The organism is Nocardiopsis listeri (genome assembly GCF_020741345.1).
Lineage (GTDB): Bacteria > Actinomycetota > Actinomycetes > Streptosporangiales > Streptosporangiaceae > Nocardiopsis > Nocardiopsis listeri_A.
The window spans coordinates 1-51,916 of the sequence record NZ_DYZD01000072.1; the positions used below are offsets into that span (position 1 = coordinate 1).

General features: G+C 69.6%; 48 protein-coding genes, 1 tRNA gene and 2 pseudogenes. 37 read left to right on the forward strand and 14 right to left on the reverse strand.

What is annotated here, in order from left to right:
- On the reverse strand, window positions 1–417 hold a 417-nt coding region (locus tag K8V84_RS04660; RefSeq protein WP_304070857.1), incomplete at its 3' end, for a GTP-binding protein.
- Between the two features lie 182 nt (window positions 418–599).
- Between K8V84_RS04660 and K8V84_RS04665 the strand changes: the two genes are divergently transcribed.
- The 3 genes from K8V84_RS04665 to K8V84_RS04675 all read left to right on the forward strand — a co-directional run bounded on the left by K8V84_RS04665 (window position 600) and on the right by K8V84_RS04675 (window position 4,345).
- On the forward strand, window positions 600–2,186 hold the full coding sequence (locus tag K8V84_RS04665; protein ID WP_304070859.1) for a CPBP family intramembrane metalloprotease: 1,587 nt from the start codon (window positions 600–602) through the stop codon (window positions 2,184–2,186).
- Between the two features lie 17 nt (window positions 2,187–2,203).
- Window positions 2,204–3,016, forward strand: a complete 813-nt coding sequence (locus K8V84_RS04670; protein ID WP_304070861.1) for an alpha/beta hydrolase — start codon at window positions 2,204–2,206, stop codon at window positions 3,014–3,016.
- Between the two features lie 81 nt (window positions 3,017–3,097).
- On the forward strand, window positions 3,098–4,345 hold the full coding sequence (locus K8V84_RS04675; RefSeq protein WP_304070862.1) for an MFS transporter: 1,248 nt from the start codon (window positions 3,098–3,100) through the stop codon (window positions 4,343–4,345).
- Window positions 4,346–4,373: 28 nt separating this feature from the next.
- On the opposite strand, the gene K8V84_RS04680 is transcribed toward K8V84_RS04675, so the two are convergent.
- The 3 genes from K8V84_RS04680 to K8V84_RS04690 form a co-directional block, all read right to left on the reverse strand.
- Window positions 4,374–5,330: a hypothetical protein gene (locus K8V84_RS04680; RefSeq protein WP_304070863.1), complete on the reverse strand. Its 957-nt coding sequence runs from the start codon at window positions 5,328–5,330 to the stop codon at window positions 4,374–4,376.
- A gap of 259 nt (window positions 5,331–5,589) precedes the next feature.
- Window positions 5,590–6,147 carry a peptide deformylase gene (gene def, locus K8V84_RS04685; RefSeq protein ID WP_304070865.1) on the reverse strand — a complete coding sequence of 186 codons (558 nt, stop codon included), beginning with the start codon at window positions 6,145–6,147 and terminating at the stop codon, window positions 5,590–5,592.
- An 87-nt stretch (window positions 6,148–6,234) separates the two neighbouring features.
- Window positions 6,235–7,047: an aminoglycoside adenylyltransferase domain-containing protein gene (locus K8V84_RS04690; RefSeq protein WP_304070867.1), complete on the reverse strand. Its 813-nt coding sequence runs from the start codon at window positions 7,045–7,047 to the stop codon at window positions 6,235–6,237.
- Window positions 7,048–7,889: 842 nt separating this feature from the next.
- Between K8V84_RS04690 and K8V84_RS04695 the strand changes: the two genes are divergently transcribed.
- Window positions 7,890–8,567 (forward strand): sirohydrochlorin chelatase, encoded by a 678-nt coding sequence (locus K8V84_RS04695; protein WP_304070869.1) that lies wholly within the window; start codon window positions 7,890–7,892, stop codon window positions 8,565–8,567.
- Window positions 8,568–8,821: 254 nt separating this feature from the next.
- Window positions 8,822–9,742, forward strand: a complete 921-nt coding sequence (locus K8V84_RS04700; protein ID WP_304070870.1) for an aminoglycoside phosphotransferase family protein — start codon at window positions 8,822–8,824, stop codon at window positions 9,740–9,742.
- Window positions 9,743–9,765: 23 nt separating this feature from the next.
- Here the strand turns inward: K8V84_RS04700 and K8V84_RS04705 are convergent, their stop codons facing one another.
- On the reverse strand, window positions 9,766–10,443 hold the full coding sequence (locus K8V84_RS04705) for a response regulator transcription factor (protein WP_304070871.1): 678 nt from the start codon (window positions 10,441–10,443) through the stop codon (window positions 9,766–9,768).
- Window positions 10,424–12,967 (reverse strand): ATP-binding protein, encoded by a 2,544-nt coding sequence (locus tag K8V84_RS04710; RefSeq protein ID WP_304070873.1) that lies wholly within the window; start codon window positions 12,965–12,967, stop codon window positions 10,424–10,426. Before K8V84_RS04710 ends, K8V84_RS04705 begins: the two co-directional genes overlap by 20 nt.
- A gap of 298 nt (window positions 12,968–13,265) precedes the next feature.
- On the opposite strand from K8V84_RS04710, the gene K8V84_RS04715 reads away from it, so the two are divergent.
- The 3 genes from K8V84_RS04715 to K8V84_RS04725 all read left to right on the forward strand — a co-directional run bounded on the left by K8V84_RS04715 (window position 13,266) and on the right by K8V84_RS04725 (window position 15,331).
- Window positions 13,266–13,397 (forward strand): hypothetical protein, encoded by a 132-nt coding sequence (locus tag K8V84_RS04715; protein ID WP_304070875.1) that lies wholly within the window; start codon window positions 13,266–13,268, stop codon window positions 13,395–13,397.
- 229 nt (window positions 13,398–13,626) lie between these two features.
- Window positions 13,627–14,562, forward strand: coding sequence for a hypothetical protein (locus K8V84_RS04720; RefSeq protein WP_304070878.1), 936 nt, complete (start codon window positions 13,627–13,629; stop codon window positions 14,560–14,562).
- Between the two features lie 91 nt (window positions 14,563–14,653).
- Entirely contained in the window at window positions 14,654–15,331 is a 678-nt protein-coding gene (locus K8V84_RS04725) for a hypothetical protein (RefSeq protein ID WP_304070880.1), read from the forward strand.
- A gap of 51 nt (window positions 15,332–15,382) precedes the next feature.
- Here K8V84_RS04725 and K8V84_RS04730 read toward each other — a convergent pair whose 3' ends face one another.
- Window positions 15,383–17,029: an FAD-binding oxidoreductase gene (locus K8V84_RS04730; RefSeq protein ID WP_304070882.1), complete on the reverse strand. Its 1,647-nt coding sequence runs from the start codon at window positions 17,027–17,029 to the stop codon at window positions 15,383–15,385.
- A 17-nt stretch (window positions 17,030–17,046) separates the two neighbouring features.
- On the opposite strand from K8V84_RS04730, the gene K8V84_RS04735 reads away from it, so the two are divergent.
- The 4 genes from K8V84_RS04735 to K8V84_RS04750 all read left to right on the forward strand — a co-directional run bounded on the left by K8V84_RS04735 (window position 17,047) and on the right by K8V84_RS04750 (window position 21,017).
- Window positions 17,047–17,634 (forward strand): TetR/AcrR family transcriptional regulator, encoded by a 588-nt coding sequence (locus tag K8V84_RS04735; protein WP_304070883.1) that lies wholly within the window; start codon window positions 17,047–17,049, stop codon window positions 17,632–17,634.
- A gap of 17 nt (window positions 17,635–17,651) precedes the next feature.
- Entirely contained in the window at window positions 17,652–19,175 is a 1,524-nt protein-coding gene (locus K8V84_RS04740; protein WP_304070885.1) for a glycerol-3-phosphate dehydrogenase/oxidase, read from the forward strand.
- A 208-nt stretch (window positions 19,176–19,383) separates the two neighbouring features.
- Complete coding sequence (locus K8V84_RS04745; RefSeq protein ID WP_304070887.1) at window positions 19,384–19,935, forward strand: ATP-binding protein; 552 nt, start codon at window positions 19,384–19,386, stop codon at window positions 19,933–19,935.
- 182 nt (window positions 19,936–20,117) lie between these two features.
- Complete coding sequence (locus K8V84_RS04750) at window positions 20,118–21,017, forward strand: bile acid:sodium symporter family protein (RefSeq protein WP_304070889.1); 900 nt, start codon at window positions 20,118–20,120, stop codon at window positions 21,015–21,017.
- Window positions 21,018–21,053: 36 nt separating this feature from the next.
- On the opposite strand, the pseudogene K8V84_RS04755 reads toward K8V84_RS04750, so the two are convergent.
- Window positions 21,054–21,659 (reverse strand): annotated as a pseudogene (locus K8V84_RS04755) (LuxR C-terminal-related transcriptional regulator).
- Between the two features lie 915 nt (window positions 21,660–22,574).
- The gene (locus tag K8V84_RS04760) at window positions 22,575–23,072 is read right to left on the reverse strand and encodes an LURP-one-related/scramblase family protein (protein ID WP_304070892.1); all 498 of its coding nucleotides are present in this window, start codon (window positions 23,070–23,072) and stop codon (window positions 22,575–22,577) included.
- A 165-nt stretch (window positions 23,073–23,237) separates the two neighbouring features.
- Between K8V84_RS04760 and K8V84_RS04765 the strand changes: the two genes are divergently transcribed.
- Complete coding sequence (locus K8V84_RS04765; RefSeq protein WP_304070894.1) at window positions 23,238–23,939, forward strand: exonuclease domain-containing protein; 702 nt, start codon at window positions 23,238–23,240, stop codon at window positions 23,937–23,939.
- 13 nt (window positions 23,940–23,952) lie between these two features.
- Here K8V84_RS04765 and K8V84_RS04770 read toward each other — a convergent pair whose 3' ends face one another.
- Both K8V84_RS04770 and K8V84_RS04775 read right to left on the reverse strand, forming a co-directional pair.
- Entirely contained in the window at window positions 23,953–24,798 is an 846-nt protein-coding gene (locus K8V84_RS04770) for a hypothetical protein (protein WP_304070897.1), read from the reverse strand.
- Window positions 24,795–25,736 (reverse strand): ABC transporter ATP-binding protein, encoded by a 942-nt coding sequence (locus K8V84_RS04775; protein ID WP_304070899.1) that lies wholly within the window; start codon window positions 25,734–25,736, stop codon window positions 24,795–24,797. The genes K8V84_RS04770 and K8V84_RS04775 overlap by 4 nt, the downstream gene beginning before the upstream one ends.
- A 167-nt stretch (window positions 25,737–25,903) precedes the next feature.
- On the opposite strand from K8V84_RS04775, the gene K8V84_RS04780 reads away from it, so the two are divergent.
- Together K8V84_RS04780 and K8V84_RS04785 are read left to right on the forward strand one after the other, a co-directional pair.
- Window positions 25,904–27,109: a sensor histidine kinase gene (locus tag K8V84_RS04780; protein ID WP_304070902.1), complete on the forward strand. Its 1,206-nt coding sequence runs from the start codon at window positions 25,904–25,906 to the stop codon at window positions 27,107–27,109.
- On the forward strand, window positions 27,106–27,756 hold the full coding sequence (locus K8V84_RS04785; RefSeq protein WP_304070905.1) for a response regulator transcription factor: 651 nt from the start codon (window positions 27,106–27,108) through the stop codon (window positions 27,754–27,756). Before K8V84_RS04780 ends, K8V84_RS04785 begins: the two co-directional genes overlap by 4 nt.
- A gap of 17 nt (window positions 27,757–27,773) precedes the next feature.
- Here the strand turns inward: K8V84_RS04785 and K8V84_RS04790 are convergent, their stop codons facing one another.
- From K8V84_RS04790 to K8V84_RS04800, 3 genes are all read right to left on the reverse strand, one after another.
- The gene (locus K8V84_RS04790; RefSeq protein WP_304070908.1) at window positions 27,774–28,235 is read right to left on the reverse strand and encodes an SgcJ/EcaC family oxidoreductase; all 462 of its coding nucleotides are present in this window, start codon (window positions 28,233–28,235) and stop codon (window positions 27,774–27,776) included.
- A gap of 46 nt (window positions 28,236–28,281) precedes the next feature.
- Window positions 28,282–28,788 (reverse strand): hypothetical protein, encoded by a 507-nt coding sequence (locus K8V84_RS04795; protein WP_304070912.1) that lies wholly within the window; start codon window positions 28,786–28,788, stop codon window positions 28,282–28,284.
- A 186-nt stretch (window positions 28,789–28,974) separates the two neighbouring features.
- A tRNA-Arg gene (locus K8V84_RS04800) sits at window positions 28,975–29,046 on the reverse strand.
- Between the two features lie 119 nt (window positions 29,047–29,165).
- Here K8V84_RS04800 and K8V84_RS04805 point away from each other — a divergent pair.
- From K8V84_RS04805 to K8V84_RS04910, 22 genes and pseudogenes are all read left to right on the forward strand, one after another.
- The gene (locus tag K8V84_RS04805; protein ID WP_304070915.1) at window positions 29,166–29,564 is read left to right on the forward strand and encodes a response regulator; all 399 of its coding nucleotides are present in this window, start codon (window positions 29,166–29,168) and stop codon (window positions 29,562–29,564) included.
- Window positions 29,561–30,667 (forward strand): DALR anticodon-binding domain-containing protein, encoded by a 1,107-nt coding sequence (locus K8V84_RS04810; RefSeq protein WP_304070918.1) that lies wholly within the window; start codon window positions 29,561–29,563, stop codon window positions 30,665–30,667. Before K8V84_RS04805 ends, K8V84_RS04810 begins: the two co-directional genes overlap by 4 nt.
- A gap of 119 nt (window positions 30,668–30,786) precedes the next feature.
- Entirely contained in the window at window positions 30,787–32,172 is a 1,386-nt protein-coding gene (gene lysA, locus K8V84_RS04815; protein ID WP_304070921.1) for a diaminopimelate decarboxylase, read from the forward strand.
- Between the two features lie 71 nt (window positions 32,173–32,243).
- Window positions 32,244–33,530, forward strand: a complete 1,287-nt coding sequence (locus K8V84_RS04820; RefSeq protein WP_304070923.1) for a homoserine dehydrogenase — start codon at window positions 32,244–32,246, stop codon at window positions 33,528–33,530.
- A 216-nt stretch (window positions 33,531–33,746) separates the two neighbouring features.
- Window positions 33,747–34,805, forward strand: a complete 1,059-nt coding sequence (thrC, locus tag K8V84_RS04825; RefSeq protein ID WP_304070926.1) for a threonine synthase — start codon at window positions 33,747–33,749, stop codon at window positions 34,803–34,805.
- Between the two features lie 26 nt (window positions 34,806–34,831).
- A complete protein-coding gene (gene thrB, locus K8V84_RS04830) occupies window positions 34,832–35,794 on the forward strand; it encodes a homoserine kinase (RefSeq protein ID WP_304070929.1) in 963 nt (320 codons plus the stop codon).
- Window positions 35,795–36,232: 438 nt separating this feature from the next.
- Window positions 36,233–38,230 carry a transcription termination factor Rho gene (rho, locus tag K8V84_RS04835; RefSeq protein ID WP_304070933.1) on the forward strand — a complete coding sequence of 666 codons (1,998 nt, stop codon included), beginning with the start codon at window positions 36,233–36,235 and terminating at the stop codon, window positions 38,228–38,230.
- Window positions 38,231–38,431: 201 nt separating this feature from the next.
- Complete coding sequence (locus K8V84_RS04840) at window positions 38,432–40,252, forward strand: L-lactate permease (protein ID WP_304070935.1); 1,821 nt, start codon at window positions 38,432–38,434, stop codon at window positions 40,250–40,252.
- 199 nt (window positions 40,253–40,451) lie between these two features.
- Window positions 40,452–40,661, forward strand: a complete 210-nt coding sequence (gene rpmE / locus K8V84_RS04845) for a 50S ribosomal protein L31 (RefSeq protein WP_304070937.1) — start codon at window positions 40,452–40,454, stop codon at window positions 40,659–40,661.
- 114 nt (window positions 40,662–40,775) lie between these two features.
- On the forward strand, window positions 40,776–41,846 hold the full coding sequence (prfA, locus tag K8V84_RS04850) for a peptide chain release factor 1 (RefSeq protein ID WP_304070939.1): 1,071 nt from the start codon (window positions 40,776–40,778) through the stop codon (window positions 41,844–41,846).
- On the forward strand, window positions 41,843–42,706 hold the full coding sequence (prmC, locus tag K8V84_RS04855) for a peptide chain release factor N(5)-glutamine methyltransferase (RefSeq protein ID WP_304070942.1): 864 nt from the start codon (window positions 41,843–41,845) through the stop codon (window positions 42,704–42,706). The genes prfA and prmC overlap by 4 nt, the downstream gene beginning before the upstream one ends.
- Window positions 42,707–42,789: 83 nt before the next feature.
- A complete protein-coding gene (locus K8V84_RS04860; RefSeq protein ID WP_304070945.1) occupies window positions 42,790–43,635 on the forward strand; it encodes an L-threonylcarbamoyladenylate synthase in 846 nt (281 codons plus the stop codon).
- 11 nt (window positions 43,636–43,646) lie between these two features.
- Window positions 43,647–44,813 (forward strand): MraY family glycosyltransferase, encoded by a 1,167-nt coding sequence (locus tag K8V84_RS04865; protein WP_304070946.1) that lies wholly within the window; start codon window positions 43,647–43,649, stop codon window positions 44,811–44,813.
- 224 nt (window positions 44,814–45,037) lie between these two features.
- Window positions 45,038–45,460: a hypothetical protein gene (locus K8V84_RS04870; RefSeq protein WP_304070947.1), complete on the forward strand. Its 423-nt coding sequence runs from the start codon at window positions 45,038–45,040 to the stop codon at window positions 45,458–45,460.
- Window positions 45,461–45,565: 105 nt separating this feature from the next.
- Window positions 45,566–45,796: a hypothetical protein gene (locus K8V84_RS04875; RefSeq protein WP_304070949.1), complete on the forward strand. Its 231-nt coding sequence runs from the start codon at window positions 45,566–45,568 to the stop codon at window positions 45,794–45,796.
- A 105-nt stretch (window positions 45,797–45,901) separates the two neighbouring features.
- A complete protein-coding gene (gene atpB / locus K8V84_RS04880) occupies window positions 45,902–46,732 on the forward strand; it encodes a F0F1 ATP synthase subunit A (protein WP_304070960.1) in 831 nt (276 codons plus the stop codon).
- 127 nt (window positions 46,733–46,859) lie between these two features.
- Window positions 46,860–47,087 carry an ATP synthase F0 subunit C gene (gene atpE / locus K8V84_RS04885; RefSeq protein WP_211714590.1) on the forward strand — a complete coding sequence of 76 codons (228 nt, stop codon included), beginning with the start codon at window positions 46,860–46,862 and terminating at the stop codon, window positions 47,085–47,087.
- A 55-nt stretch (window positions 47,088–47,142) separates the two neighbouring features.
- Window positions 47,143–47,688, forward strand: a complete 546-nt coding sequence (gene atpF / locus K8V84_RS04890) for a F0F1 ATP synthase subunit B (protein WP_304070963.1) — start codon at window positions 47,143–47,145, stop codon at window positions 47,686–47,688.
- Window positions 47,688–48,509, forward strand: coding sequence for a F0F1 ATP synthase subunit delta (locus K8V84_RS04895; RefSeq protein ID WP_304070953.1), 822 nt, complete (start codon window positions 47,688–47,690; stop codon window positions 48,507–48,509). Before atpF ends, K8V84_RS04895 begins: the two co-directional genes overlap by 1 nt.
- A 74-nt stretch (window positions 48,510–48,583) precedes the next feature.
- Window positions 48,584–50,224 carry a F0F1 ATP synthase subunit alpha gene (gene atpA, locus K8V84_RS04900; RefSeq protein WP_304070955.1) on the forward strand — a complete coding sequence of 547 codons (1,641 nt, stop codon included), beginning with the start codon at window positions 48,584–48,586 and terminating at the stop codon, window positions 50,222–50,224.
- 3 nt (window positions 50,225–50,227) lie between these two features.
- Window positions 50,228–51,148 (forward strand): F0F1 ATP synthase subunit gamma, encoded by a 921-nt coding sequence (locus K8V84_RS04905; RefSeq protein WP_304070958.1) that lies wholly within the window; start codon window positions 50,228–50,230, stop codon window positions 51,146–51,148.
- Between the two features lie 5 nt (window positions 51,149–51,153).
- A pseudogene (locus tag K8V84_RS04910) lies at window positions 51,154–51,916 on the forward strand (F0F1 ATP synthase subunit beta); the annotation flags it as partial.

Genomic DNA, 51,916 nt, shown 5'->3' on the forward strand with positions numbered 1-51,916 from the left:
CACCGCCCGTGGCATGCCCACGGCGGCGCACTCGCGCCACAGCAGTCGGGTGCGGCCGTCCACCCCGTCCAGGGCGGAGATCACGAACAGGGCGGCGTCGGCGCCGCGCAGGCCGGCGCGCATCGCCCCGATGAAGTCGGCGTAGCCGGGGGTGTCCAGCAGGTTCACCTTGACCCCGTCCACCATCACCGGGCTCACGGTGAGGTGGACGGACCGGTGTCGGCGGATCTCGACGTCGTCGTGGTCGCTGACGGTCGTGCCCTCCTCCACGCTGCCGGGGCGTCGGATCTCCCCGGCTGCGAGGAGGAGCGCTTCGACCAGGCTCGTCTTGCCGGCCCCGGTCGGGCCGACCAGTGCGACGTTGCGGATGTTCTGGGGCCTGTCGGCCCTCGGTACGGCTACGGTTCGATCTGCCATCCCTGCTACCCAGCCCTTCGGGGTCCGGGTGGTGGTCTCCAGGGCCACCACCGAAAGTGTGACCTGTGACACCCTCTACGGTCGCCGTTCACCGGCTTGATCACAAGAGGAGGACCGGTGGTCATCCACAGAAGGCTGCTTCGGGGCGCTATGACCCGAGATGTTCTTCTAGGCTGTGCCCCGTGCCTTGGTCGGAGATTCTTCCCCAGTTCAGTATCACCGGGACCCTGCTGACGGTCCTGCTCCTGTTCTTCGCGGCGATCGGTGAGCCGTTCCTCGGGAGACGCGCGTTCTCGTGGCTGTCCCGCCGCGAGGGCGATGGGCGTGCCCTGGAACTGCTGTACGCCGTCACGATGGGCGTCCACGTCCTGTGGGGCGTACTCGTGCTCACGGTGGTGCTCACCTCGCCGAATCTGCACGCGGTCGACCTCGGGCTGCGGTTCCCCGACGCGTGGGGTCCGATCGTGGGAGGCGCCCTCGGTGGTCTGGTGGCGCTGCTCGCCTTCTGGCTGTTGGTCAACGGCGTGCCCACCAAGGAGCGGTACCCGGTCCTGGAGAAGCTGCCGGAGTTCGGCAAGAAGAAGGGGGGCGGCGGTGCGTCGGAGGAGCCGCGCGGGCGCAAGGGCCACCGCGGGCACCGCGGCCGCCGGGCGCCCGCCAAACCCATGACACTGCCCGAGCCCGGCCGTCGCCAACACCTGCTGCTGCCGCGCACTCCCAGGGAACGCGCCCTGGCCGCGGGCATGGCGGTCACCGGTGGTGTGTTCGCCGAACTGCTCTACCGAGGGCTGTTCATCGTCCTGATGGCGAGCATGGACGTGCCGCTGTGGATCGCGGCGGTCCTGTCGGTGGTGCTGTTCTCCCTGGCCCACCTCTACCAGGGCTGGTGGGGGCTGGTCAGCGCCGGTTTCTCCGGCACGCTCTTCACCATCCTGTATCTGGGCACGGGCAGCCTCGTCGTGCCGATCCTCGTGCACGTCGCCCTCAACCTGCGCTCGATCGTCTTCCCGCCGGCCTCGGAGCTGGCCAAGGCCGACGAGTACGGCGACCACGAGGACGACTACTACGACGACGAGTACGAGGAGGGGTACACCGGCGAGTTCGAGGCGGTCGAATCCGCGCCGGAGCCGCAGGAGGCCACCGGGGTGACGCCGGAACAGAGTCCGCCCGCGGGCACCCCGCCGTTCGGAAGTCCCGGACTCCTCGGAGCGCCCGCTCCGCAGGGTCCACCCCCCGGCGCTCCCGGGCCCTCCTACGGCGCTCCGGGCACGCCGGACGGTCTCGGAGACGGACGACCAGGCCTCGACGGCCGGGAGCCTCGGCCCCGGCACCCCGGACCCCCGCAGCCGCCCATGCCGCCCCAGCGGTCTCACCGGCAGGGACCTTCGCCGGGTGCTCCGAACCCGCTGCCCGGCGGCTACGGAACGGGCCCGCAGCCCGGCTCGTGGGGTTCGGCCCCCGACGCCTGGGAGCCCCGACCGCCGCAGGGCCCGCCCCCCGGTGCGCCACAGGGCCCGATCCCGGGTTCTCCCTACGGTGCTCCGCCCTTCGGCTCGCCGGGCCCAGGGGAGGGGTCCGGCGACATGTTCGGCGGCCCGCCGCCCACGCCCGGGCACGCCCCGGGCGACTTCCTCTCCGACGACCCGAACCCCTACCCGGGGACCGGCCGCGACCAGGACGGAGGACGATTCCACCCGGAGGAGTGGATCGACCGACGGTACGGGCCCGGTAACGACACACCGGGGTCGGGACCCACCGACCGGAGTTGATCGGGCACGATGGAACGGTGTCCGACACCACCGACCATCACACCGCGCGTCCGCGGGAGCACCGTTACCGGCTCACCACCTCCGACGGTGTGGGGATCGACGCCGTTCTGCTGCGAGGCAGCGAACCCCGCACCACCGCCGTGGTCCTGGCCAACGGCTTCACCGGTAGTCACCAGAGCCCGCACACCCGGGGCATCGCCGAAGGACTGATGTCCGTCGGCGACGTCATGACCTTCGACTTCCGAGGGCATCACGGCTCCGGCGGTCACAGCACCGTCGGCAACGCCGAGATCCACGACCTGGAGGCCGTCGTCGGTCGGTTGCGCGAACTCGGTTACCACCGGATCGCCACCGTCGGGTTCTCCATGGGTGCGGCCGTGGCCATCCGCCACGCGGCCATCTACGGCGGAAGCACCGCGGTGGTCTCCGTCAGCGGCCCCGGCCGCTGGTACTACCGGGGCACCCGGGCCATGCGCCTGCTGCACCTGAGCATCGAGAAGACGCTGGGCAGGGCCGTCCTTCGGCGTTTCCGCAAGGTCCGGGTCACCGACCGGCACTGGAACCCCGTCCCGGCCGAACCGCGGGAGATCGCCGGCCAGGTCGCGCCCGCGCCCCTTCTGGTGGTGCACGGCGACTCCGACGCCTACTTCCCCGTCACCCACGCCACGGCCATCTACGACGCGGCGCGCCATCCCAAGGACCTGTGGATCATCCCCGGTATGGGGCACGCCGAACGGGCGGTCGATTCCGAACTGGTGGCCCGTCTGCGCGTGTGGCTCGACGAACGACTCCACGAACCGCGTGAGGGAACCGCCGGGCGGGACGGGTAGCGGCGTCACCCGGGGTAACGGAACGAACCAGGGCGAAGAGGGTGTTTAGACAGTACGTGTCGACCCCGGTACAAAGGGGGGATGATCCGATCCGGTTCTTCCTCTGGGAGCGTCACCTCCCCCGATGACATCCCGGGGCTGAAGGGGCGCGGATTCACCCTTCTCATCCTGGCCACGGCGGTCGGCCTGTGCGGCTTCGCGGCGGTCCTGCCGCTGGTGCCCCTGTGGGCCACCCGCGGCGGTGCCGGCGAGTTCGGCGCCGGGGCCACCACGGCCGTCTTCATGCTCACCACGGTCCTGACCCAGCTGGGCATGCCCTGGCTGCTGGATCGGGCCGCCGGTTACCAATGGGCGTTCCCGGTCGGTGCTCTCATCATGGGCCTGCCGACCCCGTTGTTCTCCCTCACCACCGACCTCGGAGCGCTCGTCGCGGTGTCGGCGGTGCGTGGTATCGGGTTCGGCATGGTGACCGTGGCCGGCACCGCGTTGGCCGCCCGTCTGGTGCCTCCGGCCCAGGTCGGCAGGGCCACCGGATACTACGGGCTGGCCGTGGGGCTGCCACAGATCGTGATCCTGCCCGGCGGGGTGGCGCTCGCCCTTCGGTTCGGCTTCGACACCGCGTTCTGGCTCACCGGGATCTGCGGTGTGGTGGCCGCCGTCCTGTCCTCGGGGATCCTGTTCGCCGACGGTGGCCGCAACCGAGCCGTGCTCCGCTACGCGGGGCAGGTCTCCGAGGACACACGACCGGCACCTCGTGGCCTGCCACTGTTCGCCGCCCTGGCCGCGCCGTTGGTGCTGATGCTGGTGCTGTCCTCGGCCGCCAGTGGGATCGTCACCTTCCTCGCCATCCCCCTGGAGGAGTCGGCCTGGCTGGTCAGCGCCCTGCTGGCCGGGTACGCGCTGTTGTTGGTGACCGGGCGTTGGACCGCCGGGGTGCTGTTCGACCGGCACGGCCGGACGATCCTGCTGCTGCCCGGGGCGCTCGTCGCGGTGCTGGGCATGGCACTGCTCGCGGCGGGGTTGTGGAGCAACGGCGACGCCGTCCCCGGCGCGACGACGGCCGCACTGGTGCTCTCGGGCGCCGCCTTGTTCGGCCTGGGCTTCGGCGCGGTGCAGAACGAGACCGTCACCGTGATGCTGGAGCGCGCCGGTCCCACCGGGCACGGCCGGGCCAGCGCGGTGTGGAACATCGGCTACGACGCCGGTACCGGCGCGGGCTCGGTCGGGCTGGGCCTGGTGATCCAGCTGCTCGGCTACGGGCCGGCGCTCGCGGTGGTCGCCGTCGCCCTCGCCGCGGTCGTCCCCCTCGCCCTGCGCCGGTCCCGGTGACCGGTGTGGGGCGGAAGGAACGATCCGATCAGTACGAGCTGATGTGCACGTGGTCGTAGTGGTTCTGGGTCAGGTCGCCTCGGTCGTTCATGAACGTCCACTGGCGTGAGGTCGACTGCCAGATCTGCTGTTCCCAGATGATGTACTTGATGCCCAGTCGGTCGGCGTTGGCGATGCCGTAGTCGGCGATCTGGGTGCCCAACTGACGGTTGGCCTCGGTGGGGGCGGCACCGTTGGCGCTCATCATGAAGTCGCAGGCCCGGCCGTCACCGTGGTCGTCGGCGCTGGGGCGGTAACAGCCCACGGGGAAGGGCGCGCCGAACTCCATGATGACCTCGTCGCGAATGGCCGCCATCCGGGGCTGGGTCTGCTCCCAACCACCGCCGCGGGCGCTGTCGGGGATGCTGCCGTCGCCGGGGGTCTCGGGGACCTGCTCCGCCTCGTACTCGGCGATGCGCTCGGTGACCTCCTCGCGCTCCTCCTCGAGGGTGTCGATGAGGTCGGAGGCCTCCGACAGCTCGTTCTGGAGTTCCTCGGTGACCGAGGCCTGATCGTCGCGCAGGTCGATGAGTTCGGTGATCTCCTCGGCCTGGCTCTCTCCCAGGTAGTTGACGGTCGCGGCGTCGGCGAACATGTCCTCCGGCTCACTGGAGAACACGATCTGCAGCGTCGGGTCGAAGCCGTCGCTCTTGTACTGGGCGGCGGCGATGGCGGACACGCCGGTCCGGGAGCTCTCCAGACGCCCCTCGAGTTCTTCGAGGGTCTCCTCCGCCTCGTCCACCCGGTCCTTGATCTCGGTGAACTGGAGCAGTTCGCCGTCGTAGGTCTCCTCGAGCTCATCGGCGCGCGCGGTGAGTTCGTCGATGTCCACGTCGTCCGGGTCCGCGTGGGCCACACCGGACAGGTTCAGGAGGGTCGCGGCGCCGACGGTGGCGGCGGCCAGGGGCAGGGCGCGTCGTGAGGCGTTACGAGGAGTGGAAGTCATGTGAGCTCCGGCGATGGTCTGAGTGAGTCGGCCATGCCCGGGGGACGGTCCGTCTTCCGTCACGGGAGGGGCGGAGGTACCTCAGCCGACCATACGAGATCGTGGTGATATGTGCACTGTGAGTTGACTCGTGATGATGAGGAGGAGAGAGCGGGGTCTGTCCGAAGATACCCGGGGGGTACGACCAGAACGGCACGTACCGGCCGGTAGGCGAGGGGCCCCGGGGCCGGGGCGGCCCCGGGCACGGGTCAAGGGAGGGTCAAGCGTTGCCGCCGAAGGCGCTGGGCAGGCGCACCGAAGTGGTCGGCGCGGGCTTTTCCGCGGGCAGGAACCAATCCGAATGGCGGATGTCGCGCAGCGCCCGCTTGCGGTCCTCGGGGGAGAGCCGGTCGATGTAGAGCATGCCGTCCAGGTGGTCGGTCTCGTGTTGCAGGCACTGCGCCATGAGCCCGGTGCCCTCCACGGTGATCGGCTCGTTGCGCAGGTCGACGCCCTTGACCACGGCCCTTTGGGCGCGCTTGGTCCGGTACCAGAGTCGGGGGATGGACAGGCAGCCCTCGTCGCAGTCCTGGAGCTCCTCGGACAACTCCACGATCTCGGGGTTGATCACGTACCCGACGCGATCCTCGACGGCGTAGCTGAACACCCGTGAGCCCACACCGATCTGGGTGGCGGCCACCCCGGCCCGACCGGGAGCGTCGACGGTGTCGAGCAGGTCCCGCACCAGCTTCTCCGTACGCTGGTCGAACGTGGTGACGGGGGTGGTCTTGGTGACGAGGACTGGATCGCCGAATCGGACGATGGGGCGCATGGTCATACGACCCAGAATAGTCGTGGGCCATGGCGGAGGGGGACGCGAGAGCGAAGGCCGGAGCGCGGGAGGGGCCGGAGCGGGCGCTCGGGCTCAGGTGGCCAGGCCGGGGCGCAATGACTCGTCCAGGACCATCTCGATGTAGTCCAGGGCGGCGCGGCGACGGGCCAGCGCGCTCTCGTACAGGGAGGGCGACCGGGCCCCGCGACGCACTCGCAGGCACTCGTTGACGATGCGCTGCCAGCGCTCGGGGAAGGCGTGCAGCGCGTAGGCGCCCGCGCCGGACTTGGAGGTGATCTCGCCGGTCTTGAGGGTGAAGTGCAGGCGGCTCACGCTCAGCACGCTCCAGGAGGGGGCGAGGGAACCGAGCACGGCCAGGCCGCGGGGGGTGACCAGGCGCCCGGCCTTCTCCCGCCATCGGCGCCACTGCTCGTCCAACGACCCCAGGGACCAGGTGCGCAGGCTCTCGGGTTCGTCCCACACGTCCAGTTCGACCGGGTGGGGGCCCCGGGCGGTGACGCCCCGTTCGGCCAGGACGTGCCAGGTCACCGGGTTGACGTCGGCGGTGGCGCGGGCGCGGAAGCGGCCGTTGATGACGGAGGGGACGGGGCCGCACTCGGAGGGGTCGCGTCCCAGCTCGTCCCAGGTGACGTGGATTCCGTTGAACTGCGGCGCGGGCACCTGGTGTCCGGTCCGGTGGTGGATGCGGCGCAGCGCGTCGAGTTCTTCCCCCACCGGGTGGCGTTCGGTGACGATGACGAAGTCGACGTCGCTGGTGTGCGGGCGGAAGTCGCCGAGAGCGACCGAGCCGGTCAGGTACAGGCCCTGGACGAGGCCGGGGGCCTCCTGGTCGGCATTGGCGAGGAAGGCCTGGGTCAGCGTCTGCACCCGAGGGTGGACGACCATGCTCACTCCAGTCTGGACGGCTCTGCGGTCGCGAGTCGTTACGGATGTGGGGGATGCGAAGGTGCGCCTGTCGGCGGCGCCGGCTCGCGGTGACGGGGACGGACCGGGACGATCCAGGCTCACGGAGTCTCCCCCGTCGGATTCAAGTGTGGTCGCGGTCGGGGCGGGTTGGCAAGTTATGACACCGGACTCGCACCCTGTCTCCCCACGTCAAGTGGTGTGCGGTTACAGGGGCATGGGGGAGCGCGCACCCTTGACGTGGCACTTTCGCACATGGTATTCGTCGCCGGTTTCTTCGGTCGGGTGGGCGGCGGTTCCCGGGGGTGCGCGGCGGTGTCGATGATGCGTGCACCGAGCGTGATCGCAGGTCCCCGGGCCGAAGGAAATCCCGTGCTCATTCCGCGGCACGTGCAAATGACCCGTGCATTTGCATTTGCGTGGACATGGGGTGATTTCTCTGGAGAAGTCGCGGTGGAGTTGTGTTCGCCCTCGTCGGCGGGTGCGGGAGTGTGGCGTTCGACAACTTCCGTCGATTGGCGGCTCGACGGGTTTTCCCCGAAAGAAAGGGGTTCTCACAGATCAACCCCACCAGTAGGGGTTCTGGTCGATGCTCCGGGGGGCGCCCGGGCGGGGAGAGGGCGATCGACGCCACTTTTTCAGAAGTGGACATGGCGTCGGTTTTAGAGGATTGTTATGGTTCACCGATCAATCCCCTGGTGATAACCATAGCAGCCATTGCTCACTGTTTTCCTCCGCGTAACACCGGAGAATCTCCCCGAAACCACACCTCATTACGTTCGGTGGGCGATGGCGGTTCATGAAGCGATTCCAAGGAGCCATGGATGGTCCCCACGATGGTCCTCGTAGCCGATGATTCGCGTGACGCGCAGCGCCGGGAGGCCCTGCGCGGGCTGGCCGAAGCGGTCGCCGAAAGAGGTGAGGTACCCGTCACGGCGGCCTTCGGAAGCCCCGCCGAGGTCGACGAGAGGATCCGCTCCGTGAGCGGACCCAAGGTGGTGGTCCCCGCCTTCGTCGCCGGTGGGGACGTCGCCAGTTCCCACATGTTCTCCCGGCTCGACCTCACCCGTCTGGAGGATTCCTGCCGGACCACACCGCTCGGCGCGGTCCCTTCGATCGTCGCCGACCTGGCCGGCCGTCTCGCCGAGTCCGGTCGGCGCAGTGAGGACGGTGTGGTCCTGGCCGCGGACGGCACCACCGGCTCCGAGGAGCGCCAGGTGGTCATGGACGTGGCCCGGATGCTGAGCCGGCGCCTCGACTCCCCGGTCCAGGTCGGCTACCTGCGCACCTGGGCGCCGTCGGTCCACGACGCCGTCGACCGGCTGCGCCGTGACGGGCGCGATCGCGTCGCCGTCGCCGCCTGGCACCTGGTGGACGGCCCCGACTTCGACCTGCTCCGTGAGCTCGACGTCACCGCCCTCACCGCGCCGCTGTGGCCGTCCGACCTGGTCGTGGACACCCTGTTGGCCCAGCACCGGGCCGCGAAGGGTCGTCTCACCTGATGTACACGGTCGACCACTCTCGATGACGAAAAGAATACGAAGCGTCGAGATTTCCGTTACCCGGACCGTCGAGATGGGTATGTGCCTCAGGGGCGGGAACTCCCCGTACCCGCAGCATGCTCTCCGCCGCCGTGTCGACACCCACGCGGTGCGGCGACGGTCCGGGTGACCTCCCTTTCGACGCGGGTCGGACGAAGCGGCTCGACGCTCGGACCTCGAAGGGGCGCCGAGGGGGCCGAACCTAAGGTGGATCCATGAACGACGTCACAGCGCGGTTCGTCGACGAACCGCAACGTCGCCGGCTGGTACGGCGCTTCGGCGGTCACGTCGTCGACTGGCTGGCCGGGCTGCCCGCGGTCGTCGAGGAGCTGGCCGCGAAGTGGCGGCTCACGGTGGAGGGACCGGCCCCGCACGGCCGTACCTCCGTCGTCCTCTACGTCCGCCGCGCCGACGACACCGAGGGAGTCCTCAAGATCTCCCCGGACAGCGGCCTGGCCGTATCCGAGGCGGGTCTGTTGCGCATGTGGGGTGGTTCCCGAAGGGTGCCCGACGTCTGGGCGGTCGACGCCGGACACGGCGCCATCCTGATGGAACGCGTCGAGGGCGACACGGTCGCCGCCGGCGGCGTCGTCCCGCCCATGGAGACCATCGGCGGCCTCATCGCCCGGCTGCACGGCGTGGAGGTGAGCCCGGCGCAGCGCATGGAGCTGCGCCCGCTCACCGCGCGCGTGCAGTTCCTCTTCGACCGGTGGAGCCGAGAGCGCCTGGAGGGGCCCGCGGCCGAGATCGTCCCCGCCGCCCTGATGCACCGCGGCAGCGCCCAGGCCCGTGACCTGGCCAACGGGGACGTCGACGTCGTCCCCCTCCACGGCGACCTGCACCCGGGCAACGTCATCGACGGCGGCCCACGGGGGCTGGTGGTCCTGGACCCGCACGCCTGCTTGGGCGACGGCGCGGTGGACGCGGTCGACTGGGCCCTGTGGAAGGCCACCGACATCGCCGAGGTGGAGCGCCGCGTGAGCGTGCTCTCCCGGACCATGGCGGTGGACGGTGACCGGATGCTGGAGTGGGCACGCGCGTTCGCCCCATGCATGGCGGTCGCCAAGGCCAACCGAGGTCAGGTCGGCTCGCCCGAGTTCGATCTGCTCCTGAACCTGTGCGAGGTCCCCGTCTGAGCCCCGACGCACCGGGATCCCGGTCAGGTGTCGCGCTCGAAGCGGTAGCCGCGGCCGGCCTCGGTGATCAGGTGTCGGGGGCGGGAGGGGTCCGGTTCGAGCTTGCGGCGCAGCTGGGCCAGGTACACCCGCAGGTAGTTGGTCTCGTTCTGGTAGGCGGGGCCCCACACGTCGTGCAGTAGGCGTCGTTGGCTCACCAGACGGCCGACGTTGCGGGCCAGGATCTCCAGGATGTGCCACTCCGTGGGGGTCAGGCGCACCTCTTCGCCGTTGCGCAGCACCCGCTTGGCGCCCAGATCCACCTCGAAGGCCTCGGTCCGTACGACCGGGGCCTCCTCCACCTGAACCGCTCGGCGTTCGGCGGCGCGCATCCGGGCCAGCAGCTCGTCCATTCCGAACGGCTTGGTCACGTAGTCGTCCGCGCCCAGGTCCAGACAGCGCACCTTCTCACCGGCCGAGTGCCGGGCCGACAGCACGATGATCGGCACCTGCGTCCACCCGCGCAGCCGTTGGATGACCTCCACGCCCTCCATGTCCGGCAGCCCCAGGTCCAGCAACACCACCGTGGGCGGCTGCTCCTCCACCAGACGGAGCGCGCTCGCCCCGTCCCCGGCGGTGTCCACGGCATAACCCCGGGCTCGCAGGTTGATCCGCATCGCGCGGATGATCTGCACGTCGTCGTCAACGACCAGGACCCGCATCGGCCCGCCTCTCGTCTTCCTCGTCATCCGGCGTCACCGCACGCAACGTGATCACCATCGTCAAACCGCCGCCCGGCGTGTCCTCGGGGGCCAGGGTGCCGTGCATCGCCTCAACGAAACCACGGGCGACCGCCAATCCCAGACCCACCCCTGTGCCCTGGGGCGCGTCGCCCAACCGCTGGAACGCCTCGAACATCCGCTGCTTGGCCTCGTCCGACACCCCCGGGCCCCGGTCCACCACCCTCAATTGCACGTATCCCTCGTGCGTGCTGGCCGACACCAGCACCGGGCTTCCGGGCGCGGGGTTGTAGCGCACCGCGTTGGTCACCACGTTGGCCATCGCCCGCTCCAACAACCCCGCGTCCACCCGCACCCGAGGCAGGTCGTGCGGCACGTCGACCACCACCGAGTCGCCGGGAATCCCCAGCAGGGTCGCCGACAACACGTCGTCCAGGTCCTCGGCCCGCAGCCGCGGCACCACGCTGTCGGTCTGCACCCGGCTCATGTCCAGCAGGTTCCCGATGAGCCGGTTCAGCCGGTCCGCCGACTCCTCGACGGTCTCGAGCAGTTCCGATCGGTCCTCGTCGGAGAGCTCGATGTCGGTGGCGCGCAGGCTGGACACGCTCGCCTTGATCGAGGTCAACGGGGTGCGCAGGTCGTGCGAGACCGCGGCGAGCAGCGCCGTGCGCATCCGGTTGCCGGCCGCCTGGGCGCGGGCCTCCGCCGCGTCCCAGGCCAGACGCTGGTGTTCCAGGGCGATGCCCACGTGGGTTGCGAACGCGCTGAGCACCCCGCGGTCGGCGGCGGGCAGGACCCGGCCCCGCAACGCCAGGACGATGCTTTCGGACACCGTCACCAGCGCGTCCGAGTCCTCCGGTGAGTCGCACGCCGGGGCGCCCACGCTGTGCACCGGATACCAGCGGTCGTCGTCCAACCGTTCCAGAAGGGTCGCCGATCGTTGTCCGAAGGTCTCCCGGATCCGCCGCAGCAGGGCCTGTAGGGGCTCGTTCCCGGCCAGCACGCTCGCGGCCAGCACCGCGACGGCGTCCGCCTCGGCGCGGGCGCGCACCGCCTGCGCCGAGCGGCGGGCCGCCATCTCGACCATCACCGCCACCAGCGAGCCGACCAGGAGCAACGCCGTCATCGCCAGGAAGTTGTCGACCGACACCGAGGGTCTGTCGTGCAGCGGCGACAACAGCACGGTGAGCAGCACCGCGCTCCACAACGCGGAGGCGATCGCCGGTCGCAACCCGCCCACCGCGGCGGTCACCACCGTGATGAGCAGTAGGAACAGGGGGTCGGAGGCCGGGCCGACCTCCGAGAAGAACGGCAGCGCCAGGATGAGCGTGACCAGCGGAGGGGCCATCAACGACAGAGTCCACCCCCACACGCGGCGATGTTCGTTCAGCCCCCGGCCCGGAGCGGGCAGCAGCCACCGGCCGCCGCCGACCTCCTCGTGCGTGACGATGTGCACGTCGATGTCGCCGGACTCACGCGCCACTATCGCGCCCACACCCGGACCGAACACGTACTGCCAGGCGCGCCTGCGCGAGGAACCCAGGACGATCTGGGTGGCGTGCGCGCCCCGGGCGAACTCCAGCAGGGCCGACGGCACGTCCGTTCCCACCACCTGGTGGTAGGTGCCGCCCAGCTCCGCGAGCAGCCGACGCTGTCGCAGGAGTTCGCCGGTGGGCCGTTCGCCCAGGCCGCTGGGCGGAATCACGTGCACCGCGATCAGGTCGCTGGGTTGGGGACGGCCCCCGCGGGAGCGGTCGGCGACCCGTGCGGCCCGTCGGATCAGTGTCTCGTCCTCGGGTCCGCCGGTCAGCGCCACGACGACCCGTTCCCTGGCCTCCCAGGTGTCCCGGATCTTGTGCTCGCCCCGGTATCGGGAGAGTCCTTCCTCCACCCGGTCGGCGGTCCACAACAGCGCCAGTTCCCGTAGCGCCGCCAGGTTGCCCTCGCGGTAGAAGTCGGCCAGGGCGGCGTCCACCCGTTCGGCGGGGTGCAGGTCGCCGTGGGCCATACGTCGGCGCAGCTCCTGCGGGGTGACGTCGACCAGTTCGATCTCCTCCGCCGAACGCACCACCCGGTCGGGAACGGTGTGCTCGGGACGTATCCCGGTGATCTGGTGGACGACGTCGTACAGCGACTCCAGGTGGTGGATGCCCACGGTGGAAAGGACGTCGAGCCCGGCGGCGAGCAGTTCCTCCACGTCCTGCCAACGGGTCGGGTTGGGTGCTCCCGGCGGGTTGGGTCTGGCCAGGTCGTCGACGACGACGAGTTCGGGGGCGCGGGTGATGACGGCACCGGTGTCCATCGCCCCCGAGGCGTGCTCGGGGACGGTTTCGAGCTCACGCAGCAGGGCCGACGTGTGGATTCTGCGGTGGGTGTGCACCGCGCCGATCACGACGTCGGTGCCGCGTTCGGCCCGTCGGCGGGCTTCGGTCAGGGCGTGGTGGGTGGTGCCCACCCCGGGTGCCGAACCCAGGTGGATGCGGAGTCGTCCTTTCACGTCCTCCATTGTCGACGGCTTCGGGGGTACGGGGCGCGCGAACGGCCATGTTCCGCGCCCAGGGCGCCCGGAAATCGGAGCGGGCCGGCCGGATCGGGCCGTGAACCGCCGGTGAGAGGGGGCCGGGACGCATACCGGGGTGCCTCACGAAGACCCCCTTGGAGGCCGAACCCACGATGGGATGGTTCCGACCGCCCGGAGACCGGGGCCATGACCGAGACCGTGGGCGTGCCGGGGCCGACTCCGGGCCGCCGGACGCAACGCCCACCAGGAACAGGACCTCGTCCTGGACTGGGCCCCGGTCAGGGTGGCCGACGGCGGTATCGCCCTGCTCACCGAACCGACCGGCCCCGGTTCCGAGAGGCTGGAGGCAGTGGCACGTTTCACCCTTCGCAGCGGCAACGCCGACGTGCTCGTCCCGTACTCCATCCCCATGTGAGTCGACGAGGACGAGGAACTGGACCGGTTGCGCACTCTGGCCGCCGGTTTGAACCGGCAGCTCGCCCTGGATGGCGAGCGCGTCCGATCGGTCGGGCATCGGCCTCTTCCGGCCAATGACACCGATCACCGTGAGTATGGGTCCGGGTGTCTCTCGTGTCGGATAAAACTGGAGTTCACCGGGACATCCCGGCACACAGCAGCCGACACGAGGACGACGAGGTACCCCCATGGGTCAGCCCCCGCCCCAGCCCGGTCCGCAGGGACCGTTCCCCGGACAGCCCGGGCAGCCCGGACAACCCCCGCAGGGTCCGCCTCCCGGGTACGGGCAGCAACCGCCGCAGGGCCCGCCTCCCGGCTTCGCCCCCCAGGGGCCGCCGCCCGGGTACGGGCAACAGCCCCCGCAGGGTCCGCCCGCCGGGCACGGGCAGTATCCGCCGCAGGGCCCGCCTCCCGGGTACGGGCCGCAGGGCCCCGGCGGCCCGGAACAGCCCAAGAAGAAGACCGGGCTGATCGTCGGCGGCGCCATCGGCGCGGTCGTACTGATCGCGGCGGTCGGTGGGATCGCGGTGTGGGCGTCCTCCGGTGGTGAGTACGTGTCCCTGCCCGACGACTGCGCACTCTTGTTCGAGGGCAACTCGCTGGAGGACTCCGACTTCGGTCCGACGCCCTCCTTCGACGGTGGCTTCGACCCGGAGGGCGGCTCCTCCGACGGCTCCTACGGGGAGATGTCGTGCGAGGGCGAGTCCGGTGACCTGATGGTCTCCTTCTACGTCGAGCTCTTCGACATGGAGCACCCCGACACCGAGGAACAGCTCCAGGAGATCCTGGAGGAGGAGTTCGACCCGGCGGAGGAGTTCGGGGCGCAGGCCACCGAACCGGGTGTGGTCAGCGATCTCGATCTGGAGTACGGCCCCGAGGGGCGGGTCCTGTGGGACGAGAGCAGCATCGGTGAACGCGGCATGACCGTGGTCTCGACCATGGACAGCAGCGATTTCGGCGAGAGCGGCAGCTTCGGAGCGAGCGTGTTCCTGTCGGGCAACGCGGCCGGTGCGGTCGTGATCGGCACGAACGGTGGCGATGCCGACATCGAGACCGTGTACGCCACGATCGAGAGCAGCGCCTCCGACCTGCAGAGTCGTATTTCCAGGGTCGCCGAGAAGTGATTCCTTCCGTTCGGTGGGCACCGAGGTCCTTTCGGGCTCCGGGGCCCGCCGAACGCCCCCGGACCACCACCACGACAGACGGAAACCGCGAGTGAACACGACCCTTCCCGAACCCGATCGCGCACCCGGGCGGAGCCGGCGACGCCTTCCCTTCGCCTTGGCCGGCGTCGGCGTGGCGGCGGCACTGGTCCTGGGTGGTCTGTACGTGTGGTCGGACCACACTCGGGACGAGGGTGTTTCCCTGCCGCGGGATTGCGCCGACCTGCTCCCCGCGGACCTGGCCGAACGCCTTCCCGGGGCCGACGAGATCGAGTTGCGCGGCGAGATGCTGGACACGGTGGAACAAGAGGACGTGCTCCGGGTCGCCCACTGTGAGGCGGGCGACGACGTCGACGGAGACACCGCCCACTTCAGTCTCCAGGTGGTGCTGTACGACCCCGCCGAGAACGAGAGCGTGCGCCGTATGCGGGAGTCGGTCGCCCAAGGACGGCTCGCCCGTGAGGAGGACGACTTCGAGTCGGAGTACGGCGACCCACCGATGCGCGCGGTGGAGTGGCGCTCGCTGTCGGTGGGCGACGGGGGTTACGCCACGGCGTCCGGCCCGGTGGACGAGGAGCGGACCGACCGGCTGTGGTCCTCCCTGGAGTACTCGTTCGACAACGCGCGGGTGAGTCTGTTCCACCGCACCGACGGCCGGGTGGAACCCGAGGAGGACCTGGACGCCCTGGAGGACCTGGCCATCGAGGTCACCGAACGACTGGGCGGGTAGGGCCCCGCGAGGCCCCACCCGCGCCGAGAGCATCGGTCCCGTCGGAGCGGGTCAGGCGTCGGGGATGAGCTTGCCGGGGTTGAGCACGCCCTCCGGGTCCAGCGCGGACTTCACCGCGCGGAGCACCTCGGCGCCGAGCGGACCCAGCTCGTCCGTCATCCACGGCCGGTGGTCGGTGCCCACCGCGTGGTGGTGGGTGATGGTGCCGCCGTTGGCGATGATCGCGTCCGAGGCCGCGCGCTTGGCCCCGGCCCAGCGCGCCGACGGGTCCTCGCCCGCGCCCGTGGCCACCGTGAAGTACAGGGAGGCTCCGGTCGGGTAGGTGTGCGAGACGTGGCACAGCACCACCACGCCGCTCACGTCGTCGTCCAGCGCACCCGTCAGGGCGTCCACCACGGCCCGGTAGAGCGTCTCCAGGTCGCTCCAGGTCGCCGCGGTCTCCAGGGTTTCGGCGAGGATGCCCGCGGCCAGCAGGGTGTCGCGCAGGTACGGGGCGGTGAAGCGGTTCTCGCGCCAGTGCGCCACCGGGTCCGGTCCCAGCGGGGTTCCGCCCGCCGCCACCATGACCTCGCGCACGGCGGCCGCGCGCGCCTCCACGTCGGAGGCGTTGCCCTCGAAGCCCAACACCGCCTGGCATCCGGGTGTGGCCTCACGGCCGGCCAAGGCGGCGTTCACGAACGTCTCGGTCTCGTCGGACAGGCGCGCCATCGTGGGACGCACGTCCGACTGGGCGAGCGTGCGAAGCGCAGCCACACCGGTCGTGTGGTCGGGGAAGGACCAGGCCTCGTCCAGGACGCGTTCGGGACGGGGGCGCACGCGCACGGCGACCTCCGTGATCACCCCCAGGGTGCCCTCCGAGCCCACCATGAGCCGACGCAGGTCGGGGCCGGCGGCGGAGGCGGGCGGACCGCCCGCCTCCAGGGTTCCGCGCGGGGTGGCCACCCGCAGGCCCACGACCATGTCCTCGAACCGGCCGTAACCGGAGGAGGTCTGACCGCTGGAACGGGTCGCGGCGTACCCGCCGATGGTGGCGAACTCGTAGCTCTGCGGCATGTGTCCCAGGGTCAGACCGTGCTCGGCCAGCATCGCCTCGGCGTGCGGGGTGCGCACGCCCGCGCCCAGCACGGCGGTCAGGGAGGTGGTGTCCAGGGACACCAACCGGTCGAGTCGCCGCAGGTCCAGGGAGACGACCACCCGGAAGTCGCCTCGGATCGGGGAGAGTCCGCCGACCACGCTGGTGCCGCCGCCGAAGGGGACCACCGCCACGCGCTCGGCCGAGCACAGCGCCAGGAGCCGTTCCACCTGGTCGTGGTCGGCGGGGAACAGCACCGCGTCGGGCGCGAGGTCGGCGTGCCCGGAGCGGCGGGCGAGCAGATCGGGCGTGCTCTTGCCGCCACTGCGACGTAGACGGGTGGGCGCGTCGGCACGCACGTGTTCGGCGCCGACGACCTCGGCGAACGCCTCACGGAGACGTTCGTCCAGGCGGGTTTCGGGCAGGACGACGTCCTCCTCCGCGACAGGGGGCATGTCCTCGGTACGGGTGCGCAGGACCTGCGTGATGAGGTCGCGCGTGCCGGGGTCCAGTTCGGTGGCCCGCTCCGGGTCGCCCCAGGCGAACCAGCTCATCTCCGGTGCGGTGTCGGTGCCCCCGGTGGGGCCGGTGGTTTCGACGGGGGAGTCTTGCGCATCGTGGGTCATGCTCTACAGTTTTACATATGGCGTCAAAACGTAACGTAGAGGACGAGATCCTGGACGCGGCGCGTACCTGCGTCGAGGCGTTCGGTGTACGACGCACCACCCTGACCGACGTGGCCCGCCGAGCCGGGGTCAGCCGACCCACCGTCTACCGCCGCTGGCCCGACGTCACCGCGCTCGTCGCGGACCTGCTCACCCGTGAGCTCCGTCGCATCCTCATCGCCGAGGAGGTCGAGACCGGGGGCGACGACGCCGAAGAGAGCGTCCGCTCGGGCCTGGTGCGACACGCCACCGGGGTCGCTCGGGCGATGCTCGACCACCCCCTCGTCGGTCGGATCGTCGACACCGAACCCGAGCTCCTGGCCACCTACACCTTCCACCGGCTCGGCAGCAGCCACAAGGCCGCCCTCGAACTGGTCGAACCCGCCATCGCGGACGGTCAGTCCGATGGTTCCATTCGGGACGGCGACCCCGCGGTCCTCGCCCACCTGTTCATGGTGACCGTGCAGAACACGGTCACCTCCCACCGCCTGTTCGCCGAGGTCCTCGACACCGACGGACTGGTCGCCGAGCTGTCCGTCCTGCTGGACGGCTACCTGCGGCCTTGAGTACGGAAGGAAGACCCATGAGCCGGTCCACATCCCTGAACGCGGCCCGCCGGGCCACCGACCTCGCCGACCTGGAGGCCCGCCCCGACGTGGACCTACTGGTGGTCGGCGGTGGCGTCACCGGAACCGGAGTGGCCCTGGACGCCGCCTCCCGGGGACTTTCCACGGTCCTCGTCGAACGCGAGGACCTCGCCTTCGGAACCAGCAGGTGGAGCTCCAAACTCGTCCACGGCGGACTGCGCTACCTCGCCAAGGGGCAGGTCGGCATCGCCTACGAGAGCGCCCGCGAACGCGACGTCCTCATGCGCGTCACCGCGCCCCACCTGGTCCGCCCCCTGCCGATGGTGATCCCCGTCCACCGGGAGACCGGCCTGGCCCGGGCCCTGGCCATGCGCGCCGGGATGGGCGGCGGAGACCTGCTGCGCATGCTGTCCGGCACCCCCTCCTCGGTCCTGCGCGGTCCACGGCTGCTCAACGCCCGCCAGACCCGCCGTCTGCTCCCGGCCGTCGACCCCGAAGGCCTGCTCTGCGGGATCGTCTCCTTCGATGGTCAACTCGTCGACGACGCCCGGTTGGTCGTCGCGATCGCGCGCACCGCCGCCGGCGAGGGCGCCCGTGTCATCACCCGATGCTCAGCCGAGAGCATCACCACCGACGGCGTCGTCCTGCGCGACGAGACCGACGGGCGGCTCATCCCGGTACGACCGCGCGCGGTCGTCAACGCCACCGGTGTGCACGCCGACGACCTCGATCCTCGGATCCGGCTGAGTCCCAGCCGCGGCACCCACCTGGTCCTGGACGGGGCGGTGATGGGCGGTCCCCGTGCCGCGCTGACCGTGCCGTTGCCGGGCAGCGTCAGTCGGTTCGTGTTCGCGCTGCCCCAGTCCGACGGCCGGATCTTCGCGGGGCTCACCGACGAACCCCTCGACGGCCCCGTCCCTCGGGTGCCCGAGGTGCCCGAGTCGGACGTCGACTTCCTCCTCGCCCAGTTCAACCGGGCCCTGTCCACCGAGCTGACCCGGGACGACGTCATCGGCTCGTTCGCAGGGCTGCGCCCGCTGCTGAACGGGGACGGCTCCACCGCCGAGCTGTCCCGCGAGCACCTGGTGTCGGTGGCGCCCAACGGTTCCGTCACCGTGGTCGGTGGCAAACTCACCACCTACCGGGCGATGGCGGAGGAGGCCGTGGACGCGGCCGTCGCCGAACACCGGCTCCGGGCGGGCCCCTGCCGGACCCGGGAACTACCGCTGGTGGGCGCGGCCTCCCACGAGGAGCTCGACGGCCTCGACGCCCCGCGCCACCTGGTCTGCCGGTACGGGACCGAGGCGCCGGCCGTGGTGGCCGAGGCGGAGGACGACCCCGGGCTGCTGGTGCCGGTGGCCTGTGGGGTCACCCCGGCCGAACTGCGGTTCGCGGTGCGTCACGAGGGCGCGATGGACGAGGCCGACCTGTTGGAGCGGCGCACCCGTATCGCATTGGTGGACGCCGACCGCGACCGTGCCGAGGCCGCGGCCAAGGAGGCCCTGGCGTCGGTGGGGTAGGGGAGCGGGGGAGAACCGGCCGAAGCCGGCGCGATGACCCTATGGGGTCGAGGAATTCGGGGACTCCCCACACCGGGGGCCTCTGGTCCGCGACGATGTGATCGCGTAAGGTCATACCGGTTCGAGCCCCTCCCCCCTCGAAGCCTCCCGTGGCCACCCCCGCTATGGTGCGCACGCCCGTTGAGCCGTTCCGCCCTAGGAGTCAGTCATGCCCACGCTCGTCGCCGTGCCGACCCTCACCACTGCCGAGGAAGACGTCCTCACGGGGGTCCCGGACGAGTACCGGCACTTCTTCAACGGTCGGGTGCCCGTGCCGTTCACCAAACGCCACTGGGAGTTCGCCGGCCAACCGGTGAGCGTGCCCCTGGTCAGGGCCTTCCTTCAGACCTGCGCCGCCGGCCGGGACTCCGACTACCGGTACGTGCTCACCCTGTTGGGCACGGAGCTGGCCACCAACGCGATCCGGCACAGTCGGTCCGGTGAGCCGGACCAGACCTTCGTGATCCGGGTGGATCGTGGCCCGAACGGGATGACCGTGACCTGCCGCGACAACGGAATGCCCACCAGCGCGGTGGAGGGCCGGGGAGGGCTCCTGTTCGCCGCGTCTCCGGAGGACCGGCTCGCAGCGGAGGACGGTCGCGGCCTGGCCCTGATCGACAGCTTCGCCACCGCCTGGGGCGACAACGGCCACCCGAGCATTCGCAAGGTGTGGTTCCACCTGGCCTATGACCTCACGGGAAGCTCCTGGCCCGCGGCCTGACCCCCTGGAGGCATCCCCTCCCGCCCCTGGCCCACCGCGGAGCCCGCACGGCCCTTGCCAGGCGACGTGACCCATGCCACTATCTCTACCTGCAGGTAACTTGTGGCGTGCGTCACGAAACGACGCTTCCCTGCGCCCCGACAGCTCGGCCGCGTCGTCGGCCCATCCCCCAAGGGGCCCTCATGGACTCAGCCCTCACCACGGTCGGCCTGCCGGTCGCACTCGGCGTCATCATGCTCGGCCTCGGCCTCAGCCTGACCGTCCGGGACTTCACCCGACTCCTCTCCATGCCCTGGACGATCCTTCTCGTCCTGGGTTGCCAGATCCTCCTGCTGCCGCTCTTCTGCTTCGGCCTGGTGCTGGTCTTCGTCGAGTACTTCGACCAGTCACCGCTTCTGGCGGTGGGCATGATGATGATGGCGGCCTCCCCGGGCGGCACCACAGCGAGCCTGTACAGCCACCTGTTCAAGGGCAACGTCGCGCTCAACATCTCGCTGACCGCGGTCAACTCGGTCACCGCCATCGTGACCCTCCCTCTCATCACCGGGTTCTCGCTCGGCTACTTCACCGATGGCGGTTCCATCGGTCTTCAGGCCGGGAAGATGATCCAGGTGTTCGCCGTCATCCTCGTCCCGGTCGCGATCGGCATGTTCGTCCGGGCGAAGATGACCGCCTTCGCCGAACGCATGGAGCGGCCGGTCAAGCTGGGTTCCAGCATCGTGCTGGTCGCGGTGATCATCGGCGCGATCGCCGCCGAATGGGAGAACCTGCCGCAGTACATCGTCTCGGTCGGCCTCATGGTGCTCATCTTCAACGTGGTGAGCCTGACCATCGGCTACTGGGCGCCGCGCGTCGTCGGCACCGAACGGCCCGAGGCCATCGCCTCCTGCATGGAGATCGGTCTGCACAACACCACGCTGTCGATGACCATCGCCATCACCGTCCTGAACAGCACCGAGATCGCCATCCCGTCCTCCGTCTACGGTGTGCTGATGTTCTTCACCGCCGCCGTCGCCGGCGCCCTGCTCACCCGTCGCGGCGCCCGGGAGGAGAAGGCCGAGGCCGCCGCGGGCGGAACCTGACCGACCGGGGCGCCGCCCCGCCCCACCGCGCGCCGTTCAGCGGCGTTCGAGGTAGGCCGGGACGGCGCACACCCGTCGGTGACCGCTGTCCGTGGGGGCCAACCCGAACTTGGCGAAGATGTTGCCGATGTGCTTGTGCACGGCGTTGGGGGTCACGAACAACAGTTCGGCGATCTCACCGTTGCCGCGTCCCTCCGCCATCAGCGCCAACACCTCCAGCTCCCGCGAGGTGAGCGACTCCAGGGGGTCCTCGGCGCGCCTGGTGAGCAGCTGACGGACCACCTCCGGGTCCATCACGGTCCCGCCCTCGGCCACCCGGTCCTTGAGCAGGTAGCCCACTCCGCCGCGACCGTCCGAGAGCGGTTCGCCGGCGTAGTCCTGCTCCACGTATTACGACAGCACCAGGACCGGCGGCCCCGGATGTTCGGACCGCGCGGCGATGGCGGCGTGGATGCCCTCGTCGCGAAAGCCCGGCGGCAGTCGTACGTCCACGATCGCGAGGTCGGGAGAGTGCTCCCGCACCGCGGCGGCGAAGCCCTCCGCGTCCACGACCACCGCGGCCACCTCATGGCCACGTGTGCCCAACAGCAGCTTCAGTCCTTCGGACAGCAGCACGTTGTCCTCGGCGATCACGATCCGCACGGCAGCTCCGCCCCGATCACCGTGGGGTCGCCCACCGGGCCGTCCACGGTCACCCGTCCGTCCAGCGCGGCGACCCTGCGCCGCAGCCCGCTCACTCCGCTGCCCGCGGCCGTCGTCGCGCACCTCCACCCGGAGCAGGTCGCCCTCCCCGGCCGGCCGGATCGAGATCGACGACGCGGTACCGTGCCGGATCACCTCCCGCAACTCCGCCATCGCCTCCGTCTCGGAGGGGGCCGGCATCCGCAGGCACAGTCGGGTGTGCGCCCGGGCCGGTGGCGGGACCGCCCACCGGGCGAGAACCACGAACAGTGCCCCCTGCCCGGCCACCGTGGCCGACGCGACCGCCCACCCGTCGACGCGGTACCAGTACATGACCGGTTCCGCGCCGGCGGGGAACCCCCCACCACGTCAGGGCCTGCAGCGTGTTCAGCACCAGGCCGGGCAGGAGCAGGGCCACCACTCCCAGGACCAGGCTCACCAGGGTGTACACCGGGAGCCACGACAGCACCCGTCGTACGCGGGGGTCGCGCAGTATCTCCCGTAGCCCGGACGGCGCCGGAACCGACAGGGCGGGCGCCTCCTCGCCGAGCAGCGCGCAGCCGATGCAGGTCGGCCCGGCCCACCAGGAACCCCAGCCAGTGGGGGAGCAGGAGCAGCCCCACCCCGGCCACCGCGATCAGCGTCACCACCACCAGGCTCAGCGGCAGCAGGACCAGACCCGCAAGACCGGCCGCCCCGCTCACCAGCAGGTACCCGCAGGCCCGAAGCGGCCCCCGCCACACGTCCCTCATCCTCGGCTCCTCACCGGTCGACACCGCCGCTGACACCGACAGTCTGGCGGGCGACCGAGGAGCCGGTCACTACAGCCCGCCACCCGATCCGGAGGTCGGTGGCGGCCACCGGGCCGGGTGGCGATCAGTCGTCGTCGTTGGTCAGGGCGTCCACGGCCACCGCGACGCTGATCACCAGCGCCGGGTCCCCCGCGACGTCCCTGCGGTGGGTGTTGACGTCGATCGCGTACGTGTCCCGCACGCGGAACCACTTGCGGGAGACCACCGCGACGGTGCCCTCCTTGTCGCTGATGGAGTACTCCTTGTCCAGGAAGCTCCCCACGACCTCCCAGTCCGGGGCGCCCTCGACCTCGACGTTGAGCTTGTCGCGGATGGGGTTGAACAGGCGCTTGCGGACGGTCGCCACGGTCTTGCCGTCGTGTTCGACCCGCATCTGGTCCCGGACCTTGAAGAGCTTCTTGCGGATCACCATGAGCTCGTTGCCCTGGGGGTCCTTGAGCTCGAAGGTGGTGCGGATCTTCAGGGCCTTGCCGTCGACCCAGAAGACCTTGTTCCCCTGTTCGTCGGTCACCCAGAAATCATCGCCGATGTCGAAAACGCGTTCGCGTACCAGAAACTTCATGCGATGACGTTATTGCACCGTGCCCACACCCACCAGACACGCAGGTCGATGGCCCGACGGGTGACCGGAGCGGGCACATCGGCGGGATCGGCGTCACTTGTCACCGATGATCTGTAATGTCACTAGCGTGTTCGGAATCGGACGACCGGAACCGTGAGGAACCACGTGCACACCTCCTGGCATACACAGCCCATGGCCGCCTTCGACATCGAGAGCACCGGCCTGGACGTCGAGAACGAGCGGATCGTCACCGCCGCCCTGTGGCGGATCGACCCCGCGCGCGGCACCAAGGAGGTCACCGCCTGGCTGGCCGACCCGGGGATCGAGATCCCCGCGGAGGCCGCCGAGATCCACGGCATCACCACCGAACGGGCCCGAGCCGAGGGCCGCCCGACCGCCGAGGTCGTCACCGAGATCGCCGCCGCCATGGAGGCCGCCGTCGCCGACGGGCTGCCCCTGGTGGTCTACAACGCCCCCTACGACCTCACCCTGCTCGACCGCGAGGTCGCCCGTCACCGCCGGCCCCTGGCCCGACCGCCGATGGTGGTGGACCCACTGGTGCTGGACAAGCGGGTCGACACCTTCCGACGGGGCTCGCGCAAGCTCGTCGACGTGTGCGCCCACTACCAGGTGCCCCTCGCTCAGGAGGAGGCCCACGGGGCCGCCGCGGACGCCCTGGCCGCGGCCCGACTGGCCTGGCAGATCGCCGCCAGGTACCCGGAGATCGCGGAGCTTTCCATCGACGACCTGCACTCCAGCCAGATCAAGTGGAAGGCCGAGCAGGCCGCGAGTTTCCAGGAGTATCTGCGCCGCCGTAACCCCGACGCCGTCGTCGACGGGACCTGGCCCTTCACCCCCGCCCCCTGACCGTGCGGGCCGTCTACACGTCGCGCCGCTCGAACACCATCAAGGCCATCGTGACGAAGGCGGCGACCCACACGACGATCACCGCCAGGGCGGGGAGAGCGGGCAGGTAGCCCTCCGACCCCGGAACGGCCATCCCGGCCACGCTCTCCACCGCGGCCCCCGTCATGTAGCGGGGGACGTTCTCCCCCCACCACGTTCCGAGGAAGGGCGCCAGACCGACCGGAAGCCACCCCAGCAGCAGGATCGCGCCGAACGCACCCGGAGCGCTGCGCAGCACGACCGCCGCGCACGCGGTCATCAGGGACTGGACCACCGTGCCCAGCGGAACGAACAGCAGGACCGCCCGCAGCATGTCCGGGGCGTCCGGCCCCAGGTACTCCTCGCCCGCCGCGGCCAGGAAACCCTGGGTGATCAGGAAACCGGCCACCGACACGACCAGGCCCACGGTCCCGCCCACCAGGGAGATGACCACCAGCTTGGCGGTCAGGGGACGCCACCGGCGCGGGGTGGCGGTGAGCGTGTACGCCGCCATGCCCCGGTATTCGGAGGCCACGACGTGGGCGGCCAGAGCGGCGAAGGTCATCGTCGCGAAGTAGCTGCCGAAGAAGACCACCGAGTACTCGCCCTCGGCCTGTTCCCTGGCGAGCGTCTCGCTGTCACCGAGCACCACCATCAGGATGGTGACGCCCACGGTGAGCACGAGCGCCAGCAGGATCATCACCCGGTTGGCGGGCAGCGCGAGGAACTTGCGCCACTCCGACCCCAGGACCGCGCCGAACCCGGGAGGGCGACCGGAGCCGGCAGGGCGACCGTCACCGGCTCGTCCCCCTCGCCCCCCGTGTTCTGTGACCCGTGTCATCGTTCCCCCTCCGAAACCGTTCCCGCCGAGGCGAAGGTGTGCCCGGCGCTGTCCTCCGTGAGCCGCATGAACACGTCCTCCAGGCTGCCGCGCGCACGTTCCAGCCCGTGGAGGGCGATCCCGTGCCGGGCGGCGACCTCGCCCACCCCGGCCGGGTCCGCTCCGGTCACCGAGAGCTCCCCCTCGGTCCCCGTCGGGCTCCGTTCCACGGACCACCCCTGGGCACGCAGCGCGGTCGTCAGGGCCTCGGCGCGCGGGCTCGTGACCCGGACCCCGCCATGAGCGCCGCCCTCGATGAGTTCGGCCACGGTGGTGTCGGCGACCAGGCGTCCCGCGCCGATCACCACGACACGGTCGGCCGTCTCCGCGGTCTCACCCATCAGGTGACTGGAGAGCAGGATCGTCCGCCCTTCGGCGGCCAGCCCTCGTAGGAAGGTACGGATCCACCGGACCCCCTCGGGGTCCAGCCCGTTCACGGGCTCGTCCAGAAGGAGGACCCCCGGGTCGCCGAGCAGCGCGACGGCCAGACCCAGACGTTGGCGCATGCCGAGCGAGAACCCGCCCACGCGGCGGCCGGCCACGTCGGCCAGCCCGACCAGGCCGAGCACCTCGTCCACGCGACCGCGCGGCAGGTCGCCGGCGCGGGCCAACCAGCGCAGGTGGGCCGCCGCGGTGATGCCGGGCGGCGCCCCTCCCGAATCGAGCAGGGCCCCGACGGTGCGCATGGGCGCGGCGAGGTCCCGGTAACGGGAGCCGGCCACCAACGATCCTCCGGCCGTTGGCCGCTCCAGGCCCAGGACCATCCGCATCGTCGTGCTCTTGCCCGCCCCGTTGGGCCCCAGGAAACCGGTGACCCGACCGGACGGCGCGGTGAACGTCAGGCCGTCCACCGCCCGTTTTCTTCCGTAGTCCTTGGTAAGGCCCTCGACCTCGATCACGGCGTCCCCCTCGCTCGTCCCGGTCCACCGGCTTTTCGCCGACGAGTCCAGACAATCGGGGAGGGAGGGGGCGGCACGAGCGTCGGACGTGGACGATCGGATCCACGAACGTTGTCGATCCGCCCCGTCGTCTCGTCACCCGAGGCCCGGCGCTCTAGCGTGGTGCCATGCTCGAAGACGCACGCGGCCGGCCCACCCGCGGAACGGTGTGGTCCACCATCGCCTTGGCGGTGTTCGCCCTGGCCAACGGTGCGTTCTGTCAACTGGTGCTGCCCGGGTCCGATCCGGGGGCGGTCGTCGTGGGCAGCGGCCTGATGGCCCTCGCCTCCCTGGCGGCCCTGGCCGGGGAACGCCGCCCCACCACCGTCACCGTGGTCTTCGCCGCCGTGAGCGTCCTGCTGTACACGACCGACACCGTGTGGGCGACGCTGGCCACGGAGGGCGGTCTCTTCTGGCCGCTGTTCGCCGCCGCCTGGTCCACCGGCAACCTGGTCGCGCGTGCCCGGTCCGAACACCAGTACTTCGTGGGAGGGGCGGCGCTGCTCGCCTACGTCGTGGCGGCAACGGCCGTGCACCTACCGGGTGGGTCGCCGGTCCTGGAGGCGTTGAACGCGTCCGCGCCGGTGTTGGGCGGGTCGAGCCTCAGCCTCTACCTGAGGCTGACCGAGGCACGACGCCAACGGATCGCCCATGAGGCCCGCGAACGTGAGCTCCTGGCCGAACGCGCCCGGGCCGACGAACGGGCCAGGCTGGCCCGGGAGATGCACGACGTGGTCTCCCACCAGGTCAGCCTGATCGTCCTCCAGGCCGGAGCGCTCGCGGTCTCCTCCGAGGACCCGCGGGTCCGCGCTGCCGCGGACGGGATCAGGGCGGCCGGAAGCCGGGCGGTGGAGGAGCTGCGCGGTGTCATCGGAGTCCTCCAGGACCCCGCGTCGAACCGACCCGAGCCACCCGCCCCGCGAGCAGACTCGGGCACCACCGACCCCCTCGACCCCGTAGGCCCGGCCCGCGCAGCCGGACAGGAAGTCGAGGTGCGCACCGAGGGCGAGCCGCGGGACCTGCCACCGCACGTGGCCCGGGCCCTGCGCCGCGTGGTGCAGGAGAGCCTCACCAACGCCCGTAAGCACGCCTTCGGCACCACTGTTCGTCTGGCCCTGCGCAGGACACCGGACGGGGTCGTGTTCGAGGCGACCAACCCGATCACCTCCGGCGAGCCCCTGTTGCCGGGGTCCGGTGTCGGACTGGAGGGGCTCCGCACCCGGGTGGAGATGCTGGGCGGTGGCTTCGACGCCACGTCCACCGAGGACGGGACCTTCCGGGTGTCCGCCGTCATCCCCGTCGAGAACCCCGTCGCACATGAGGAGAACCCGTGATCACCGTGCTGGTCGTCGACGACGAACCCATGGTCCGCGACCACCTGCGCACCATCCTGGGCTCGGCGCAGGACATCACGGTGGTCGCCGAGGCCGCCGACGGGGCCGAGGCGGTGGAGGAGACACTGCGGCACCGCCCGCGCGTGGTCCTCATGGACCTGCGGATGCCCGGGGTCGACGGGATCGTCGCGACCGAGCGCATCGGGGCTCTGCCCGAGGCACCGGTGGTGGTCGCCCTGACCACCTTCGACGACGACACCCATGTGGTCCGGGCGCTGAACGCCGGGGCCGCCGGGTTCCTGGTCAAGTCGACCCCCGCGGAGGACCTGGTCAACCTGGTGCGGGTCGCGGCCGACGGCCATTCCGTCCTGTCCAGGGGCGCGGCCCGCGGACTCCTCGGGGCGTCCCTGCCCTCGGCGCAGGCGCGGGAACGGGTCGAGGGACTCGGCCCGCGCGATCGCGACATCCTCGGCTGCCTGGGGGAGGGCATGTCCAACGCCGACATCGCCGCCCGTCTCTTCTTCGCCGAGACCACGGTGCGCAGTTACGTGTCGCGCCTGCTCACCCGATTGGACCTGGAGAACCGGACACAGGCGGGGCTGCTGGCACGGGAGGCCGGCCTGAACGCGCCGGAGCCGCCCAGCTGAACCCGAAGCGCGGGACCCTACGGCCGCTCACGGTAGTCGGTCGGGGTGATTCCCCCATCACCGGCGACGTGGGTCTCGGCGCCGTCGACCCGGTCGGTGTTGTGCGCGGCCACCGCGCGCCAGCCATCGGCCTCGCGCCGAACGACGAAGGTGAAGACCCCGGACCGCCGTCCGGCGGTCGCGCCCTCCAGGTCCGTCTGACCGGTGATCGACCACCGGCAGTGCACCACGGCCGCGTCCTCGCCCAACCCGCGCACCCGTACACCGGACACGCGCAGGGTCGAACCGGGGAAGATCACCCGCAGGCCGTAGTCGTGGGCACGGTGGATGCTCTCGCGATCACGCCACCACAGACCGACCACGTTGACGAAGTCCGCGTCCGGTACGAACAGGTCCGCGATGCCCTCCGCGTCCCCTCGGTTCCACGCTCGGGCGAAACCCGCCGCAACGTCCTCGGGACGCTCAAGACCGACCGCCATCTCACTCCCTTCGCGCGGGACCCGACTCCCACGTCGCCGTCGGACTCTACCGGCGAGGCGACAGCGATCCCCGAGGCCTGTAGACGGACAACGCCGTCGCGGCGAGGAGCATCGTGGCCTGTGCCGCGGACACGGCGACCTGCGGCCACTGAAGCGCGTCCGGGTAGGGCGGCCCGTGCGCGGCCAGTACGTCAGGGGTGGCGAGGAACGTGCCGACCAGGACGACCCCGATCAACAGGAGCAGCTTGGCGAACACCCAGGTGTGCCGGAACAACCCCCACGGTCCGGCCAGCGCCAGGACCAGGCCCGTGACGAGCGAGAGCAGGCTCAGCGGGATGCCGCCGGTTAACACCAGCACCTCCATGAGCCGGTAGGCGGATCGGGCGAGGGCGCCGTCGTCGGTGGTCAGGGCGATGAGGTTGAGGACGATCAGGACCCAGCCCTGGCCCAGCAGGCCGACCGAGAAGACGACGTGCGCCGGGAGCAGGGGCCTGCGGACGACGGGACGCGGACGACGGGGCCGTTCCGGGGCCCGCCGGAGTGTGGTGGACATGCCTCCACGTTCCCGCCGAAACCCGGGAAACGTCGTCGCCCGACGGGCGGTACCTCGTGTACGTCGAGGCGCGTACTCGGCCGCTCGCCCCCACGCGGTGCCGGTGGGCGGGGCCCTGGAGCCGCGGTGTCCCCGGCGCGCGGCAACGAAAAAGGGAACACCGTCGCGGTGTTCCCTTCCGAACCGTGCCCCCTGCAGGATTCGAACCTGCGCAACCGGCTCCGGAGGCCGGTGCTCTATCCCCTGAGCTAAGGGGGCGCTGTTGCGAGGACAACTCTAGCAGGGGTTGAGGGAGGTTCGTCCATTCGTTTCGAGGCGTGGTCCGAATGCTCCGATCCGGTGGTGTGGCCGCGTTCGGCGGAGGTAGTGTCACGATCGTGAACGCCCTTCCCGTACGGGTTCTCGTCGTCGAGGACGACGAAGTGATCCGTGAACTCATCCGCCTCAACCTCGAACTGGAGGGGTTCGAGGTGTTCACCGCCATGGACGGACAGGACTGCCTGGACCAGGTCGGTCACGTCCGACCCGCCGTCATCACCATGGACGTGATGATGCCCCGTCTCGACGGCTGGAGCACCGTCGAACGCCTGCGATCCGACGGCTACGACCGGCGCATCGTCATGGTGACCGCCCGTGCCCAGGCCGACGACCGCAGGCGGGGCGAGCGGATCGGCGTCGACGACTACATCACCAAGCCCTTCGACCCCGACGAGCTCGTCGACCTCATCCGTGCCCTGCACGGTGACGGTGACGACGACATGGGGGGAGCCGCGTGACCCCACGCGCCCTGGAGGCCGTGGTGCGCCGTGCCGCGCGTCGCGCCTTCGATCTGGACGACGCCGACATCCCGTTCGTGTGGCCGCGCGCGGACCAGGCCGCGGGCGCGGCCGACGCCGCCGTGGCCCTGGCCCCGCGTCTGGTGGGCAGGGTTCGCGACCGGCTTCCCGAGGGAGGCGACGACACCCACCGCCTCACGGTGTCCGGACGCATCGTCGCCCAGGTCGACTCCCTGTCCCGGAGCGGTGACGCGGGGGCCGGATTCGCCGAGGTGCTCGGCGACAAACGCGGCTTCGTCAACATCACCTTCACCTGCCGTCAGCGCGAGAGCCTGTTGAGGGCGGCGGCCGACGGCCCGCGCTTTCTCACCGGACGACCCTGGACCGGGGCGGGGGAGTGGCCCCGTACCGAGCTGCACGAGGCCGGGCCTGTGGCGCAGGCGCGGCGCTTCGCCCGTGCCGACGCCCGTGCCCGCATCGCCATGGCCGTGGGCGCGGAGGACCCTCCCCCCGAACCGGCCGGAACGGTGTCCTGGCGCGACCACTACCTGGACACCGACCGCACCGACCTGTACACACCCGCCGGCCGCACCTTGGGGCGCATCGGCGAGGACAGCGCCCGAGTGGCGTTCTGCCGCTCGGTGCCCGACAGGCCGAGAGAGAACGAGTCCACCGGTCGAGACCTGCCGGTGCTGCCCTCGGCCGAGCACCCCGGGGCCTGGGCCCGCCTCACCGACGCCAATCCGGCCTTCCGGTTGCGCTACGCCCACGCGCACGCGCTGACCAGTCTGCGCTGGGCCCGTGACACCGGGCCGGAGGCGGCCGAATGCCTCCATGGCACCAACACCAGGGTGCGCGCGCTGCTCTTCGACGGCCCCGGTGTCCTGGACACCGCCGCGCGCCGAGAGGAACCCCATATCCTGGTCAGATACCTGGAAGCGTTGACCAGTGCCTACGATGAGTGGCGGACGGGTTCCACCGTCGGCGCCGGCGGGGACGAACCCACGCGGGCCGCCCTCGACCCGGCCCTACCCGCGGCCGTCGCCGGTGTGCTCCACACCGGACTCTTCCTGCTCGGGGTGTCGGCGCCCACAAGGCTGTAGACACTTCGTCCGCCGCGGATCCCCTGGGGAGATCCCAACCCCCGTGTTCCGATCTTCTTAGTGGACAATGGGCAGGGCCCCCTGAACAGCAATACGAAGGTCCAGCCGAAAGACCCGCCATGAGCCGCTACGCCCACCCCGCCGGATCCCGTCACGCGGAGATCCTGCCGGAGGACAACCCGCCGCTGCCGCCCGAGGACCTCAACTCCCTCGACGAACGCGTGTGGCCCGCCACATCGCGTCGTTCGGACGGCGAACTGACCATCGGCGGCATCGGCGTGCGCGCCCTCGCCGCCGAGTACGGGACGCCGCTCTTCGTCATGGACGAAGAGGACTTCCGTTCCCGTGCCCGCGACTACTCCACCGCCTTCATCGACGCCGACGTGTACTACGCCGGCAAGGCCCTGCTGACCAAGGCCGTCGCCCGTTGGGTGATCGAGGAGGGACTCAAGCTCGACGTGTGCTCCGGTGGTGAGCTTGCGGTGGCCCTGGCCGCCGGCGTTCCCACCGACCGCGTCGCCATGCACGGCAACAACAAGTCGGTGGCCGAGCTGCGCCGCGCCGTCGAGGTCGGAGTCGGCCGCGTCATCGTCGACTCCCTCGACGAGATCGACCGTCTGGCGGCCGTCGCCGCCGAGCTCGGCGCTCGCCCCAAGGTCCTGATCCGCGTCACCACCGGGGTGGAGGCGCACACCCACGAGTTCGTCGCCACCGCCCACGACGACCAGAAGTTCGGGTTCGCGCTCAGCACCGGCGCCGCCGCGGAGGCGGTCCGTCGGGTCCTGGCCACCGGCCACCTGGAACTGGTCGGGCTGCACTCGCACATCGGTTCGCAGATCTTCGACACCTCCGGGTTCGAGGTCGCGGCCCGCCGCGTCACCCGGTTCCTCACCCGGATCCACGAGGAACTCGACGTCACCCTCGCCGAACTCGACCTCGGCGGCGGGCTGGGCATCGCCTACACCTCCGACGACGACCCCCTCGATCCCAAGACCATCGCCGAGAGCCTCACCGCGATCGTGCGCCGCGAGTGCGCCGAGGCGGGGCTGCCCATGCCGCGCATCGCGGTCGAGCCCGGCCGCGCCATCGCCGGCCCCGCCGGGGTCACCCTCTACGAGGTCGGCACCATCAAGGACGTGGAGGGCATCCGCACCTACGTGAGCGTCGACGGCGGGATGAGCGACAACATCCGCACCGCCCTGTACGGATCGGAGTACACCGGCCGACTGGTCTCTCGCGAGAGCGACGCCGAGGCCATGCTCTCCCGTTTGGTCGGCAAGCACTGCGAGAGCGGTGACATCATCGTGCACGACCTGTACCTGCCCGCCGACCTGCGGCCGGGCGACCTGGTGGCGGTGGCCGCCACCGGTGCCTACTGCTACTCCATGGCGAGTAACTACAACCACCTGCCCCGCCCCGCCATGGTGGCGGTCCGGGACGCGAACGCACGGGTCATCGTGCGCAGGGAGAGCGAGGAGGACCTCCTCCGCCTCGACGTAGGCTGAAACGTTCGTCACACGGGCGTCGACCGACGTCCGGAAGGGTCGGACACGAGAGAAGTGGGAGTCACGCCCAAATGTCGATGAAGGTGGCGCTGCTCGGATGCGGCGTTGTGGGTTCGGAAGTCGTCCGCCTGGTCAACGAACAGTCCGAGGAACTGGCCGCGCGGATCGGCACGCCGATCGAGATCGGCGGGATCGCGGTACGCAGGCTCGACCGCGACCGCGGGGTCGACCCGGCGCTGCTGACCACCGACGCCACGGCGCTGGTCACCCGCCCGGACATCGACGTCGTGGTGGAGGTCATCGGCGGGATCGAGCCGGCCCGTTCGCTGATCCTCTCGGCGATCAAGTCCGGCAAGTCCGTGGTGACCGCCAACAAGGCGCTGCTGGCCGAGGACGGGCAGACCCTGCACGCCGCGGCCCGCGAGGCCGGGGTGGATCTGTACTACGAGGCGTCCGTGGCCGGGGCCATCCCGTTGCTGCGTCCGCTGCGCGACTCCCTGGCGGGTGACAAGGTCAACCGGGTCCTGGGGATCGTCAACGGCACCACGAACTACGTGCTGGATCGCATGGACTCCGCAGGGTCGTCCTTCACCGAGGCCCTGGAGGAGGCACAGACCCTGGGTTACGCCGAGGCGGACCCGACCGCCGACGTGGAGGGCTTCGACGCCGCCGCCAAGGCCGCGATCCTGGCCCGGCTGGCCTTCCACACCCAGCGGGTCACCGCCGCCGACGTGCACCGCGAGGGCATCACCGCGGTCTCCGCCGGCGACATCGCCAGTGCCCGGGACATGGGGTGCGTGGTCAAGCTCCTGGCGATCTGTCAGCGCTCCGAGGACGGTGAGTCCGTGGGCGTGCGCGTCCATCCGGTCATGCTGCCGTTGGAGCACCCGCTGGCGAGCGTCAAGGAGGCCTACAACGCGGTCTTCGTGGAGGCCGAGTCGGCCGGTCGGCTGATGTTCTACGGCGCCGGTGCGGGGGGCACCCCCACCGCCGGCGCGGTCCTGGGCGACATCGTGGGCGTGACCCGCAACCGGATGGCCCGCACGTCCGTGTCCGAGGGCGGGCACGACACCGGCCTGCCGGTGCACGACATGGGACGCACCATCACCAGCTACCACGTGGCGCTGGACGTGGCCGACCGCCCGGGTGTGCTCTCCCAGGTCGCCGAGGTCTTCGCCGACCACGGTGTCTCCATCAAGAACGTGCGTCAGGAGGGCAGCGGGGACGACGCCCAGCTCGTACTGGTCAGTCACCCCGCGCCCGACTCCGCGCTCAGCAGCACGGTCGAACGGCTCGACTCGCATCCGATGGTCCGAGAGGTGGCCAGCGTGATGCGCGTGGAGACCTTCCAGGACTGACCGAGGGCCGGGGGTCGCTCGGCGGAACGCGACCCCCGGTGTCCGAATATTGAGATCACAGTGCCGGGATGCAAGACATTGCAGGCCGGGTCGTACACTCGTGACCAGTGGGGACGCTCCGCTACGGCGAACCCCCGCATCCGATTTTCTCCGCGCGTCCGCCGAGGGCGCGCGTCAAGCGAACAGCAACCACCCGAAAGGGACACCGTCGTGAGCATGGCACGGGCGTGGCGAGGCCTCGTCGAGGAATACCGCGACCGCCTTCCCGTCAACGAGAACACCCCCGTCGTGACCCTCCAGGAGGGCAACACCCCGCTGCTGCCCGCCACGCGCGTGTCCGAGCTCACGGGCTGCGAGGTCTTCCTCAAGGTCGAGGGCCTCAACCCCACCGGCTCCTTCAAGGACCGTGGCATGACCATGGCGATCTCCAAGGCGGCCGAGGACGGCGCGAAGGCCGTCATCTGCGCCTCCACCGGCAACACCAGCGCCAGCGCCGCCGCCTACGCCATCCGCGCCGGCATGACCTGCGCCGTCCTGGTGCCCCAGGGCAAGATCGCCATGGGCAAGCTCGCCCAGGCCCTCGTGCACGGAGCCCGTCTGCTCCAGGTCGACGGCAACTTCGACGACTGCCTGGAACTCGCCCGCAAACTCAGCGTCGACTATCCGGTCGCCCTGGTGAACTCGGTCAACCCCTACCGCCTCCAGGGGCAGAAGACCGCCGCCTTCGAGATCGTCGACGCCCTCGGTGACGCCCCCGACATCCACTGCATCCCCGTCGGCAACGCCGGCAACATCACCGCCTACTGGATGGGCTACACCGAGTACGCCAAGGACGGGGTGTCCACCAGGTCCCCCCGCATGCTCGGTTTCCAGGCCAGCGGCGCCTCGCCCATCGTCGACGGCGCACCCGTGACCAGCCCCAGCACCATCGCCACCGCCATCCGCATCGGCAACCCGGCCTCCTGGAAGCTCGCCGAACAGGCGCGCGACGAGTCCGGCGGCGCCATCGACAAGGTCACCGACCGCCAGATCATGGCCGCCTACAAGCTCCTCGCCTCCCAGGAGGGCGTCTTCGTCGAACTCGCCTCGGCCGCGAGCGTCGCCGGCCTCCTTCAGGCCGTCGAGGCCGGTGAGGTCCCCAAGGGCAGCCGTGTGGTGTGCACCGTCACCGGCAACGGCCTCAAGGACCCCGACTGGGCACTGGCCGGAGCCTCCTCCGCCACCACCGTCCCCGTCGACGCCCAGGCCGCCGCCAAGGCCCTGGACCTGATCTGAGCCCGGCCCCGACCTAAGTAGCCACAGTGACCTCACCACCTCCGCGCCGGGTGTCCGTCGACGCTCCGGCCACCAGCGCCAACCTCGGGCCCGGATTCGACGCCCTCGGGTTGGCCGTACAGCTGTACAACCGCTTCGACGTCTCCCTGCGCGAGGACGACGAACTCCACGTCTTCGCCGGAGGAGAGGGCTGTCGAGAGGTACCGCTCGACCGGCGTCACCTCGTCGTGAAGGCCATGGCCGAGGCCTTCGACCGGGTCGGGGAGAAACTCCCCGGCCTGGACCTGCGCTGCGAGAACGACATCCCGCACGCGCGCGGACTCGGTTCCTCGTCCTCGGCGATCGTCGGCGGGGTCGCGGCGGCGGCGGCGCTGCTCGGCCGGACCGGCCCCGACGGCGGCCCGGACCGCGACTGGATCTACCAGGTCGCCGCGGACATGGAGGGTCACCCCGACAACGTGGCCCCGTGCGTCTTCGGTGGTTACACAGTGGCCTACCGTGACGACGACACCTGGGGCGTGGCCCGGCTCACCCCGGACGAACGGATCCTGCCGGTGCTGTGCGTACCGGGATGGAAACTGTCCACCGAACGCGCCCGCGGGCTGTTGCCGGAAACGGTCTCCCACACCGACGCCGCCTTCAACGCCGGACGCGCCGCGTTGATGACCGCGGCCGTATGTGGCCAACCCGAATCCCTGTACTCGGCCACCCGGGATCGACTACACGAGTCCTACCGCTCGCCCGCCATGCCGCGTACTCTCTCCCTCATCGAGGACCTGCGAGAACACGAGAAACTCGCAGCGGTGGTCTCCGGTGCGGGTCCCACGGCGTTGGTGCTGTGCACGGTAACCGAGGGGCGAGCCGAGGTGGATTCGCCGGAAATCGTCCGACAGGTTGATTCGATCGCTCGGTGGGCGGGTAATGATTGGGACATACGCCCCCTGCACGTTGAGCCGGCGGGGGTGCGGACCCCATCTCCCCATCCGTAGCATCTGTGTCGAGGAATAGCCGTGGCCTCAGGTGATGTTAGGCTTGGTGAAGCACCAGATGCCCCGTCACGGGGCGTGTGCTCATCCGCCACAGCGGCTTCCGCATCCCATACTCCGGCGGTCCGATCTCACGATCAGTCGGAAGCGGCGGCCAACGTGTCGAGTCAGCGGTCTCCCCGCGACTGTGCCCACGTCTTCGAAGTCCGCTCCTCCTCGGATGAGCGTGTCACGACGGCTGACGGGCATCACCTCCGAGCCAACCGCCCTGACGTCTGGCTGTACCCAGAGCCCGCCGCGATTGGGTAGGGGACCGACAACGCCGGTTTCCGACATCCACGTGGGGCACGCCCTACCCGGCCCCTGCCGGTTCGCACCATCGGGCCGGCCGATCAAGCACAACGCTGACGGCCGAAGCCCGCTCCTTGGGAAGGACCCTTAGTGAGCGACACCACCGAACTCCGAACGGACGCGGCGGTCGACAGCAAGAACGGCGCCGACGCCTCCTCGGAGGCCGGCGAAGCCGCACCATCGGGCGCGTCGAGGTCGCGTGCGGCCTCGCGCGGCACCGGTCTCGCCGCCCAGAAGCTCCCCGAGCTCCAAAAGCTCGCGTCGAGCATGGGCATCACCGGTACGGGGCGCATGCGCAAAAGCGACGTGATCGCTGCGATCGAAGCCAAGCAGGGCGGTCCCGTGGCCCCGGCCAAATCGAAGTCGGTAAAGAAGTCCGACGCCGCCCCTGAGGCCGGTAAGGTCGAAGGAACCGACGGCCGGACCGAACCCGCCTCGTCCACCTCGTCGGGTTCCGACGAGGTGGGGAACAAGGGTTCGGGCGATCGGTCATCGGACCAGGCCGTGACCGAGTCCCAGGGTGGGAAGGGTGACAAGCCCTCCCGCAACCGCCGCTCGTCCCGCAATCGCGGTGACGAATCCGGTGACCAGCCCCGTTCGGTGGACGGCACCGACTCCTCAACCTCCGCGAGCAGCGTGACCAAGACATCCAGCACCCCCCAGAAGAACGGCCCCGACTCCGAGGACCGTGACAACAGGTCCGGGCAGGGTCGCGAACGCCAGCGCAACCGTCGCAACCGCAACCGTGGCGGTGACGACCAGAACACCAACAACACCGACCGTCAGCAGGGCGGCGGCGACGGCCAGAACCAGGGTCGCAGCGGCAGCAACAGCAACAGCGGCAACGATGACGACTTCGGCGGCGGCCGCAGGCGTGGTCGACGTCGGGACCGGCGGGACCGTCGTGGTCGCGGCAGTGGTCCGGAGAGCGAACCGATCATCGGTGAGGACGACGTCCTGCTGCCGGTCGCGGGCATCCTGGACATCCTGGACAACTACGCCTTCGTTCGCACCACCGGTTACCTGCCCGGGCAGAGCGACGTGTACGTGTCCCTGGCCCAGGTCCGCAAGTACGGCCTGCGCAAGGGCGACCACATCATCGGTGCGGTCCGTCAGCCCCGCGATGGTGAGCGACGCGAGAAGTTCAACGCCCTGGTGCGTCTGGACTCGGTCAACAACATGTCCTCGGACCAGGCCAAGGGGCGTCAGGAGTTCTCCAAGCTCGTCCCGCTCTACCCGCAGGAGCGCCTGCGGCTGGAGACCGAGCCGAACATCCTGACCACGCGGATCATCGACCTGGTCGCCCCGATCGGCAAGGGCCAGCGTGGTCTGATCGTCTCCCCGCCCAAGGCCGGTAAGACGATGGTGATGCAGGCGATCGCCAACGCCATCACCGAGAACAACCCGGAGTGCTACCTGATGGTGATCCTCGTGGACGAACGTCCCGAGGAGGTCACCGACATGCAGCGCACGGTCAAGGGCGAGGTCATCCACTCGACCTTCGACCGTCCGGCCGAGGACCACACGGTCGTCGCGGACCTGGCGATCGAGCGCGCCAAGCGCCTCGTGGAGATGGGCATGGACGTGGTCGTCCTACTCGACTCCATCACCCGCCTGGGCCGTGCCTACAACCTGGCCGCCCCCGCCAGCGGACGCATCATGTCCGGTGGCGTGGACTCCACCGCCCTGTACCCGCCGAAGAAGTTCTTCGGTGCGGCCCGCAACATCGAGGGCGGCGGTTCGCTGACCATCCTGGCCACCGCGCTGGTCGAGACGGGTTCGCGCGCCGACGAGGTGATCTTCGAGGAGTTCAAGGGCACCGGCAACATGGAGCTCAAGCTCAACCGGTCCCTGGCGGACAAGCGGATCTTCCCGGCCGTGGACGTGGACGCCTCCAGCACCCGTAAGGAGGAGATCCTGATGTCGCCCGAGGAGCTGAACGTCGTGTGGAAGCTCCGCCGGGTGCTGCACGCCCTGGACACGCAACAGGCGATCGAGTTGCTCCTGGACAAGATGAAGGAGTCCAAGAGCAACGCCGAGTTCCTCATGCAGATCCAGAAGACCACGGTGGGGCCGGAGCGCTCGTAACCGAACGGCAGGCCCCCTTCCCGGGATCGGGGAGGGGGCCTTTCGTGTGCCGGAAGGCGGCCGATCGGTCTCGCTTTCAGGATGTGGAACCCTAATATCACTACTGTGTTGCAGATCACAAAGGGGGGATGGTAGGAGCGTTCCGACGGACTTAGTGTCGCGCCAGCCGAGTGCACACCCCGTATCAGGGAGCCGTCTGGAATGGACAACCTCGCCCTGCTCAGCCTCCTCGCGCTCACCCCGATCCTCGTGGTCGGCGTCCTGCTCGTCGGGTTCCGCCTCCCCGCCATGTACGCGATGCCCGCCGGGTACGTGGTCGTGGTCGGTATCGCGGTCCTGTTCTGGCAGACCGACTGGATGGCCGTCGCGGCCTCCACCCTCCAAGGCCTGATCCTCGCCGCGGGCCTGCTCTACATCATCTTCGGCGCGCTGCTCCTGCTCTCCACCCTCACCAAGAGCGGCGCCGTGGCCACCATCAGGGCCACCTTCACCGACATCAGCCCCGACCGACGAGTCCAAGCGTTGATCATCGGATGGCTCTTCGGCAGTTTCATCGAGGGAGCCTCCGGGTTCGGCACCCCCGCCGCCGTGGTCGCGCCCCTCATGCTCGCCCTCGGCTTCCCTGCCATGGCCGCCGTCATGGTGGGACTGGTCATCCAGAGCACACCGGTCAGCTTCGGCGCGGTCGGCACCCCGATCCTCGTCGGGGTCGCCGGCGGCCTGGACGGCTCGGAACAGGTCGCCGAACGCGCCACCGTCCTCGGGCTCACCCTGCCCGAGTTCATCAGCGGAATCGGCTTTCAGACCGTGCTCCTGCACGCCGTGGCCGGGACCCTCGTCCCCCTCTTCATCTGTTGCATGCTCTGCGGCTTCTACGGGGAGAACCGGCGCTTCTCCGACGGCTTCGGCGTCTGGAAGTTCGCCCTGTTCAGCGCCTTGGCCATGACGATCCCGTCGATCCTGTACAACCACTTCCTCGGGGTCGAGTTCACCAGCCTCCTGGGCGGCCTCACCGGCCTGGTCATCGTCGTCCTCGCCGCACGCAAGGGCTTCCTGATGCCGAAGAAGATCTGGGACTTCCCGCCACGGCAGGACTGGCTCGCCCGCTGGAGCGGCAAGATCGAGGCCGGAAACGGCGAGGAGGTCGTCGGTCGCCGCATGGGTCCGTTCCGGGCCTGGGTGCCCTACCTGTTGGTCGCCGCCATTCTGGTGGGCAGCCGCACGATCACCCCCCTCCAGGAGTGGGCGACCGGCATCACCCTCGGTTCCGACGACATCCTCGGCACCTCCATCGCCGAGGCGGTCGAACCCCTCTACTCGCCCGGGGCGACCTTCATCCTGGTCTGCCTGATCACCTACGGACTGCACCGCATGAAGCGCGCGGAGATCCTCGCCTCCTGGAAGATGGCGGGTTCCCAGCTGGCGGGAGCGGCCGTCGCCCTGCTGTTCGCCGTGCCTCTCGTCCGGGTCTTCATCAACACCGGAGCGGAGTTCGGGGGCACCGGCCTGGACAGCATGCCGCTGACGCTGGCGTCCGGCGCCGCGGAGCTCGGCGGAACCGCGTGGCCGCTCTACGCCCCGTGGATCGGTGCCCTCGGCGCCTTCGTCGCCGGCTCCAACACCGTCTCCAACCTGATGTTCTCCCTCTTCCAGTTCTCCACCGCCGAACACATCGGGGTCCCGCCGGAGACGGTCGTGGCCACCCAGGCCGTCGGTGGCGCGGCCGGGAACATGGTCACGGTGCACAACATCGTGGCCGCCTCCGCGGTGGTCGGTCTGGTCGGCCGTGAGGGCGACCTCATCCGCCAGACGATCATCCCGATGACCTACTACGTGATCCTGGCCGGATCGGTGAGCTACGTGTTCATCTACGGCCTCGGGGCGAACGCGGGCACGATCGTGCTGGCCCTGCTCCTGGCCGTTCTGGTCGGCCTGGTCGTGCTGTTGCGACGAGCCGACGCGGGCAAACCACCGCCCAGCACGATGCGCGACGCCGAGCCCTCGAAGGGGGGTCGGGAATAGGTACTGGTCCCGGCATGGTTGTCGGTCTGGCAAACTGGTGGTGAGGGTAGGTTCGTCCTCCTGTCGCCGGGAGAGCACGCCACCCGATCACCTGGATCGCCGCGGCACCGGTTCGCGCATGGTTTCGACACGGCCCCGCCCATGATGGCGGGCGCCGTGGTCATGCGTCCGGCGGTCGCGCACAAGCAAGGAGACACACATGCAGGCCGACATCCACCCGGAGTACATCACCACCGAGGTGACCTGTACCTGCGGCGCCCACTTCGTCACCCGTAGCACCCTCCCCGAGGGCAAGCTGCGCGCCGACGTGTGCTCCGAGTGCCACCCCTTCTACACCGGCAAGCAGAAGATCCTGGACACCGGTGGTCGGGTCGCCCGCTTCGAGAAGCGCTTCGGCAAGCGCAAGTAGCGCTGCCCTTCGGCCCGGTGGTACCGCCCTGTTCGCGGGGCGCGCCACCGGACCGGTCGCACCCCCTCACGCGAGGGGAACAGCCAGGGCGGACGAGAAGACGGGAATGGGATAGTGAAGCTGGACGACCTACTCGGGGAGTACTACGAGCTGGAACAACGGCTCGCCGACCCCGAGGTGCACGCGGACCCGGCCGAGGCGCGCAGGCTGGGCAAGCGCTACTCCCAGCTCACCCCGATCATCGAGACCTACCGTCAGCTCAAGGCGGTCGAGAACGACATCGAGGCCGCCCGCGAGCTGGCCGCGGAGGACGCCTCCTTCGCGGAGGAGGCCGACCGGCTGACCGAGGAGGCCGAGCAGCTCACCGAGCGCCTGAGCTTCCTCCTCATCCCGCGCGACCCCGCCGACGACAAGAACCTCATCATGGAGGTCAAGGCCGGTGAGGGCGGCGAGGAGTCCGCCTTGTTCGCCGGCGACCTGGTCCGCATGTACCTGCGCTACGCCGAGCGGCAGGGCTTCAAGACCGAGGTCATCGACGCCACCCACTCCGACCTGGGCGGCTACAAGGACATCACCATCGCCTTCAAGAACAAGGGCAACCCCGAGCCCGGCGCGGGCGTGTGGCCCATGCTCAAGTTCGAGGGCGGTGTCCACCGGGTGCAGCGCGTGCCCGTCACCGAGTCCCAGGGGCGGATCCACACCTCCGCAGCCGGTGTCCTGGTCGTCCCCGAGGCCGAGGAGATCGAGATCGAGATCCACGAGAAGGATCTTCGCGTCGACGTCTACCGTTCCTCCGGACCCGGCGGGCAGAGCGTCAACACCACCGACTCCGCGGTGCGCATCACCCACCTGCCGACCGGCATCGTCGCCTCCTGCCAGAACGAGAAGAGCCAGCTCCAGAACAAGGAGCAGGCCCTGCGCATCCTGCGCGCCCGCATCTACGCCGAGGCCCAGGCCAGCGCGGACGCCGAGGCCAGTGCCGAACGCAAGAGCCAGGTCCGTACCGTCGACCGCTCCGAGCGTGTGCGCACCTACAATTTCCCGGAGAACCGCATCTCCGACCACCGGGTCGGTTACAAGGCCTACAACCTCGACCAGGTCCTCGACGGGGAACTGGGCGGGGTCATCAAGGCCCTGGTGGACGCGGACACCAAGGAGAGGCTCGAAGCCGCGCAGTCATCATGAACTTCCTACTCGACGAGGTCGCCCGCGCCACGCTCCGACTGGCGGAGGCGGGCGTGGCCTCACCCCGCACCGACGCCGAGGAACTCGCGGCGTTCGTGCACGGTGTCCGTCGAGGGGAACTGCACTCGGTCGCCGACGCCGACTTCGACGCCCGTTACTGGGAGTGCGTCTCCCGCCGTGAGGCCCGCGAACCCCTCCAGCACATCACCGGACGCGCCTACTTCCGCTACCTCGAACTCCAGGTCGGGCCGGGGGTCTTCGTGCCCCGACCCGAGACCGAGATCATGGTGGACTGGGCGATCGAGACGCTGCGGTCCATGGACGTGGCCGACCCGTTGGTCGTGGATCTGGGTTCCGGTTCCGGGGCCATCGCCATCTCCATCGCCCAGGAGGTGCCGCGCTCGCGGGTGCACACGGTCGAGATCGACCCCGAGGCGCTGCGCTGGACCCGCCGCAACGTCGAGTCCAGCGGTCACGCCGATCGGGTGACCGCACACGAGGGCGACATGCGTACCTCCCTGCCCGAGCTCGACGGCAGGGTGGACCTGCTCATCAGCAACCCGCCCTATGTTCCGACCCGGGAGGCGCACGTCATCCCGCCGGAGGTACGCGACTACGATCCGGCCCCGGCGTTGTGGTCGGGCGAGGACGGTCTGGACATGATCCGCGACCTGGAGGCGGTCGGCCGTAGGCTGGTGCGTCCAGGAGGGGCCATGGCCATCGAACACCATGACGGCCAGGGCATCGACATCCCCCGGCTGTTCCCCGAGGACAAGGGCTGGCGTGACGTCCTCAACCGCAAGGACATGGCAAGACGCGATCGCTTCGTGGTCATGCGTCGAGCCGACGAGGACGATTAGCCGCCGTTGGCCCTCACCCCCCAACCCCACCGTCGAACCGACATCTGTCCGGTCGACCCGTTCGAGATCGAGGTGAACCCAGGGTGAGCCGCATCTACGACTGCGCGGACGAGACCGCCCGCAAGGACGGCATCGCCGACGCCGCGTCCGCGGTACGCCGAGGCGACCTGGTGGTACTGCCCACCGACACCGTGTACGGCATCGGCACCGACGCCTTCAGCCCGAAGGCGGTCGCTCGACTGCTGGAGACCAAGGGGCGTGGACGGGACATGCCGCCGCCCGTGCTGGTCGGCTCCATCCGTGCCGCCACCGCCCTGATCGACGACCTGGGCAACCACGGCCGGGATCTCATGGAGGAGTTCTGGCCCGGACCGCTCACCCTCGTGTGCACCGCCACCCCCAGCCTGTCCTGGGACCTGGGCGATACCAAGGGGACCGTGGCCGTGCGCATGCCGATGGACCCGGTGGCCCTGGAGCTGCTCAAGGAGACCGGACCCATGGCGGTCAGCAGCGCCAACAAGTCCGGGCGGCCGGCCGCCGTCAACGCGGGGGAGGCCATCGAGCAACTCGGTGACGAGGACGTGTCCGTCTACCTCGACGGTGGGGAGAGCGACAGCCCGGTGGCCTCCACCATCGTCGACCTGACCTACGCGGTGCCGCGGGTGCTGCGGTCGGGCGCCATCTCCATCGAGGAGCTGCGGGCCGTGTGCGGGACCGTCATCGGTGAGCTGCGCAAGGGCCGCACCAAGCCGAAGAAGGACGAAACCGCCGAGACCGACGGGGAGACCGCCGCGGAGACCGCCGCGGCAGAGGCTCCCGACGACGCCGACAACGATGGTGGGACCGACGGTTCCGGCGAGGCCGAGGACACCGCCCGGACATCGTCCAGCGGGACCGAGTCCGACACGTCCGGTAGCGACAAGAACTAGAGGGGCCGGCCGTGCGGGAGTACGCGCTCACCTTCGTCATCGCCGTCGCGGTGACCTACCTGCTCGTGCCGTTGGTACGCCGGGCGGCGATCGCCTTCGGCGCGGCGCCCCCCGTGCGCGACCGCGACGTGCACACCGAACCCATTCCACGGCTGGGCGGACTCGCCATCTACGGCGGGTTCGCCGCGGCGCTGCTCATCTCGGCGCAGCTACCGCACCTGCAGAACGTGTTCGTGGCCAAGACCTGGATCGGTCTGCTGTTGGCCGGCGGGCTCATCACCGTCATCGGAGTCATCGACGACCGGTGGGGGATGGACGCGCTGAGCAAGCTGGCGGGCCAGACCGCCGCGGCGGGCATCCTGGTCTGGCAGGGCGTGCAGTTGCTGTGGCTGCCGCTGCCCGGCACCCAGCTCTCCCTGGGCCCGTGGCTCGGGGCGATGGTGTCGATCCTGCTCATCGTGGCGACCATCAACGCGATCAACTTCGCCGACGGCCTGGACGGCCTGGCCGCCGGTATCGTCGCGATCTCCTCGCTGGCGTTCTTCGCGTACTACTACGTGGTCGCGGTGGACCAGGGGTTCGAGCGCCAGTCCTACCCGGCGATGATCGCGATCATCCTGGCGGGCACGTGCCTGGGGTTCCTGTGCCACAACTTCCATCCGGCGAGGGTGTTCATGGGTGACACCGGGTCGATGCTGTTGGGTCTGCTGCTCACCTCGATCACCATCACCGTGACGGGGCAGTTCGACGCCAACACCGCCAGGGAGGAGTTCAACTCCTCCGGCCTGGTCGTCTTCCTGCCCATCCTGCTGCCGCTGTTGGTGATCGCGCTGCCCCTCGCCGACATGGTGTTGGCGATCGTGCGTCGCACACTGGCCGGTAAGTCGCCGTTCGCCCCGGACCGGGGCCACCTGCACCACCGTCTGCTGGACATGGGGCACACCCACACCCGCGCGGTGCTGTTGATGTACCTGTGGGCGGGCATCGTCGCGTTCGCCGCGGTGTCGCTGTCGATCTTCGACTCCGCGTTCATCGTCCTCTCGGTCACGGTGTTGGTGGCCATCTGTGCGGTCGGTCTCATCGCCCTTCCGCGTCTACACCGTCGCGGACTGTTGCACTGGGGTGGCCGGAAGGGTTCTCGAGCGCGAACAGATCACCATTCGTCAACCGATGGATAAAAGGCCGATCACGTTCGGGACGGAGGTCCCGTCGGGTGGTCCGAATGTGCGTGCTTGTGAAGGTCGAGACGAGTGTGTTCAAGGTGACACAAGACCCGAAGAGGGCCCAGAACGGGCCTTTCGTGAGGCGTTAAGGGTGCGTTAAGGCGCCCCTGGATTTCGTACCGAAAACCTTGTGATAGCTTTCACGAGCAGGTAACCACTGAACCCCACGGAGCTTCGTCATGCAGGGACACGACGCCCGGATCCTCCGCGGCGCCGCGCTTCCGAGCGCCGCGTGCGGAGCCCTGGCCATTGCGATCTCGGCCCTGCTCGCAGGTACCGCGGGAGCTCTCGGTTCGGCCCTGGCGGTGGCCATCGTCATCGCCTGTTTCGGGCTGGGGCAGTGGGCGGTCATCCTGGTCACCCGGCGTAACAAGGACCTGTTCCTTGCCGCGAACCTCATCGGATTCGTGGTCAAGATGGCGCTGCTGGGCATCCTGTTGGTGACCCTCGGAGGAAGCCCCCTCATCGCCGACCTCAGCACCAACGCCTTCGTCTATAGCGCGCTGGTCGTGGTGCTGGCATGGCTTGGCGGGCAGACCTGGGCCACCTCCCGGGCGAAGATCCTCCACGTGGACCCCAGTGAGAGTTCGGAGAGCTCGTGATGGGGTGCCCCGCCGCGTTCCGTGGGAGCGGGCGTTATAACCTGTTCCACGGCAGGCGGAAGGCCACCTTCCAGCCGCGCCCCACATGCTATATTCCGGAGCGAGATGAGCAGCGAGCCAGCCGAGAAGAAGGGTCCCGAAGCGCTACCCGCGCCACGCGAGGCCGATGGTTGGGCGCTCTTCTCGACTCTGCTTTCGGGTGTTCTCGTGTGGAGCGCGATCGGCTGGGGTGCGGACAGGCTTCTGGGTTTCCAGGCTCTCTTCCTGCCCATCGGGGCGGTTCTCGGTATGGCCGGTGCGATCTATCTGATCGTCGCCAAGACGCGTCACATCTGAGCACCCCGCAGTCCCGCGTCGCCCGTTCCGCGACGACGCTAGCAGTAACAACCATCAACGAGGCTTTCTTGCGTCACGACGAAAGGATTCGCCGTGAGTGCTGACGTGCGCATTCTCGCGGCCGAACCGGGTTGCCACCTCTTCGGTGACAACGGGTGCGGGTTCGAGGCCCCCACCATCGGGATGTTCTTCCCCGAACCGTGGTTCGCCAATATCCCCGGCAGCACGGGCATCGACCTGTACCTGGTTCTGTTGCTCGTCGCGGTCGGTGCCGTCCTGCTTCTGTGGTCGTGGTTCAGCAGGAAGCTGAGCCTCGTCCCCGGCCGCAGGCAGAGCGTCGGGGAGATGCTGGTCCTGTTCATCAGGGACAACATCACCCGTCCCACCATGGGTGCCAAGGGCGACAGCTTCATCCCGTTCATGACGGGCATCTTCACCCTCATCCTGGCCATGAACTTCACCGGGCTGATCCCCGGCATGCTGCCGGTCAACAGCAACCTCGCCTTCACCGCGATGTTCGCACTGGTCATCTACGTGATGACCATCGTGATCGGTATCAAACACCAGGGCGGCTGGGGTTACTTCCGTAACCAGATCTTCCCGCCCGGGATGCCGAAGTGGATCTACGTCCTGGTCACCCCGATCGAGATCCTCTCGGTCTTCCTCATCCGCCCGGTCACGCACGCCCTGCGTCTGTTCGCGACCATGTTCGCGGGCAGTCTGCTGCTGGGTGTGTTCGCCTACGGCGGCTGGTACATGCTGAACCTTTCGGCCGAGCCGGTCCTCGCCGCGGTCTCCGTGGTCTACTCCGGCGCCGCGCTGCTCGGTTACATCGCCTTCTTCGTCTTCGAGATCGCGATCATGCTGATCCAGGCCTTCGTGTTCACTCTGCTCGCGAGCCTGTACCTCAACCAGTCGCTCGAAGCGGCTCACTAAGACCCCCTCCGAGTTCCCCCGGTCCCGTGATCGGAAAGCAGGGACGAGGAGTGCTTAAGACCCGTCCAAACCGGCGAACTGACCTATTGCGTACCGCAACGCCGGACGTCGAGTAAAGGGAAACACAATGGACATCGCTGCGATCACCGGCAACATCAACACCATCGGCTACGGCATCAGCGTCATCGGCGCCGGTATCGGTGTCGGTATCGTGTTCGGTCTCGGTATGCAGGCCATCGCCCGCCAGCCCGAGGCCCGCGGCCCGCTGCAGACCAACATCTACCTCGGCTTCGCGCTGGTCGAGGCCCTCGCCATCCTGGGCTTCGTTCTCGCCTTCGCCGCCCCCGGCGCCTAAGGCGTTTTGCCAACCGTTTTCTGATGGCAACTGACGCGAAGGAGGGCTGACCATGTTGGTGGAGTTGGCAGCCGATTACAACATTCTGCGGATCGACTGGGTGAAGTTCACCTTCGGTGCGATCGCGCTCGCCGTGGTCTACTTCTTTGTGGCCCGCAAGGCGGTCCCCAAGGTCATGAAGGTCCTCGACGAGCGTCACGACGCCATCGAGGGGGGCATCGAGCGGGCCAAGCGCGCCGAGGCCGAGGCCGAGGAGATCCGCCAGCAGTACCGCGAGAAGCTCGAAGAGTCGCACCGCGAGTACGCGCAGGAACTCGAGAAGGCCAAGGAGCAGCGCACGGCGATCATCGCCGAGGCTCGCGAGGAGGCCCAGGTCGAGGCCCAGCGCATCATCGAGACCGCCAAGGCCCAGATCGAGGCCGACCGGCAGCAGGCCATGGCCCAGCTCCGCGGCGAGATCGGTGCCCTGTCCACTGAGCTCGCGACCCGCATCGTCGGGGAGTCGCTCAGTGACGGCGCGGCCCAGACCCGTGTGGTGGACCGGTTCCTGGAGGAACTGGAGCAGCAGGACGAGAGCGCGAAGCAAGCCGAGGTGCGCTGATGCGTGGTATCAGCCGTAACTCCCTGGCTGAGGCGACCCGACGCCTGGACGAGAACGTCCTGGCGTCGGCGGACGCCGCCCAGCACGCGGTCTCGCTCGGTGGCGAGCTCTTCGAGGTCGTCGCCCTGCTCGGCAACGAGCACTCCCTGCGCCGCTGGCTCGCGGACCAGGCCAACCCGGTGGAGAAGAAGACCGGTCTGATCGGTCAGATCCTCGAGGGCAAGGTGTCGCCGTCCACGGTCATCGTGGTCAACGACGTCGTGTCCCAGCCGTGGGCCGGCCCCCGCGACATGGTGGACGCGCTGGAGCGCCTGGCGGTCTACGCGACCGTCGCCTCCGTGGAGGGCACCCGTCTGGACGAGCTCGAGGACGAGCTGTTCCGGTTCGAGCGGATCGTCGTCGCCGAGCCGGAGCTGCGCGCGGCCCTCACCCGTGAGGGCGTGGCCGTCTCGCACCTGCACACCCTGGTCGAGAACCTGCTCTCGGGCAAGGTGAACTCCGCGACGCTGGCTCTGGTCAGCGAAGCGGTCACCCGCCCGCGGACACGTACTCTGGAACAGGCGCTCGACAACTTCGGGCAGCTGGTCGCCGAGCGCGCCCAGCGCTACATCGCGGTGGTGCGCAGCGCGGTCCCGCTGAGCGAAGCTCACCAGGACCGTCTCCGGACGATTCTGCAGCGCAAGTACGGCCGTGAGATCCACCTGAACACCGAGGTCGCCCCCGAGATCGTGGGTGGGCTTTCCATCCAGGTCGGCGACGAGGTCATCGACGGCACCATCGCCGGGCGCATCGCTGAGGTTCAGCGCCGTCTGGCCGGCTGACACACGCGAATAAACGCAAGGCAAGCACGCACGGCGCCGGCCCGGCGCCATTTGAGAGCAAGGACAACGTAGAGATGGCGGAGCTGACGATCCGGCCGGATGAGATCCGGGACGCGCTACAGCGCTTCGTCCAGTCGTACGAGCCTGACACCACCCGCGCGGAAGAGGTCGGAACCGTCACCTACTCCGGTGACGGCATCGCCCGCGTCGGTGGCCTTCCCTCGGCGATGGCGAACGAGCTGCTGGAGTTCGAGGACGGCACCCTGGGCATGGCCCAGAACCTTGAGATCGGTGAGATCGGTGTCGTCGTGCTGGGCGACTTCACCGGTATCGAAGAGGGGCAGAAGGTGCGTCGCACCGGCAAGCTCCTCTCGGTGCCGGTGGGTGACAACTTCCTCGGCCGCGTGGTGGACCCCCTGGGCAACCCCATCGACGGCAAGGGCGAGATCGAGACGACTCAGAGCCGTGAGCTCGAGCTCCAGGCCGCGACGGTCATGGAGCGCCAGCCGGTGGGCGAGCCCCTCCAGACCGGTATCAAGTCGATCGACACCATGACCCCGGTCGGCCGTGGCCAGCGCCAGCTGGTCATCGGTGACCGACAGACCGGTAAGACCGCGATCGGTATCGACGCGATCATCAACCAGAAGGCGAACTGGGAGACCGGCGACCCCTCCAAGCAGGTGCGCTGCATCTACGTCGCGGTCGGCCAGAAGGGTTCGACCATCGCCAGCGTGCGAGGCGCCCTCGAAGAGGCCGGCGCGATGGAGTACACCACCATCGTCGCCTCCCCGGCCTCCGACCCGGCCGGCTTCAAGTACCTCTCCCCGTACACCGGTTCGGCCCTGGGCCAGCACTGGATGTACGAGGGCAAGCACGTCCTCATCGTCTTCGACGACCTGACCAAGCAGGCCGAGGCCTACCGTGCGGTCTCCCTCCTGCTGCGCCGCCCGCCGGGCCGTGAGGCCTACCCGGGTGACGTCTTCTACCTCCACTCCCGGCTGCTGGAGCGCTGCGCGAAGCTCTCCGACGAGCTGGGCGCCGGTTCGATGACGGCCCTGCCGATCATCGAGACCAAGGCGGGCGACGTCTCGGCGTACATTCCCACCAACGTCATCTCCATCACCGACGGTCAGGTCTTCCTGAACTCGGACCTGTTCAACCAGGGCCAGCGTCCGGCGATCGACGTCGGTGTCTCCGTCTCCCGTGTCGGTGGCGCCGCGCAGACCAAGGCGACCAAGAAGGTCTCCGGTACCCTGCGTCTGAGCCTGGCCCAGTACCGCGAGCTGGAGGCGTTCTCCGCCTTCGGTTCGGACCTGGACGCCGTCTCCAAGCAGCAGCTGGAGCGCGGTGCCCGGATGATGGAGCTCCTCAAGCAGGGCCAGTACTCGCCCTTCTCCATGGAGAAGACGGTCGTCTCGATCTGGATGGGCAACACCGGCCTGATCGACGAGGTTCCGGTCGAGGACGTCCGCCGCTTCGAGGACGACTTCCTCTCCTACCTGGACCGCGAGCACAAGGCCGTTCTCGACACCATTCGGGAGACCGGCAAGTTCGAGGACGACAGCCAAAAGACCCTCCAGGCCGCCATCGAGAAGTTCAAGCAGGGCTTCCAGACCTCTGCGGGCAGCCTCCTGGGCACCGAGGCCGAGGCCGAGGCGCTCTCCGAGGAGAAGGTCGGCCAGGAGACCATCAAGGTCGCCAAGGGCGGGAAGTAACCCATGGGTGCACAGCTTCGCGTCTATCGCCGGAGGATCCGTGCGACGAAGGCGACGGCGAAGATCACCCGTGCGATGGAGCTGATCGCCGCCACGCGCATCACCAAGGCGCAGCGCGCGGCCGAGGCTGCAGGCCCCTACGCACGGGAGATCACGCGGGCGGTGTCCTCCCTCGCCAGCCGGGTGACCGATCACCCGCTGCTGACCGAGGCCGAGAACCCCACCCGTGCGGCCGTCCTGGTCATCACCAGCGACAAGGGTCTGGCCGGCGCCTTCTCGACCAACGTCATCAAGGAGGCCGAGTCCCTCACCCAGCTTCTTCGGGAGCAGGGCAAGGAGGTCCTCACCTACATGGTGGGTCGCAAGGGTGCGGCCTTCTACAAGTTCCGCGACCGTGAGGTCGAGCAGGCTTGGGAAGGCATCACCGAGCGTCCGACCTACGCGCACGCCCAGGAGATCGGCTCCGCTCTCATGGAGAGGTTCTCCCTGGACACCGCCGAGGGTGGTGTCGACGAGATCCACGTGGTCTCCACGGAGTTCGTGTCGATGCTGACCCAGCGGGCCGGGGCGGTTCGCGCTCTTCCGCTGGAGGTGGAAGAGGTCGAGGCCGAGGAACTCGAGGAGAGCCACGGTGGCGAGGCGCTGCCGCTCTACGAGTTCGAGCCCTCGGCGGAGGAGGTCCTGGACCAGCTGCTGCCGCAGTACGTGGTCAACCGGATCTACGCTTCCCTCCTCGAGTCGGCCGCCTCCCAGCAGGCGTCCCGTCGCGCGGCCATGAAGGCCGCGACCGACAACGCGGAAGAACTCGTCAAGAACCTGACCAGCCTGGCCAACCAGGCCCGTCAGGCCGAGATCACCAATGAGATCAGTGAGATTGTCGGCGGTGCCGATGCACTCTCTGGGTCCAGCGCGGGAAGTGAGTAAGAGAAGTGTCAACGACAGTTGAAGAGACGACCGGCGCCGGCACCGCCACCGGTCGGATCGCCCGGGTCACCGGCCCGGTCGTCGACGTGGAGTTCCCCGTCGGCTCCCTGCCCGGCATCTACAACGCCCTGCACACCGATGTGAGCATCGGCGGCAAGGACAAGGTCGTCACCCTGGAGGTCGCCCAGCACCTGGGTGACAACCTGGTGCGCGCCATCTCCCTCGCCCCGCAGGACGGCATGGTCCGTGGCGCCGAGGTCCGCGACACCGGCGCGCCCATCAGCGTGCCCGTCGGCGACATCGTCAAGGGCCACGTGTTCAACACCCTGGGCGAGTCCATGGACGTGCCCACGGCCGAGCTCGGCGTGACCGAGCGCTGGCCGATCCACCGCAAGGCCCCCTCCTTCGACCAGCTCGAGTCCAAGACCGAGATGATGGTCACGGGCATCAAGGTGATCGACCTCCTCACCCCGTACGTGCGCGGTGGGAAGATCGGCCTCTTCGGTGGCGCGGGTGTGGGCAAGACGGTGCTCATCCAGGAGATGATCACCCGTATCGCCCGTAACTTCGGTGGTGTGTCCGTGTTCGCCGGTGTCGGTGAGCGCACCCGTGAGGGTACGGACCTCTTCCTGGAGATGGACGAGATGGGCGTCCTCCCGGACACCGCGCTCGTCTTCGGCCAGATGGACGAGCCCCCGGGCACCCGTCTGCGCGTGGCGCTCTCGGCTCTGACGATGGCGGAGTACTTCCGTGACGTCCAGGGCCAGG

Bases quoted from the DNA above. Each gene is read 5' to 3' on its own strand.
- K8V84_RS04675 (WP_304070862.1), top strand. From the start codon at position 3,098: ATGATCCGATCCGGTTCTTCCTCTGGGAGCGTCACCTCCCCCGATGAC.
- K8V84_RS04680 (WP_304070863.1), bottom strand. From the start codon at position 5,330: ATGACTTCCACTCCTCGTAACGCCTCACGACGCGCCCTGCCCCTGGCC.
- def (WP_304070865.1), bottom strand. From the start codon at position 6,147: ATGACCATGCGCCCCATCGTCCGATTCGGCGATCCAGTCCTCGTCACC.
- K8V84_RS04690 (WP_304070867.1), bottom strand. From the start codon at position 7,047: ATGGTCGTCCACCCTCGGGTGCAGACGCTGACCCAGGCCTTCCTCGCC.
- K8V84_RS04695 (WP_304070869.1), top strand. From the start codon at position 7,890: ATGGTCCCCACGATGGTCCTCGTAGCCGATGATTCGCGTGACGCGCAG.
- K8V84_RS04700 (WP_304070870.1), top strand. From the start codon at position 8,822: ATGAACGACGTCACAGCGCGGTTCGTCGACGAACCGCAACGTCGCCGG.
- K8V84_RS04705 (WP_304070871.1), bottom strand. From the start codon at position 10,443: ATGCGGGTCCTGGTCGTTGACGACGACGTGCAGATCATCCGCGCGATG.
- K8V84_RS04710 (WP_304070873.1), bottom strand. From the start codon at position 12,967: ATGGAGGACGTGAAAGGACGACTCCGCATCCACCTGGGTTCGGCACCC.
- K8V84_RS04720 (WP_304070878.1), top strand. From the start codon at position 13,627: ATGGGTCAGCCCCCGCCCCAGCCCGGTCCGCAGGGACCGTTCCCCGGA.
- K8V84_RS04730 (WP_304070882.1), bottom strand. From the start codon at position 17,029: ATGACCCACGATGCGCAAGACTCCCCCGTCGAAACCACCGGCCCCACC.
- K8V84_RS04735 (WP_304070883.1), top strand. From the start codon at position 17,047: ATGGCGTCAAAACGTAACGTAGAGGACGAGATCCTGGACGCGGCGCGT.
- K8V84_RS04740 (WP_304070885.1), top strand. From the start codon at position 17,652: ATGAGCCGGTCCACATCCCTGAACGCGGCCCGCCGGGCCACCGACCTC.
- K8V84_RS04745 (WP_304070887.1), top strand. From the start codon at position 19,384: ATGCCCACGCTCGTCGCCGTGCCGACCCTCACCACTGCCGAGGAAGAC.
- K8V84_RS04750 (WP_304070889.1), top strand. From the start codon at position 20,118: ATGGACTCAGCCCTCACCACGGTCGGCCTGCCGGTCGCACTCGGCGTC.
- K8V84_RS04760 (WP_304070892.1), bottom strand. From the start codon at position 23,072: ATGAAGTTTCTGGTACGCGAACGCGTTTTCGACATCGGCGATGATTTC.
- K8V84_RS04770 (WP_304070897.1), bottom strand. From the start codon at position 24,798: ATGACACGGGTCACAGAACACGGGGGGCGAGGGGGACGAGCCGGTGAC.
- K8V84_RS04780 (WP_304070902.1), top strand. From the start codon at position 25,904: ATGCTCGAAGACGCACGCGGCCGGCCCACCCGCGGAACGGTGTGGTCC.
- K8V84_RS04790 (WP_304070908.1), bottom strand. From the start codon at position 28,235: ATGGCGGTCGGTCTTGAGCGTCCCGAGGACGTTGCGGCGGGTTTCGCC.
- K8V84_RS04795 (WP_304070912.1), bottom strand. From the start codon at position 28,788: ATGTCCACCACACTCCGGCGGGCCCCGGAACGGCCCCGTCGTCCGCGT.
- lysA (WP_304070921.1), top strand. From the start codon at position 30,787: ATGAGCCGCTACGCCCACCCCGCCGGATCCCGTCACGCGGAGATCCTG.
- K8V84_RS04820 (WP_304070923.1), top strand. From the start codon at position 32,244: ATGTCGATGAAGGTGGCGCTGCTCGGATGCGGCGTTGTGGGTTCGGAA.
- thrC (WP_304070926.1), top strand. From the start codon at position 33,747: ATGGCACGGGCGTGGCGAGGCCTCGTCGAGGAATACCGCGACCGCCTT.
- K8V84_RS04840 (WP_304070935.1), top strand. From the start codon at position 38,432: ATGGACAACCTCGCCCTGCTCAGCCTCCTCGCGCTCACCCCGATCCTC.
- rpmE (WP_304070937.1), top strand. From the start codon at position 40,452: ATGCAGGCCGACATCCACCCGGAGTACATCACCACCGAGGTGACCTGT.
- prmC (WP_304070942.1), top strand. From the start codon at position 41,843: ATGAACTTCCTACTCGACGAGGTCGCCCGCGCCACGCTCCGACTGGCG.
- K8V84_RS04870 (WP_304070947.1), top strand. From the start codon at position 45,038: ATGCAGGGACACGACGCCCGGATCCTCCGCGGCGCCGCGCTTCCGAGC.
- K8V84_RS04875 (WP_304070949.1), top strand. From the start codon at position 45,566: ATGAGCAGCGAGCCAGCCGAGAAGAAGGGTCCCGAAGCGCTACCCGCG.
- atpE (WP_211714590.1), top strand. From the start codon at position 46,860: ATGGACATCGCTGCGATCACCGGCAACATCAACACCATCGGCTACGGC.
- K8V84_RS04895 (WP_304070953.1), top strand. From the start codon at position 47,688: ATGCGTGGTATCAGCCGTAACTCCCTGGCTGAGGCGACCCGACGCCTG.
- atpA (WP_304070955.1), top strand. From the start codon at position 48,584: ATGGCGGAGCTGACGATCCGGCCGGATGAGATCCGGGACGCGCTACAG.
- K8V84_RS04905 (WP_304070958.1), top strand. From the start codon at position 50,228: ATGGGTGCACAGCTTCGCGTCTATCGCCGGAGGATCCGTGCGACGAAG.